Raw genomic sequence first — 42,167 nt, forward strand, 5'->3', positions numbered from 1 at the left:
GCGTCCTGCACGCCGTCGTCCTGGACGAGATCAAACCGCCCGAGGCGGCCGACCCGCTGCTGCCCGTCGTCCACGGCCTGCTGGAACGGGATCCGGCGCGCCGCCTCGGCGCGATCGAGGCGGAGTCGCTGCTGCGTACGTTCGCGGCGACGGGCAGCACTCCATGGCCGCGCCGTCCGCCGGCCGACCTCGCCGCGCCCACCGCCCCACCCGGAACCGCGACACCTCCCGGGGCCGCGTCGCCCGGCACCGCGCCGGCCGGCGGTGGGCAACCCGCCTGCGAGCCGGACGCCACCCCCGCCGTCTCGACCGCTCCCGCCCCCGCCGCCAGGCCGTGGCGGACGCGGAGCGTGCTGGCGGGGGCCGCGCTCGTGCTCGTGCTGTCCGGGGCGGGCGCGGCCGTCGCGGTGTTCGCTCTCGACGGCATGGGAAGGACGCGCGACGTGGCGCAGCGGTCCGCGCCGGGCGCCGGGTCGGACGCGAACACCGGGGCGCTGCCCACCGACGCGCCCCGGCGGCCCCCGCCTCCGCCGCCACCCCCACCTCCGCCGCGGCCCGGCGCCACGCCACCGGTGCCCGCCGGATTCCACCTCGTGCGCGACCCGGACGGCTTCACACTCGCCCTCCCCGACGGCTACGTACGCACCACCGACGCCCAGCGCGTGTTCTACAACTCGCCGGACGGCGCCCTCAAGGTGGGCATCCGGACGCAGCACACGGTCGCCGGAGGACCGCTCGGTGTTCTGCGGCGCGCGGCTGCCGACGGCCCCGTCAGCAACCCCGGTTACCGCGAGGGGAAGGTCACCGCTACCACCCACCACGGACACGACGCGGCCCTGTGGGAGTTCACCTGGAACGGCTTCACCAGGGCCGAGGGCGCCCGGCACACCGTCGACATCTGCTGGGACGCCGCGGGGCGGATGTACGACCTGTGGGTGTCGGCGCCGGTCGGCCGTCGCGACGAGGCCGAGCGCGACTTCGACACCGCGCTCGACTCCTTCCTGCCGGGTCGCTGAGACGCCCGCTGTGTCACGGGTGTGCATCCGCACACGACCCGGCGTGGCACCGCGGCCCCCGGTTCGTCAGGATGTGGCCATGACCAACGACGGAGGCTTGGCGAACGAGCCCACCAGCTACGGCCTGCGGCCCCCACGGCCCGCCCCGGTACCGCGGCAGCAGCCGCACGAGACGGCCCCGTATGAGCCGACCCAGCGGCAGCCGGTCGAGGAGGGCGCCGGTCGGCTGCTCGGCGGCCGCTACCGGCTCGTCGGACGGCTCGGGCACGGCGGGATGGGCACGGTCTGGCGGGCCCGCGACGAGGTCGTCGACCGGGACGTGGCCGTCAAGGAGCCCCGTGTTCCGGACCACTTGGGGGAGCGCGAGCGCGAAACCGTCCATCTGCGCATGCAACGCGAGGCACGCGCCGCGGCCCGCATCGACCACCCGTCCGTGGTCACCGTGCACGACGTCGTCATGGAGGACGGCAAGCCCTGGATCGTGATGGAGCTCGTGCACGGGCAGTCGCTCGCCGACCGGCTCCAGGAGGGCACGCTCGACGTCCGTGAGGCGGCCAGGATCGGTCTCGCGGTGCTCGGCGCGCTCGCGGCGGCGCACGAGGCGGGCGTCCTGCACCGCGACGTCAAGCCGGACAACGTGCTGCTCGGGCGCGGCGACCGGGTCGTGCTCACCGACTTCGGGATCGCCCAGGTCGAGGGGGAGCAGGGCCTGACCGAGACCGGCGCATTCGTCGGATCGCCCGAATTCATCGCCCCGGAACGGGTGTTGGGCAGGCGGCCTGGTCCCGAGTCGGACCTGTGGTCGCTCGGAGTCGTCCTGTACGCGGCGGTCGAGGGCATGTCCCCCTACCGGCGCAGCAACACCCCGGCCACCCTCCAGGCGGTGCTCTCCGCCGAACCGCAGACGCCGGCCCGTGGCTCCGGCGCGTTCGGCACCCTCGTCATGCAGCTGCTGCGCAAGGACCCGGCGGCTCGGCCGAGCGTCACGGAGGTCCGGACCACGCTGGCGGCGGCGGCCGCCCCCGAGCCGGCCCCCGCCCCGTTCGCGGCGGCCCGGCCGGTCGCGGACGGCGGGGCGCCGGCCACCGGCGCGAGCCGCTGGGTGCCGCCGGTCCTGGTGGACAGCAGGCGGGCCCGGTACGGGCTGGGGGGCGGCCTCGTGGCGGCGGCGGCCGTGCTGGTGCTGCTCGTCGCCGACCCGTTCGGCGGCGGCGGGCTGCCCGCGGGCTGGCAGGTCAGGCCCGAGAACGAAGTGCTCCAGGCGGACATGACGGTGCCCGACGACTACGCGCGCACCCAGGGCAGCGAGGGCGTCAGCGTCACGTACGACGACCCGAGCGCGGTCTTCACGATCTACGCCGACCGGCTCGACCCCGCGACCGACAAGACGGGCAACGCGCTGCCCGCCGACCCCGCGGCATGGAAGGCGTACTACGAGAAGGGCGGCAAGGACGGCACCGAGTTCCGGGACGGCAAGGTGACCACCGCCACCGTCCAGCACCAGGGCAAGAAGGCGTACGACCTGGTCACCGACTACACCCCGAACTCGGCCTCCTCCTCGGTCAATCCGGTCCGCTACCGCTACCACGAGCTGCTGGTACCGGGAAAGGGCACCGCGTACTGGCGGCTGCGGGTCTCGATGCCCGCTGCGGGCAAGGCGGAGAAGGACGGCGAGGCGTTGTTCACCGAGGTCTCGGAGGGGCTGAAGATCCACAATTTGTGAGTCCGTGCGGGCATCGCGGGCTGGCGTCACCGGCCACAAGTCGCTGATCAGCAGTTATGTGGCCAGTGATCACTGGCGGGGTTGAGCGGCGTCCGAAAACCCATTACCGACGGGTACCCAAAGGGCTCTGCCCGGCATACGCTCGCCCCATGACGGACTCGCAGGCCTTGCCCACGACCACCCGCACGCCCGCCGGCACCAACCCGGTCGCCCCGGCCCCGGCAGGCGCGCGCACCGCCGCCGACGTGGTCACGGGCCAGCTGGTCGCCCAGCTCACGCGGGGCGTGGCCGGCTCGGGGCGCACCGCCAACCACACCCCGTTCAGCGGGGAGAAGCTGGCCGACCTGCCCGAGTCCACCCCCGAGGACGTCGCCGGGGCCTTCGCGCACGCCCGGACGGCGCAGCGCGCCTGGGCCGCGACGCCGGTCCGCGCCCGCGCCGCCGTGCTGCTCCGCTTCCACGACCTCGTCCTGGGCCGCCAGGCCGAAGTCCTCGACCTGATCCAGCTGGAGACCGGCAAGGCGCGCCTGCACGCCCACGAGGAGGTGCAGGCCGTCGCCGTCGCCGCCCGCCACTACGGGCGCAAGGCCCCCGCCTATCTGAAGCCCAAGCGGCACACGGGAGTCGTGCCCACCCTGACCAAGGTCACCGAGCTGCGCCAGCCGCGCGGGGTCGTCGGACAGATAGCCCCCTGGAACTACCCGCTTGAGCTGTCGGTGGGCGACGCGCTGCCCGCGTTCGTCGCCGGTAACGCCGTCGTCATGAAGCCCGACACGGAGACCGCGCTGACCGCCCTGTGGGCGCGCGACCTGCTCATCGAGGCGGGCCTACCGGCCGAGGTCTTCCAGGTCGTCCTCGGCGAAGGACCGGTGGTCGGCCCCGAGGTCGTCAAGCACGCCGACTACGTCTCCTTCACCGGCTCGACCCGCACCGGCCGCGAGGTCGCGCAGGGCGCCGCGGCCCGACTGGTGGGCGTCTCCCTGGAGTTGGGCGGCAAGAACGCGATGCTGGTGCTGCGCGACGCCGACGTGGAGAAGGCGGCCGCGGGCGCGGTCCGCGCCTGCTTCTCCTCCGCCGGCCAGCTCTGCATCTCGATCGAGCGGCTGTATGTGCACGCATCGATCGCCGACGCCTTCCTCGACCGGTTCGCCGCACGGACGAAGGCGATGCGGCTCGGCCGTTCACTGGCGTACGGGGCGGACATGGGCTCCCTCGTCGGCGAGCGGCAGCTGGAGACCGTGACGCGACACGTCGATGAGGCCGTCGCCAAGGGCGCGCGACTCGTCGCAGGCGGCGTCGCCCGCCCCGACATCGGCCCGCTCTTCTACGAGCCCACCATCCTGGACGGCGTCGAGGCGCCGATGGCGGTGTGCACCGAGGAGACCTTCGGGCCGGTCGTCTCGGTCTACCGCTTCACGGACGAGGACGAGGTGATCGAGCAGGCCAACGGCACGCCGTACGGCCTCAACTCCTCGGTGTGGACGAAGGATGCGCGGCGCGGCCACGAGGTCGCGGCGAAGCTGAACACCGGCACGGTCAACATCAACGAGGGATACGCCCCCGCCTACGGCAGCGTTCAGTCGCCGATGGGCGGCATGAAGGACTCGGGGCTCGGCCGACGGCACGGCTCCGAGGGCATCCTCAAGTACACCGAGGCGCAGACGGTCGCCCAGCAGCGCATCCTGCCGCTCGCCCCCTCCTTCGGCATGGACGACGAGAAGTACGCCGCCTTCATGACACGCAGCCTCAAGGCGATGAAGGCCCTGCGCCTGCGCTAGGCCATGGCTGCGAACTCCCGTCCGGCCCGCGGGTGGACGACCCTTCGCAGACACTCCCCGGCCCAGCCCAGCCCAGCCCGGCCCAGCCCAGCCCAGCCTCGCCCCGCCCACCCCTACCCCTCCCGCCCGATCCTCCTCCGAGCTCTTGAAGAGCAGGGGGACCCCCACGTGTACGAGGAGAGCCATGTCGCAGGTACCCCCGGCCCAGAATCCGGACGAGGACGGCGGGTACGACTACGACGTCGTCGTGGTCGGCTCGGGCTTCGGGGGCTCGGTGACGGCGCTGCGGCTCACCGAGAAGGGCTACCGGGTCGGCGTCCTGGAGGCGGGCCGCCGCTTCACCCCGGCGACCCTGCCCAAGAACTCCTGGGACATCAAGAACTACCTGTGGGCCCCGAAGCTCGGCCTGTACGGAATCCAGCGCATCCATCTGCTGGGCAACGTGATGGTGCTCGGCGGCGCCGGGGTGGGCGGCGGCTCCCTCAACTACGCCAACACCCTCTACGTGCCGCCGAAGCAGTTCTTCGACGACCCGCAGTGGAAGACCATCACCGACTGGCAGGACGAGCTGACGCCGTACTACGACCAGGCCCGGCGCATGCTCGGGGTGCGGCTGAATCCGACGATGACCCCGTCCGACGTCCACCTCAAGGCCGCCGCCGAGCGCATGGGGGTCGGCGACACCTTCCACATGGCGCCCGTCGGGGTCTTCTTCGGCGACGGGCAGGACGGCGACGGCACGGCGAAGGCCGCGCCGGGCTCGACGGTCGACGATCCGTACTTCGGCGGCGCGGGCCCGTCCCGCAGGGCGTGCACCGAGTGCGGCGAGTGCATGACCGGCTGCCGGCACGGTGCGAAGAACACCCTCAACGAGAACTACCTCTATCTCGCCGAGAAGGCCGGCGCCGTCGTCCATCCCATGACGACCGTCGTCTCGGTGACCGGCGACTCGCGCGGCGGCCACGCCGTCGCGACCCTGCCCACCGACCGCAAGGACGCCCCGGGCCGCCTCTTCACCGCCCGCCACGTCGTCATCGCGGCCGGCACCTACGGCACCCAGACCCTGCTGCACCGCATGAAGGCGGGCGGTCAACTCCCGTACATCTCAGCGCGGTTGGGCGAACTGACCCGGACCAACTCCGAAGCGCTCGTCGGCGCGCAGACCACCAGCCGCCGCTACCGCAAGCGGCACGGCGTGCCCAAGGTCGACTTCACCCGGGGCGTCGCCATCACCTCCTCCATCCACCCGGACCAGAACACCCACATCGAGCCCGTCCGCTACGGCAAGGGCTCGAACGCGATGGGCAGCATGTCGATCCTCCAGGTGCCCTACGGCGTCAACCGGGTGCGCAACTGGCTCGGCAACGCGGCCAAGCACCCCCTGCTGCTCGCCCGTTCGATCAGCAACCACCACTGGTCCGAGCGAACGATCATCGGCCTGGTCATGCAGTCGCTCGACAATTCGCTCACCACCCATCTCAAGCGGGACGGCGTCGGCAAGGGGCTGCTGACCGCGGAGCAGGGCCACGGCGCGCCCAACCCCAAGCAGATCAAGGCGGCCACGCAGGGCGCCGCCGCGATCGCCGCGGAGATCAACGGCTTCGCGGGTTCCAACGTCGGGGAGCTCATGGGCACCCCGCTCACCGCGCACTTCCTGGGCGGCTGCCCGATCGGCGACTCGGCCGAGACCGGGGTGATCGATCCCTACCACCGGCTGTACGGGCACCCCGGGATCTCGGTCGTCGACGGCGCGGCCGTCTCGGCCAACCTCGGTGTGAACCCGTCCCTGACGATCACCGCACAGGCCGAGCGCGCCATGTCGCTGTGGCCCAACAAGGGCGAGGACGACCCGCGTCCGGCCCCCGGGGCGGCCTACGTCCGGCTGACCCCGGTCGAACCGAAGTCGCCCGCGGTCCCGGCGGAGGCGTTCGGGGCGCTGCGACTGCCGTTCCTCGGCATGCCCGCGGTCCCGCCGAAGGCGGCCGAGCCGTCGACGCCGAAGGAGTAGCAGGCCGCGTCCGCGTCGTTCACGCCGACGCCGACGCCGAATGCCGAACGCTCACCCGCCCAGCCGCAACGGCCCAACGCCGAACGCCCACCGCCCACCGCCAGCGACTCCGCGCCCGGACCCGGACCCGGACCCGACAAGAGGCGCTGCACCCCCCTCCGAGTGCAGCGCCTCTCGCGTAACGCGGAGCCCTGATGGAGCCGCGCCGCGTGGACAGAACACGGGCGAGGCTGTTGGTTCCGACTGCATGACCTGTGACTGCGGTGAATGGTTGTCCGGCCTTCACGAAATCCTCATGTGATCCACGCCACTTCGGTGCCGGGGCAACCCTCATTCCCTTCCGCACGTCGAACGTCTGGCGCGGGCGCCCGTGCCGCAGCGGACATGCCAAGAGGGGCCAGCGTGAGCAAGAAGGAGCCGATCTTCGACGGGTCGGGCGACGACGCGTTGCCGGACGAGATCTGGGAGCGGTTCGTCCGCGACAACGAGCAGGACATCAGGGCGTCCGCGCCCAAGGAGCCCTCGGCGCGCGCCCGTCTCGTGACCGACCGGCTGCGCAAGGAGCAGGAGGCCGCCGAGGCCGCCGCCCGCGGCCGCAAGGGCAGACGGCGCCCCACGGGCCCCGACGGCTGGCGGACCGGGCCCGTCCGGCGGGAGACGTACGGGCGGTCCGGCAGCGGGCGCCGGGTGTGGGCCGTGCTCGGCATCGTCCTGTGCGCGGTCCTCCTGCTGGTCGCCCTCAACCCCTCGCGCGCGCTGTCCCTGCTGACCGGCGACACCGGCGTCGACGACTCGGCGACGGCCCCGCTCCCGGCGGAGACCGCGGCCCCCACCGCCGCTCCGCCCTCCTTCGACCCGGACCGGCCCACGCTGAAGGAGCCGTTCCGTGGCTCTCCCGCGACGCGGTACGCCGACGGCGCCGCCGGTCTCGTACCTCCCGACGCCACCGCCGTGGGAGGACTGTCCAAGGAGCGGGTGGCCACGGCGCTCGCCTCCACGCGCGCCCTGCTGATCGAGGCGGACCTGAACCCGGCGACGCTGCGCGGTGGCAGTCCCGAAGCGGCGCTCGCGATCGTCGACCCGAGGCAGCAGGAGCTCATCGACCGGTTCACCACCGCCCTGGCCCGGCCGGACAAGGACCACGACCCGCTGACCTTCTTCACCCGGTTCGACCCGAAGGAGGTCGCGCTCGTCGGGGACGTGGTCAAGACCTGGGGCCGTATGACCTTCAGCGAGGCGCCCGGCGGCGGAGTCGCCGTGCACGCCGACTACTCCTTCGTCTACCCGCTGGTGAGGGCGGCGCCCGGCTCGACGGAGGTGGCCCGCACGATCGTGCGGCGGACCCTGGACGTCGAGGTCCCGGGGCGCGCCGACACGGCGTTCGCCGACGGCAAGCTGGTGATCAAGAAGTACGACGAGGACATCGCCAACACGTCGTGCGACGTGCACGACGGCTACATCCATCCGCAGTTCGCCGACGAGACCCCCTCGGGCCCGAGTCCGAGCGGCGCCACCGTCGATCCGTACGACCGTCGGAAGGATCTGACCGACGATCACCACGACGGCTGCGGTCGCGCCACCCGCACCTGAGGCCGTCGGCCCCCGGACACGGCGAAGGGCCCCGCGGTCACCTCGTACGGCTGACGCGTACGGGGAGGCCGGCGGGGCCCTGGGCCGTCAGCACCGACGTCAGGGCGGCGTCGGTGCCGCGGGGCGGCGCCGGGGGGTAGCGCCGCTGGACTGGTGGTTTCGACCGGATGCGGCCGGTCCCGGGCGTCCCCGGAACCGACCGTCCTTTGGTGTGACCGGGCTGCTGTCCCCTGCCGTCCGGTCACGCACACTGGGGCGAGGTCCCACGACGTACTTGCAGGTACGTCACACGCCCCAGCGGAGCCACGCGTGGTTTTTTCGGGCCGCCCCTGGCTGGCACGGACACCCCACCAACGAAGCCGGGCCCGGGACGGTCACGGCGCCGTACGGGTGAGGAGCGCCCGAACTCAGATACGCCCCCGGCACAGCTCCAGCATCGTCATCGCGAGAGCGGTACCCGGCCTGCCCAGGGCGTCGCGGAAGTGGGCCAGGACCTCCATCTCGCGGTTCAGGTTGACCCGGCGTCCGCCGGAGGCGATCCGGGACTCCTGGATGACGGCCGAGACGGCCATGCGTTCCTGGATCAGGCCGATGATGCGGTCGTCGAGCACGTCGATGCGGTCGCGCGCGCCGGCAATCAGCGCGGCCGCCTCGTCGGTGCGGGCGCCGGTCTTCTCGGTGACGGTCCTGCCGGACGCGGACCGGTCGGTGGCGGACCCGTCGGTGACGGTCCTGCCGGAGGCGGACCGGTCGGTGGCGGTGCGGTCGGTGGCGGTGATGCTCATGGGGGCTCCTCGATGGGTACGGGGCCCGGATCGGCGAGGACCGGAAACAGCGGAGCGCCCCGGGCCTTGTCGGCCCGGGGCGCTCTGGGAAGTCTGTGTCAGTCGCTCAAGCGGCAGAACCGACGAACCCATGGCGCCCGGCGGGCCGGGTGCCATAGGTAAAGACGAAGGTCTGGTGCTCGCGCATGGCGACAGTATGGACCGGCGTCCCAACCCGGGCCAATCCGGGTTCGGACGGTGAGACGAACCCGCCACCGCCCGCCCCGGTAGAATCGACAAATACCGACCCCCTCCCACCGCCGGAAGGCCGCCTCCCGTGCCAGCAGCACCCTCCGCAGCCGCGCCCGACAACAACCCGGACGTCGTCCTGGTTGTCGACTTCGGCGCGCAGTACGCCCAGCTCATCGCCCGCCGCGTCCGCGAGGCCCGGGTCTACAGCGAGATCGTCCCGAGCTCCATGCCCGTGGCCGAGATGCTGGCCAAGAACCCGAAGGCGATCATCCTCTCCGGCGGCCCGTCCTCCGTGTACGCCGAGGGCGCCCCGAGCCTCGACCGCACGATCTTCGAGGCCGGGGTGCCGGTCTTCGGCATGTGCTACGGCTTCCAGTTGATGGCGACGACGCTCGGCGGCACGGTCGACGACAACGGCGCCCGCGAGTACGGCCGCACCCCGCTGAGCATCTCCAAGCTGGCCTCCACCCTCTTCGAGGGCACCCCGGCCGAGCAGTCGGTGTGGATGTCGCACGGCGACGCCTGCTCGGCGGCGCCCGAGGGCTTCACGGTGACGGCCTCCACCGACGTCGTCCCCGTCGCCGCCTTCGAGAACGACGAGAAGAAGCTGTACGGCGTGCAGTACCACCCCGAGGTGATGCACTCCACGCACGGCCAGCAGATCCTGGAGCACTTCCTCTACCGCGGCGCCGGCATCGAGCCGACGTGGACGACGCACAACGTCGTCGAGGAGCAGGTCGCCCTGATCCGCGAGCAGGTCGGCACCAAGCGCGCGATCTGCGGCCTGTCCGGCGGCGTGGACTCCGCGGTCGCCGCCGCCCTCGTCCAGAAGGCCATCGGCTCCCAGCTGACCTGCGTGTACGTCGACCACGGTCTGATGCGCAAGGGCGAGACCGAGCAGGTCGAGAAGGACTTCGTGGCCGCGACCGGCGCCAACCTGAAGGTCGTCGACGCGCAGGAGCGGTTCCTGAACGCGCTGGCCGGGGTCAGCGACCCCGAGGAGAAGCGCAAGATCATCGGGCGGGAGTTCATCCGCGTCTTCGAGCAGGCCCAGCTGGAGATCCTTCAGGAGGACGGCCCCGAGGTCGCCTTCCTCGTGCAGGGCACCCTGTACCCGGACGTCGTCGAGTCCGGCGGCGGCACCGGCACCGCGAACATCAAGTCGCACCACAACGTGGGCGGTCTGCCCGACGACATCGAGTTCGAGCTCGTCGAGCCGCTGCGCAAGCTGTTCAAGGACGAGGTCCGCATGGTCGGCCAGGAGCTCGGCCTGCCCGACGAGATCGTCCAGCGCCAGCCCTTCCCCGGCCCCGGCCTCGGCATCCGCATCGTCGGCGAGGTCACCAAGGACCGCCTCGACCTGCTGCGCGAGGCCGACGCGATCGCCCGCGAGGAGCTGACCGCGGCCGGCCTCGACCGCGAGATCTGGCAGTGCCCGGTCGTGCTGCTCGCCGATGTGCGCTCGGTGGGCGTCCAGGGCGACGGCCGCACCTACGGCCACCCGATCGTGCTGCGCCCGGTCTCCTCCGAGGACGCCATGACGGCGGACTGGACGCGGATGCCGTACGACGTGCTCGCCAAGATCTCGACCCGCATCACCAACGAGGTCGCCGACGTCAACCGCGTCGTCCTCGACGTGACGAGCAAGCCGCCGGGCACCATCGAGTGGGAGTAGGTCCTCCCCGAGGCACCGCCGAAGGCGCCGCCCCCGCACTGGGGGCGGCGCCTTCGGCGTGCCGTGCTCAGTGGGCCTTGAGGTGGTCCCGGGCCGCCGCGACGAACTCCGCGCGGAGCCGGGTGAATCCCTCCCAGACGCCCACGGGTTCCTCGTCGGCCTCGTGCATGGCCCGGATCGCCGCCACGAGCGCCGCGGCCTCCGGCGCCGCGCCGACCGCCTCCAGGTCGATCATGTTGAAGGCGGCCTGCGTCCGGGAGAAGGCGGCGTCGGTCGCGGCGAGCGCCTGCTGCCTGTCGTCGTACTCCCCGCGCCAGCGGTGCCACGAGACACGGGCCTCCGTGTCCGTCGCGGTCAAGAACGCGGCGTACGTCTCCCGGTGCGCCAGGTAGACCGCCGTCCAGTCCTGCGCCACGTCGGTGACCTCCCCCTCGTATCGCCCGTCATCTGACAGCCAGTCAGGTCACGATCGCACGAGCCGGCGGCGACGAGAAGGGTCCGCGCGCCGGGCACCTGCCGAGGACGCCGCAACCCGGGTGCGTGGCCTACTTGTTGACCGCGAACCGCAGCAGGCTCTCCTGGTCGCCCTGCTTGACCGTGCCACGCGTGTTGATGACCTCCAGCTTCCACGCGGCCCCCACGCGGTACGCCTTCGCCACGGCGACGGCGTTGCCGTTGCCCAGGAGCGAGGGCCAGATGTCGGCGACCTGCTGTGTGGTGCCGCCGGTGCTGTCGTAGACCTTGAAGGACACGTTGGCGGCCTTCTTGAAGTCGCTGCCCTTCTTGTACGCGGCACAGACGAACACGATGCTCGTCACCTGCGCCGGGATCCTGTCGAAGGTGACCTCGATCAGCTCGTCGTCGCCGTCGCCGCGGCCCGTCTGGTTGTCCCCGGTGGACGTCACGGCGCCGTTCTGCAGCGGGTCCGTCACGTCGAGGCCGGCGTACCGGACCGGGTCCTTGCCGTTCATGAGGATGGCGAACACGTCGAGATCGGTGCCGCGCGCCTTGCGCAGGGCGCCCATCAGGGCGTTGCCGCCGCCCGCTGTGGTGTCCCAGGAGGCGCCTATGCCCATCTTCGTCACACCGTCGAGGTCGGCGGCTCCGTGCTCCTTGGTGAGGGTGAGCACGTTGGGTGTGGGAGGCGTGGTCATGTTGTGAACCCTTCCGATGTCGGAATTGTCAAGCTCGGTGCGTGATGTGCCCATTCAACCATCGGTGTTGACCGAAAAGTCGAGGCCGGTGGTGTACCAGTTCGGAAACACGGTCCGCCTCCCTTCCCACTCCTGCCCCGTCGGCCGAGGGTTCCGTCCGCCCCCGGCCCCGCGCGCAGGACGCACACCGACCCGAACTCGTGTCGTAGTACGTCAATTTGATGGTGCGTCAATCACCCGCCGGGCCGGTCGGCGCCCGCCGTCCGGCAGCTGTGGTGCGCGACAATTCCCTGACGATCCAAGGGGTTTGACGGAAGGCGGCGTTCCCGGTGGCGGTCCAGGAGGCTCGGCAATGCGGCGGCGACTGCGCGCACGACGCGCGGGACGGACACCGGCGCGCGGTGGCGGCGTTCCTCGCCAAGCGGGACGGGCTCGCCGCCGGCGAGGGGCTGCCCGCCGCGCTCGCCCACTCGGCCGGGGCGTCACGGCAGTGGGTCTCGGACGAGCTGACCCAGTCCGCGCGGGCGGTCGCCGAACGCGGCCGCGAGGCGGGCCGGAGTTGGTCGGAGCGGGTGTGGCGCGGCTCGCTCGGCACGGTCTGGGGCGGGGTGTGCGCCCTCGCGCTCGCCGAGTCCGCCACCGCGATCGGCGCGGGCTGGACGGCGGCCCGCACCGCCGGACTCCTGTCCTCGCTCGCCCTCGCGGCGCTCCTGACGGCAGCGGCCCGCCTGCACCGCCTCGACGGCGGCCTGCCGGCGCCGGTGCTCGGCGACGACAACCGTCTCTCGACCTCACGCGCCGTCGCGGCCGCCTGGGTCCTGTTCGCGGTCTTCGCGACGCTGGTCCTCGCCGTGCGCCTGGCCGTCGCATCGGACCCCGCCGAACGCGAGGGGGTCCTTGCGGGCCTCGAACCGGCCCGGTGCGCAGCCCTGTTGACGGTCGTCTTCCTCACGTCGTCGATCGCGGTGGTGGTCCGCAGGGTCGTGACCGTACGCATCCACGGGCAGCGGCTCCAGAAGGTACGCGCCGACCGGCCGCGCGGCGCCGATCTCCTGACCGACGACGCCGGGCGGGGCAGCCTGGCGGACACCCAGTACGTCGCGGCGAGCCTGGTCGCGCTCCTCTTCGCGGCTGTGCGCCTGGCCCGCAGTCCGGCACAACTCCCCGATCTGCCCTGGGGGTTGGCGCTGCTCGTCGTGGTGTCCGCGGCCACTTACCTCGCCGCCAAGTACGCGGAGGGCGGCCGCCCGGTGATCCTCTCCGTCGTACGGGCCCGCGAGGCGGGCGACCTGGACGCGCCGATCCGGACCGGGGACGACATCGAGATCCGGGGCGCGGGATTCGTGCCGCCGGGCGCCGGCACCCCGGACCGGCTGGCCCGGATGGTGGTGCGCATCGGCGCGGTGCACGTGCACGTCCCGCTGATCCCCGTGCCCGGCGGCTTCGCCAACCCGGCGGACGGCGTGCTGACCGTGCCGGTGCCGGTGGACGTCGAGACGGGGCGGGTGGAGGTGCGGGTGGTGACGGCCGCCGGGGTGGAGACGAACGCGGTGCTGATGGAGGTGGCCGAGTAGCGGCGCGGCCCCGCCCCGGGCGGCCACCACGACCCGGGGTGACAACGGGCGGCGCATTGAGACACGCGTTCCCCCCGTCCGTATCGTCTGGTGACAGGTGAATCGGATGGAGGCGGGATCAGCCATGGCTCATGGACATGCGACCGGGACGCGGGCCCGGGGCGACCGGGCCCGGGGATGGCAGGCCACGGCCCGCACATACGCGCTGCTGCCGCTGCGGATCTTCCTCGGGGTGACGTTCGTGTACGCCGGCCTCGACAAGCTCACCGACAGCACGTTTCTGCACGCGAGCGGCCCCGGTTCCATCGGGGAGCTGATGCACGGAGTACGGGACAGCTCGGCGATCCCCGCGCTCGTGGACCTCGCCCTGAAGAGCCCGACCGGCTTCGGGTACGCCATCGCGCTGGGCGAGCTGGCCGTCGGGATCGGCATGCTGCTCGGCCTGTTCGGGCGGCTCGCCGCGCTGGGCGGCGCGCTCATCTCGCTCTCGCTGTGGCTGACGGTGAGCTGGCAGACGACCCCGTACTACTACGGCAACGACCTGGCCTACTTGATGGCCTGGCTGCCGCTGGTGCTGGCCGGCACTCCGTTGCTGTCCGCCGACGCGCTCCTGGCCAGGCGGCGCCGTCTGCGCACCCCGTAGTCCAGCCAGCTCACGAGCGAGGCGATGCCGAGGCCGCCGCAGATGAGCGGGATCACGACGGGCGACGGGGTGTTCCACCGCCCGGCCGCGTCCCCGGCGAACAGCACGGCGGTGGCGATCAGGGCGAGCCCGGCGACGACCCGGCCGGGGCGGAACTCATGACGCGGCACGGTCCACCTCTGCCTGGCCGACGGCGACCTTGAGATGGAGTTCCAGGGTGCCGGACGGCTTGGCGCCGGGGGGCGGCGTCAGCGTGGCGGTCCGCCGCTCGTCGGCCGAGACCCGCAGGTCGTCCGGCTTCTCGCCGGGCAGCCGGATGTCGGCGAGGCCCATGTCGAAGCTCACCTTCACGGTCACGTCCTTCGGTACGACGACCCTGGCGCGGCCCGCGCCGACCTCCGCGCCGGTCGTCAGGGTCCGGCCCGGTGGCACGGTGATCCGGCTCAGGTCGAGGGTGGCGACGCCCGTGCCGAGCCGGTAGCGCGGCTGCACGTCGCCGATCGCGGCCGGGGTCCACCCGGTCCGCACCCAGTGTGCGTCGACGGTCTTGGGGAGCGCGGCGGAGCCGGCGAGCAGGGCCGCCGTGAGCACCGCGAGGAACAGGGTGCCGAAGCCGGTACGGCCGAGGAACGAGCTGAGGACGAGACCGAGCCCGAACACCGCGAGCGCGGCCGCGAACCCGATCTGCAACCCGGTGGCGAACGGCTGGTGCCCCCAGGTGCCGCCGAGGCCCGCGCCGAAGGCGAGCAGCGCCGCGAGGAAGAGCGGCCCGCCGATGGAGCGCGGCCCGCGGTCCGCGCGAACCGCCGCCTTCGCGGCCTTGCCCCTCGTGGCGGCCGGGGCCCCCACGGCGTCCGCCGGGCCCCACAGATAGCCCGTGGCGACCGGGCCGGTCGTGCCGTCCTTGATGATCGGGTCCCGCCACCAGGACGGCGGCGCCGGGGCCGGCGGCGCCTTCGTCTCGGGCGGCGCGTCCGCGACGGCCTGGGCCGCGACCGGGTCGAGCGGGGCGTCCCCGGGCATGGCGGAGCGGCGCTGGGACCAGACTCCGGCGCCCGCGGTGAGCAGGACGAGCAGCACGGCGAACGTCATCACCGAGCCGTTCCTCAGCATCGTCAGAAAGATCCCGCAGCCGGCCAGAGCCATCAGGACGGCGACCAGCGCCGCGCCGTCGACCCGGCCGGTGAGCAGCCGGCGGGCCTCGTTCTCGTCCTCGCCGTCCAGCGGCAGGCTCAGCCAGGCGAATCCGTACAGGACCAGGCCGAGGCCGCCGGTGGCCGAGAGCACGCCGAGCGCGATCCGGAAGATCACCGGGTCGAGGTCGCAGTACCGGCCGAGGCCGCCGCAGACCCCGCCGATGACCTTGTTGCGGCCGCTGCGGCGCAGCTGCACAGGCTCGGGGGCCGGATCAGGCGGTGCGATGGGCGTCTCGGTCGGCGTGCTCATACGTACATGGTGACGGGCCCACCCGGCACACGGCACCCGCCCCGACCCTGGCCTCACCCTGATTTCGTCCCCTGAGGGCGCGCGCCGGAGCCTTCGGGGGGAGGGGGGTTTCCCTCAGGGAAGCCTGGGGGCCAACCCTGATGCTCCCGGGGCCGTGGCCGTGTGACGATCGGGGCATGCCAGTCGCCACCCCCCGCCTGTCGCCGCCCGAGGCCGACGAAGTGCCGGTCCGCAAGCTGTACCGCTCCGCCGAGGGGCGGATGCTCGGCGGCGTCGCGCGCGGGCTCGCGGGACACCTCGGACTCCCGGTGGTGTGGGTGCGGATCGTCTTCCTCGGGCTGCTGTCGGTCAACGGCCTGGGGGCGCTGCTGTACGCGGCGTTCTGGTTCGTGGTGCCGCTGGGCCTCGGCGGTACGACGGCGGGGCCGCGCTCCGCGTTCGAGGTCAGCGCCGACGGCAGGCGCAGGCTGCGCAAGCCGGACAAGGGGCAGATCGTCGCGCTGATCGCGCTGGTCTTCGGCGCCACGATCTTCGCCTCCAAGGTGGATGTGGGCGGCTGGGCCAACCCGTACGTCCTTCCCAGCCTCCTCATCGGCGTCGGCGTCATCCTGGTGTGGCGCCAGGCCGACAACACGCGCCGGGCCCGCTGGACCGAGGGCGCCCGCCGCAGCCGCTGGCTCCCGGTGGCGCGCGGCCTCGCCGGAGTCGCCCTGGTCGGCACCGGCCTGACCGGCTTCGTGGTGGTCAACGGCTCGGCCGCGCAGCTCGGCAACGTCCTGACGGCGGCGATCGCGGTGCTCGCCGGCATCGCGCTGCTCGCCGGGCCCTACCTGGTGCGCATGACACAGGACCTGTCCGAGGAGCGCCTGATGCGCATCCGGGCCCAGGAGCGCGCCGAAGTCGCCGCCCACGTGCACGACTCGGTGCTGCACACCCTGACCCTGATCCAGCGCAACGCGGAGAACGCGGGCGAGGTGCGGCGCCTGGCCCGGGCCCAGGAGCGGGAGTTGCGCGCCTGGCTCTACAAGCCGGAAGGCACCGGCAAGGACAAGGAAGAGGAACCCGCAACGCTCGCCGAGGCCGTGAAGAAGGCGGCGGCCGAGGTCGAGGACAAGCACGGCGTCCCCATCGAGGTGGTCGTCGTCGGCGACTGCCCGCTCGACGACGGCCTGTCGGCACAAATGCAGGCCGCACGCGAGGCAATGGTGAACGCCGCCAAGTACGGTGGCGAGGGCGGCGCCGTCCAGGTGTACGCGGAGGTCGAGGGCCGCACGGTCTTCGTCTCGGTACGTGACCGGGGACCCGGGTTCGACCTGGACGCGGTGCCCGGCGACCGGATGGGCGTACGAGAATCGATCATCGGCCGGATGCAGCGCAACGGCGGTACGGCCAGGCTGCGTTCGGTGCCCGGCGGGGGCACGGAGGTCGAGCTGGAGATGGAGAGGGCACAGGGATGACGGGCACAGGGATGACCGAGGAAACGACAGGGCGCCACGTCAGGGTGGTCCTCGTCGACGACCACCGGATGTTCCGCACCGGAGTCCAGGCGGAGATCGGCCAGACTGCGACGACCGGCGTCGAGGTGGTCGGCGAGGCCGCCGACGTCGACCAAGCCGTCACGGTGATCACCGCGACCCGCCCCGAGGTGGTGCTGCTCGACGTCCACCTGCCCGGGGGCGGCGGCGTCGAGGTGCTGCGCCGGTCGGCGGCGATGATGTCGGACGCCGAGCACCCGGTCCGCTTCCTCGCGCTGTCCGTGTCGGACGCCGCGGAGGACGTGATCGGTGTGATCCGGGGCGGCGCCCGCGGCTACGTCACCAAGACGATCACCGGCGTCGACCTGATCGACTCGATCTTCCGGGTGCAGGACGGCGACGCGGTGTTCTCGCCGCGCCTCGCGGGCTTCGTCCTGGACGCGTTCGCCTCCACGGACGCGCCGCCGGCCGACGAGGACATGGACCGGCTCACCCAGCGCGAGCGCGAGGTGCTGCGCCTGATCGCCCGGGGCTACGCCTACAAGGAGATCGCCAAGCAGCTGTTCATCTCGGTCAAGACGGTCGAGTCGCACGTCTCTGCGGTGCTGCGCAAGCTCCAGCTGTCCAACCGGCACGAGCTGACGCGCTGGGCGACGGCACGGCGACTGGTCTGACGTGATGAGGCGTGGCGTGGCGTGACGTGATGAGGCGTGGCGTGGCGTGGCGTGCGCGGCGGGGCGTGCGTGACGTGACGTACGTGACCGGAGACGGCCCGAGTGGCTGATGGGGTCCGATCCGGTCCCCCCGCGCTCGAACGGGGGGACGGCCGACGGTTCCACCCACGTAAAAGCATGGAAAAACCGGCAACCCGGACACCCTCATGTCACTCTTGCCGGACGTGATGAGCCTGACCGGAACGCCCTTCTTCGTGACCGCGATCGTGGCGGCCGTGCTCGCCGTCGTGGTGCCGCTGCTGGTGTGGCACCGGGTCGGCGGGCCGGTCGTGGTGCGCGGCGCCGTACGGCTGTTCATGGTGGTCACCGCCCAGGCCTCGGCGGTACTCGTGGTGTTCGTCGCCGTCAACAACGCGAACGGTCTCTACGACACCTGGGGCGACCTGCTCGGCACCGAAAGCCATGTCGCCGCCGCGCCCGACCTCGGCGCCGACGGCACCGGCGGGCACGGGCTCGGCCAGGAGCCCCGCGTCAGGCAGTCCTTCGCGCCCGCCGGTGACTCCGATCTCGGCGTCGGCGTACGGGTCACCCAGCTGACGGGCCGGGTCTCCGGGGCGGAGGGCGAGGTGTACGTGTGGCTGCCGCCGCAGTACGACGACCCGGCCTACCGGAACAAGGCGTTCCCCGTCGTCGAGCTGCTGCCAGGACATCCCGGCTCCGCCAGGGACTGGTTCACCAACCTCGACGTCACCGGGCAGCTGCGACCCATGATGGCGAGCGGTGAGGTCCACCCGTTCATCCTGGTGGCCCCGCGCACCTCGCTGCTCGCCCGGCAGGACACCGGCTGTGCCAATGTGCCGGGCGTGGTCAACGCCGACACCTGGCTGAGCGTGGACGTCCGCACGATGGTCACGGACACCTTCCGCGCCCTCACCGGCGCCGACGGCTGGGCCGTCGCCGGGCTGTCGGCCGGCGCCCACTGCTCGGCCAAACTCACCGTCGAGCACCCCGACCGGTACCGCGCGGGCATCGCACTCTCCGGCTACAACGACCCGGCCGCCGAGTCCGGCTCGATCACGGCGGGCGACCCGGCGCTGCGGCGCGCGACCGACCCGCTGTGGATGCTCACCCATGCCAAGCGCCCGCCCAGCGTCTCGCTCTTCCTCACCGGACAGCCGGGCGACGGTTACGAGGACGGCCTCGCGCTGCGTGCCGCCGCGAAGCCGCCGACGAAGGTGTGGGTGCGCCAGACGTCCGGCGGCCACCTCAACGCGGTGTGGCGGCCGCTCCTGCCGGACATGTTCCGCTGGCTGTCCGGCCAGGTCAGCGGAGTGCAGACCGTGAAGGGCTCCGCCGTCGGGCCGCGCACCGGCCGGCCGCGCACTGTCCGGCCGGGCGGTCGGGCGGCGGACGTGCGGCTGCCGGAGGGCGGGAGCGTACGGGGTGAGAAGTAAAGGGCACAAGGCGTCACCCTTTGGTAAAACGCTGGCAAAGAGGGCAACTCGTGTTCCTGGCCGCCCCTCTTCGGTGGCGTGATGAGCCTGACCGGTACCCCCTTCCTCGTGATCGCGATCCTCGCGGCCGCGGCGGCCCTGCTGCTGCCCCTCGTTCTGTGGACCAGGATCGGCGGTCCGGCCCTCGTGCGCTGGATCGCACGGCTCTTCATGCTCGGCTTCGCCCAGGTGACCGCGATCCTGGTGGTCTTCCTGTTCGTCAACAACGCCAACGGCCTGTACGACACCTGGGACGACCTGCTCGGCGGCGGCGACCATGTCAACGCCGCCCCCGACCTCGGCCCCGACGGGACCGGCGGCAGGAACGCGGCGGCCGAGCCCAAGGTGAAGCAGAAGTTCGTGCCATACACCAACAAGGTCGGCAAGGGCGTCGTGAAGACCATGCTGAAGGGGCAGGTCTCCGGGGTCGAGGGCGATGTGGCGGTGTGGCTGCCGCCGCAGTACGACGACCCGGCGTACCAGGACAAGACCTTCCCCGTCGTCGAGCTGCTGCCCGGCTACCCGGGGTCGATAGGCGCCTGGTTCGGCACGCTGAAGTCGCAGGAACAGCTCGCGCCGATGATGGAGCGGGGCGAGGTCGCGCCGTTCATCCTGGTGTCGCCGCGCACCACGCTCCTGAGCGGCAAGGACACCGGCTGCGCCAATGTGCCGGGCGTCGTCAACGCCGACACCTGGCTGAGTGTGGACGTCCGCAAGATGGTCACCGACAACTTCCGCGCCGCCACCGGCCCGCAGGGCTGGGCCGTCGCCGGGTACTCCGCGGGCGCCCACTGCGCCGCGAAACTCGCCATCGAGCACCCCGACCGCTACCGGGCAGGCGTGGACCTGTCGGGCTACAACGACCCGGCCGCGGAGAAGGACTCCATCACCGCCAAGGACCCGAAGCTGCGCGAGGAGTCCAACCCGCTGTGGATCCTCCAGCACGCCGCGACCCCGCCGCGTGTCTCGCTCTTCGTCTCCGGTGAGCAGAACGACGGCTACAACGACGGGCTCGCCCTGAAGAAGGCCGCCAAGGCGCCCACCACCGTGACCACCGTCAAGCTCAACGGCGGCGGCCACGCGAGTTCGGTGTGGAAGGCCCAGGTTCCGGATGTCTTCCGATGGCTGACCAAGGAGATGGGCGCGGGCGCGAAACCTGCTCGGGAGCAGGGCGTCTGACAGGCAGTCAGCTCTCTGCTGCGACATGGGGCCGTGGCACCCCCCGGCGAATGGTTCGCGTCACACGGGCCGCGCCGCACCAGCGAACGGGTTCCGTCACACGGGCCGTGCCGCCCCGGCGAACGGCATCTCGTCGATCGACGCGACGCGGACCGGCGCCCCCGGGTGCGGCGCGTGGATCATCTTGCCGCCGCCGATGTAGAGCCCGACATGGCTGATGCCGGAGTAGAAGAACACCAGGTCGCCGGGCGCGAGTTGGGACCGTGTCACCCGGCTCCCCGTGTTGATCTGGGTGTACGTGGTCCGCGGCAGCTGCACCCCGGCCGAGCGCCAGGCGGCCTGGGTCAGGCCCGAGCAGTCGAAGGACGAGGGGCCCGTCGCGCCCCAGACGTACGGCTTGCCCAGCGCGCTGTACGCGAAGGCGACGGCGGCCGCGGCGCGTGAACTGGGCGCGGCCGCCAACGGCTCGCGCGCGGTGTCGGACGAACGGCTGGCCCGGGCATCGGCGGGCGCCGCCGCGGGCTGCTCGTAGGCGGCCCGCTCGGGCGCGGTGAGCTGGGCGAGCAGGGCCTCGGCCGCGGCGATCCTCGACTGGATGTCGCTCTTCTGCCTGCGCAGCGTGGACTGCCGGCCGCGCAGCTCGGTGAGCTTGGAGTCGGCACGTGAGTGCAGCCGGTCGAGTTCGGCGAGCTGCTTGCGCACACCCGCCACGGTGGCCGCGGTGCGGTCCCCGGCGCGCTCGGCGATCGCGGCGTCGTCCAAGTACCGCGTGGGGTCGGCGGACAGGATCAGCTGCAACCCCGGGGTGATCGTCCCGCTGCGGTACTGGGCGGCCGCGAGGGAGCCCAGTGCGTTGCGCGCCGTGTTGAGCTGGGCGGTCCTGCGTGCGGCCTCGTCGCGCAGCCCGTTCAGCGAACGCTCGGCCGCGTCCGCCTGCTCCTTCGTCCCGTCGTACGCCTCCGTGGCGATCTCCGCGTCGTGGTACAGCTGGTCGACCTTGGCCTTCACCTGCGCCGGGGTGAGCTTCGGCTCGGCGTGCCCGGAACCCTCGAAGAGGGTCGCGGTGGCCGCCGACGCCAGGGCGAGCGTCGCGGCGGTGCGGCCCGCGGGGCCGGTGAGCGGATGCTGCTTGGGCTTTCGGTGCGCAGCCACGAGGGCCTTCACGTCCTTCCGTACGGCAGTGCTTCCGCGCTGCGGCGCCCCGGGAGGGGAGCCGTGCCGACGACGGACCGCACAGGGGGAGCGGCCCGCCGCCGGACCTTTCGGCGGGGGTGACCGACAGCCGCCCAGTGGTGCGACGGAGGTGGGGAGCCGGCCACCTGGGGCAGGACGCTAAACCTGCGCGACACGGTCGTGCGAGGACATGACGGGAAGTGCCCGCTTCCGGCAGCGATGCGATCGACTTCGACCGGTATCGGGGCCAGGGCTCACAGGGTCCGCGCCTGCTGTGACCGAAGTGCCGGTCGGGGCCCACCCGCCGCACGGAGCCTGCTACGCGGGAATTAGGCTCCGGCTCATGGACGTACTCATCAATGTCGTCGTCGGCCTGCACATCATCGGCATCGCCGCGCTGCTCGGCGGATTCCTCACGCAGATGAAGGCGATGAGCGCGGGCACCGCACGCTTCGTCCCCGGGATGCTGCACGGGGCCCTGACCATGCTGGTCACCGGCGTCGCCCTGGTCGGCCTCAGTCAAGCCAACGACGAGTCCGTGAACACCCTCAAGATCGGCGTGAAGCTGGCGGTCCTGATCGTCATCCTCGGCCTTGTCTATGTGAAGCGGGACGAGGAGAGGATCGAGAAGGGCCTCTTCGGCGCGGTCGGCGCCCTCACGGTGGTGAACATCTTCATCGCGCTGCTCTGGCACTGAGCCACTGCGCCAAGCCATTGCGCTGGGCCATTGCACCGGGACACCGCGCTGGGCCACCGCACGCACCCGGCAAACGCGGTCGGCGCGACGCGGTCGGCGCGACGCGGGCGGCGCGATGCGGGCGGCGCGATGCGGGCGGCGCGATGCGGTGGGCGGCGTCAGCCCGGCCTGACCGCGCCGCGGACCGGCAGGCAGTGCATCGACTCCTCGCGGACGTACGCCCCGGCGTACGGCGCATGGATCAGCATGCCGTCGCCGGCGCACATGCCGACGTGGCTGGTGTCGTCGTGGAAGAAGACCAGGTCGCCGGGGTGCAGATCGGTCGTCGCGACCCGGGTGCCCGCCTCCATCTGGTCCCGCGCGGCGCGCGGCAGATCCACTCCCGCCGCCTTCCACGCGGCCCGTGTCAGGCCCGGGCCGTCGTACGAGGCGGGGCCCGTAGCTCCGCGTACGTACGGCTTGCCCAGCTGGGCACGGGCGAACGCGAGGGCCTTGGCCGCGTCGGTGCGGGCAGGTCCGGAGGGTCCGGAGGGTCCGGAGGGGTCCGGGGACGCGGCGGATACGGAAGGCGCGAACGGCGTGAATGGCACGCACGGCGTGAACGGCGTGAACGGCGCGGGCAGCAGCGTGCGGGCCGTCGCCAGCCTGGTCTGCGCGTCCTGCTTGCGCGCCCGCAGGGTCTGCCGCGAGGCGGCCAGGGCGGCCGGGCTCGGGCTCGCGTCGGCCCGCGTCTCCGGGCCGGCCACTGCTTCGGCGCCGCCGGTCTCCATCGTCCCGCGCCGGTCGTCCCGGCCGTCCCGGTCGTCCCCGTCGGCTCGGTCGGCCCGATCGGCCCGCTGGTCGACGAGTGGGGCCGTCGGCCGGTGGCCCGTCGGCAGGGCCTGCGGATCGCGGGAGAGCGGCGGAGCCGTCGTGGGGGCGGTCGCGCCGTCCCAGCGCTGATCGGCGCCGGGACCGGCGATCACCCGCCGGGACTCGTTCGGTTTCGCGGTGCCGGTGCCGGTGCCGGTGCCGGTGCCGGTGCCTGTGCCGGTGCCTGCCGTGCCCCGGCCGGGCAGCGCGTGGGCCCCTCTCGGCCCGCCCGTCGTGGCCCTGCCGGGCGCGTCGTACCTCTGGGAGCCGGGATCCGCCTGCCGGTAGAGGTCGTCGACCTTCTTCCGCACCTCTTCGACGCTCGGCCCCGGCACGGCGTCCGCGGCTTCGACGCTCTGCCCCGGCCCGGCGGACGCGGCGTCCGCGCTCTGCGACGCGAACAGGCTCATCGAGGCGAGGGCCGCCGTCGTCACGCCCACGGCGGGGGCCCGCGCGGCCAGCAGCGCGGCACGGCCGCTCGCCTGGAACCGGTGCTTGCGTCGGTCGGTGCGCGGCTTGCGGTGGGAGGGCAAGGCCGACACCTCCTTCCGGATCGTTCCGGACGGGGGCGTTCCCCGGCTGCTGCGGAACGCTAACCAATTCCCTTGTCCGCTGGGAAGGTTGATGTCCGACAGGCCCGATACATTCCCGTGACCTTCACGGTGCGTAGCCGTGGACGCTCTCTCCGAAGGGGGCGGCGGAGTGTCAGAGGGGCGGCCTAGACTCGGAAGACGATGAGCAGCCTCTTTGACGACAGCTTCCTGGCGGACCTCCAGCCCTCCGAGGAGGAGCACCCGCCGCCGCCCGAGGAGTCGGCCGCACCCGAGCCGGTGCCGGACGACCTGTTCGGGGGGCGTTTCGACGCGCCCGTGCACCGCGACGCGCACTATCGCGGCGGCGCCCCGCGCCCCGCGATCGACGCCGCGGCCCTCCTGGAGGGGCTGAACGAACAACAGCGCGCAGCCGTCGTGCACGCGGGTTCCCCGCTGCTCATCGTCGCGGGCGCGGGCTCCGGCAAGACCCGGGTGCTCACGCACCGTATCGCCCACCTGCTCGCGACCCGCGGTGTGCACCCCGGCCAGATCCTCGCGATCACCTTCACCAACAAGGCCGCGGGCGAGATGAAGGAGCGCGTCGAGCAGCTGGTGGGGCCGCGCGCCAACGCGATGTGGGTCATGACGTTCCACAGCGCGTGCGTCCGCATCCTGCGCCGCGAGTCGAAGAAGCTCGGCTTCACCTCGTCGTTCTCGATCTACGACGCGGCCGACTCCAAGCGCCTGATGGCGCTGGTCTGCCGCGACCTCGACCTGGATCCGAAGAAGTTCCCGCCCAAGGCGTTCAGCGCCAAGGTGTCCAACCTGAAGAACGAGCTGATCGACGAGGAGACGTTCGCAGGCCAGGCCGCCGACGGCTTCGAGAAGACGCTCGCGCAGGCGTACACGCTCTACCAGGCGCGGCTGCGCGAGGCCAATGCGCTCGACTTCGACGACATCATCATGACCACGGTCCACCTGCTCCAGGCGTTCCCCGACGTGGCCGAGCACTACCGCATGCGCTTCCGGCACGTCCTGGTCGACGAGTACCAGGACACCAACCACGCCCAGTACACCCTCGTACGGGAGCTGGTGGGCCCCTCCGGCGATGCGCAGGCGCCCGGTGAGCTGTGCGTGGTGGGCGACGCCGACCAGTCGATCTACGCCTTCCGCGGCGCGACGATCCGCAACATCCTCCAGTTCGAGGAGGACTATCCCGACGCCACGACGATCCTCCTGGAGCAGAACTACCGCTCCACCCAGACGATCCTGTCCGCGGCCAACGCGGTGATCGAGCGCAACGAGGGCCGCCGCCCCAAGAACCTGTGGACGGACGCGGGGCCGGGTGCCCAGATCGCCGGTTACGTCGCCGACACCGAGCACGACGAGGCGCAGTTCGTCGCCGACGAGATCGACCGGCTCACCGACAAGGCCGAGGCCAAGGCGGGCGACGTCGCGATCTTCTACCGCACCAACGCGCAGTCCCGTGTCTTCGAAGAGATCTTCATCCGGGTCGGCCTGCCCTACAAGGTCGTCGGCGGCGTCCGCTTCTACGAGCGCAAGGAGGTCAGGGATGTCCTCGCCTACCTGCGCGTCCTGTCGAACGCCGAGGACACCGTCCCGCTGCGCCGCATCCTCAACGTCCCCAAGCGCGGCATCGGCGACCGCGCCGAAGCGATGATCGACGCGCTGTCGCTGCGCGAGAAGATCAGCTTCCCGCAGGCGCTGCGCCGGGTGGACGAGGCCTACGGCATGGCGGCCCGCTCGGCCAACGCCGTCAAGCGTTTCAACGCGCTGATGGAGGAGCTCCGTACGATCGTGGACTCCGGGGCGGGGCCCGCCGTCGTCCTTGAGGCGGTCCTGGAGCGGACCGGCTACCTGGCCGAGTTGCAGGCCTCCACCGACCCGCAGGACGAGACCCGTATCGAGAACCTTCAGGAACTGGCCGCCGTGGCCCTGGAGTTCGAGCAGGAACGCGGCGAGGAGGAAGGCGCGGGCACGCTCGCGGAGTTCCTGGAGAAGGTCGCCCTGGTCGCCGACTCCGACCAGATCCCCGACGAGGACGAGGACGGCTCGGGCGTCATCACCCTGATGACCCTCCACACCGCCAAGGGCCTCGAATTCCCCGTCGTGTTCCTCACCGGCATGGAGGACGGCGTCTTCCCGCACATGCGCGCCCTGGGCCAGGCCAAGGAGCTGGAGGAGGAGCGCCGCCTCGCCTACGTCGGCATCACGCGCGCCCGCGAGCGGCTGTATCTGACCCGCTCCTCGATGCGCAGCGCCTGGGGCCAGCCCTCGTACAACCCGGCGTCGCGCTTCCTCGAAGAGATCCCGGCCGCACACCTGGAATGGAAGCGGACGGGGCCGATGGCCGCCCCCGCGGGCCCGATGTCGAGCAAGTCGCTCGGCGGCGGCATCGGCAACACCCTGTCGTCCTCGCGCTCCAAGGCGGGCCCCTCGGGGTTCGCCACCCGGCGCGGCAGCGACAAGCCGGTGATCTCCCTTTCGGTCGGCGACCGCGTCACCCACGACCAGTTCGGCCTGGGCACCGTGATGACGGTGACCGGATCGGGCTCGGACGCACAGGCCACGATCGACTTCGGCGACGAGCGCCCCAAGAAGCTGCTGCTGCGATACGCGCCGGTCGAGAAGCTGTGACGGGTCGGTGGCTCGTCATTTCGACCCGGCGGCCACCGGCTTCGCGGTGACGGGTCGGTGGCTCGTCATTTCGACCCGGCGGCCACCAGCCTCGCGGTGACGGGTTCGAGCTCGGCGATCAGTTCGTCGAGCTCGGCAGGCGTCAGAGCGTCGTACGGCGGCGCGGCGAGCTCGTCGGTCAGGTCCTCGATGCGTTGCTTCGTTGCGCGGCCGGCGTCGGTGAACCGTCCGTCGCCGTCCACGAGTCCGCGCTCGCGCAGGCCGGCCATGACCGCGGCCAGCCGTTCCTTCGGCAGGTGGTGGATGCGCCCGAACGACTCCGGCGGGTGGATGCCGAACTCCAGCGCGCTGAGCACATGGGCCTCCGTGCCGCCGATGCGCGCGCCGACGAGAGCGGCGATGTGCCCGTCGCCCCGGTGCTCACGCAGCATGGTCGCGGAATGCCACAGCCGGGCGACCGGGTCGCTCGGCACCGTAAGGGTGCGCATCCCGGCGTACATCACGCGGCCCTCGGTGGGCGCATGCGTCGCGGCCCTGGTGGTCAGATCGGCGGCGCGCACCAAGCCGGGGGAGCCGGCCAGTTCGGCGCCGAGGATCCGCCGAAGGGAGGCGGCGCTGCCCCGCTGCCGCGCGGCGACGGACGCCTCGGGCGGGATCTTCTCCCACGCGCTCGGGATGTGCCGCGCGGCCTCCCCTTCGGCGAAGTTGTAGAACGCCGCGTGCACGACCTGCGCGGGCACCCGCCCGAGCGGCGCGGCGCGACTGGCGAAGTAGCCGTCCCAGTAGGTGCGGTGGCCGAGCGCGGCCAGCTCCTCGTTGCACTCGTCGGCGAAGAAGGTGACGAGGCAGATCGGCTCAAGCAGCTCGAACATGCGGCGGGCGGTGTGCGTCATGGCGCACATCATGCCCGCGGACACGTGCCGGGGGATGGGATCGGGAGTGGGAAGGGAGGGGGAGTTGGCGTCGGTCGCTCAAGTGGTGACCGCGCCGGATCGGCGCGACCGATCCGGATCGGCGCGGCCTGCGGCGGGACCGGCGCGAGCTACGTCGGGATCGGTGCGGGTTACGTCGGGATCGGGGGCGCGGGTTACGTCGGATCCAGGCCGTGGCTGCGCAGCCAGGGGAGTGGGTCTATCGACGAACCGCCGTGCGGGCGCACTTCGAAGTGGAGGTGCGGCCCGGTGGAGTTGCCGGAGCTCCCCGAGTACGCGATGACCTCGCCGGCCTTCACCGGACCCGAGCGGATCTTCGTGCTGGAGAGGTGGCAGTACCAGGTCTCGGTGCCGTCGGCGCCGGTCACTATGGCCATGTTGCCGTAGGCGCTGTTCCACTGGGTGCGCACCGTGCCGTCGATCGCGGACATCACGGGAGTGCCGAACGAGACCGGGAAGTCGATACCGGTGTGCACCGACATCCAGTTGACGCCGGCCTGCCCGTAGTAGGCGCTGAGTCCCTTCTGCGTCACCGGCAGGACGAACTTGGGGCGCGCGGCCTCCTTGGCGGCGGCCGCCTCCTCCTTCTTCTTCTTCTCCGCGTCCTGGCGGGCCTTCAGGTCGATACGTTCCTGCGTCCGGCTGGCCCGGTCGGCGAAACTCTTCGCGTCGGCGCTGAGGTTGGCGAGCTGGGTGTCCAGGTTCTTGTTGGCGGCGACCGGCTTGACCGAGGCCGGGTCGGACGCCGCCATGGCGGTGGTTCCCTCGTCCTTGCCGCCGGTCAGCCCGCTCACCGAGGCGACCGCGACGCCCGCGACCCCCATCACACACACGGACGGCACCGCGACGGTCAGCAGCGCCGAACGCTTGGCGGGGGTGCGACGGCGGCGGCTTCCGGCGCGCCGTGCCTCGGCCCGCGAACCGGTGACGACCGCGTCGGGCAGCTCATGGGCCACCTCGCAGGCCTCGGGCCCGGCTGCGTCCGCGAGCTCGACCTGCGGGAACTCGGCGGTCGTCGTCGTGGTGTTCCACGCGGTCGCGTCGTAGACCCCGGTGTCGGACTGCGTGCCGGGCACGGCCCAGTGACCCGTGGTGTCGTATGCCGAGGCGAAGTCACTTGTGTCGTACTGGCCGGTGTCGTGCTGGCCGGTGTCGTGCGCCTGGGTCCACGCGACGGCGTCCCACTGCCCCGTCGTGTCGAAGCTGCCGGTGTCGAAGGTGCCCGTGTCGTACGTGCCCGTCGTGTCGTACGTGCTCGTGTCGTACGTGCTCGTGTCGAAGGTGCTCGTGTCGAAGGTGCCCGTCGTCATGAAGGGGGCGGCGGGGAAGGTGCCCGTGTCGGAACTCTGGGCGGGGAAGAGCGGGGTGGAGAACGTGCCGGTCGCGCCGTCCCGTTCGTACGCCGTCGCCTGGGCCGGAACCGTCCACTGGCCGGTGCTGTCGTACGGGGAGGGGAAGGACCCGGTGTCGAACTGGCCCGTCCTGCCTGCCGCGTAGCCGTCCGCGTAGCCGTTCTGTCCGGCGGGCGCGGTGGGGCCGTCCTGCATCGCGCCGAAGAGCGGATCGACACTGAAGCTGCCGGTGCTGTGGGCGTGGGGGCTGTTGCCGCTCGGGCCACTGCTGCCGCTGGGGTATCCGTCATGTCCGACGTACCCGGCGTGGGCGTGCTGGTCAGTCACCAACTTCTCTCTCGCCTCGGCAACAGAACCTGCGGCCGGGGTCCCCAGTGGGGTCGGGTCCCGGGGGCAGCAGTGGCGTGACTGTACCCGGCGGTATGCGACACCGACAATCTTCGGAGGCACCAGGGTTGAGGGAAACCGGCAATCGGCCGCCTTTGGGTGGCCCGTGGGAAGAGCTTTGGCGCTGCGTTCGAGGTGCGTTCGGAGTGTGTTCGGTGAACGCCCTGTGTGGATACGCCGTTTCTGGGACGGCCAGGGCCTGCCGAGGGCGTCGGAGGGACGCGATCGAGCCAGGGGCGGGGGTGGGTGGCGGGGTCTCTTCGGGGCCGGGCGCGCCCGGCTCAGGCCACCGAGAATGCGTCCTGATCAGCAGATTCGGGCTCGCCGGAGACCAGCGCCTGGCGGACCCCGGCCGCGACGGCCGGATGAACCGGCATGGCCAGATGACCGATTCCAGTCACTCTGACGTTCTGGGCGAGCAGATCCGGATGGTCGATGCGAGCCGTGCCGACCGGAATCATCAGCGTGTCGAGATCGCTCCAGAAGCTCACGAAACGGGTCCGGATGCCGGGCGCGGGAGCGCGCAGCTCCTCGATGAGCTCGGAGCCGGGGCACATCTGCCGCACGATCGGGTGAGCGTGAACGAGCCGCGCCGAGCGGGTCCCCGAGTGCGGCGTGCCGAGCGTGACGAGCGTACGGACCCGGAGATCGCCGCCCAGGCACTGCACGTAGTAGCGGGCTATCAGACCGCCCAGGCTGTGCCCCACTATGTCCACCTCGCGGTGGCCGGTGCGGGCGCAGATCTCTTCGACATGACGCCCCAGCAGTCCGGCGGCGACCCTGATGTCGACGGTCAGCGGTGAGTAGTTGAGGGATTCGAGGTGCCGCCAGCCATGCCGGGCCAGCGATCGGCGCAGCAGGACGAAGACGGACCGGTTGTCGACGAAGCCGTGCAGCAGGACCACGGGCGGGTGCGCCCGGCCCGCGGTGGGCAGCTGTGGCGCGGCGGGGTCCATGGCGGGATGGCGCTCGGGCACCAGGCCGGAGGGGTAGAGCAGCAGATGTCCTGCCAGCACGGCCAGGTCGAGCGCGGTGGCCCGGATCAGCGCCGCCGACAGCCACGCGCGGCGCAGACACAGCGGTAACAACGACAAGACCGGCACGGTGCGACCTCCCGAACGGCAGGGGGGAGGCGATTGGCAGCTGTGTCCCCATTTGCCCCTGTATGACCCGTATGCCTTCGTGTGCCCTCGTGAGACCCCGTGTGCCTGCATGGGGCCCGTGTGCCCGCGTGGGACACCGTGTGCCCGCGTGGGACACCGTGTGCCCGCGTGGGGCTCACGGCTCTGCCGGTCGGTGTGGCGCTGCGGCCGGAGGGGCCCGCGAGGCGGTGGGCCGGGCCCCGGAGAGTGAAGTGGCCGGACCACCGTGCTGTGCGGCTGACAGCACGGTGGCGCGGCACCTTTTGTAGCGGCTCCTCTTGCGCCGCGCCCGACCGTACGGGCGGCCCGCGGTGGGTGCCGAGGGCCGGCTCGTGCGGGTACGGTGCAAAACGAACGTGTCCCACGTGTGATTTCCCCCTCCCTCCCCACCGTGAAACAGCGGGGTGCGGGATGCTGTGGATAACGTTCGTTCACTTCCCCGGTCTTTCGGCTCGGGGGTGCGCAGGTGGGACAGGTGGAGGCAGTGATGGGTGTAACTGGTCCGATCCGCGTGGTGGTGGCCAAGCCGGGGCTCGACGGTCACGATCGCGGGGCCAAGGTCATCGCGCGGGCGCTGCGTGACGCCGGCATGGAGGTCATCTACACCGGGCTGCACCAGACGCCCGAGCAGATCGTGGACACCGCGATCCAGGAGGACGCCGACGCGATCGGCCTCTCCATCCTCTCGGGGGCGCACAACACGCTGTTCGCGAAGGTGCTGGAACTTTTGCGGGAGCGGGACGCGGAGGACATCAAGGTGTTCGGGGGCGGCATCATTCCCGAGGCGGACATCGCGCCGCTGAAGGAGCTCGGGGTGGCGGAGATTTTTACGCCGGGGGCGACTACGGGGGCGATTGTTGCGTGGGTCCATGCGAATGTCCGGCAGGTGGCGGGGGCGTAGGGGGTTTCCCCACCCACCCGCCCGTGCGGCTACTTGAGAGTGCGGCTCCCTGGGGCTGCGCCCCAGACCCCGGGGGGTTTTCCCACCCACCCGCCCGTGCAGCGGGGTTGAACCGGCTGACCCCTGGGGCTGCGCCCCAGACCCCATGCGGGGGCTTCGCCCCCTGCACCCCCGTTTCGCGCCTGAACGGCGCTCGTCCTCAATCGCCGGACAGGCTGAGGATGCCTCCGCTCGCACCCTGCCAGGGGCGCGGGGAACTGCGCGAGAAGCGACCACGGCCCGCAGTGAACAACGGGTTTTGGGGGCGCGGGGAACGGCGGACCAGCCACCCACGGTCCGCGGCCGAGAGCGGGTCCAGGGGCGCGAGGAACTGCGCGAAAAGCGACCACGGCCCGCAGTGAACAACGGGTTTCGGGGGCGCGAGGAACTGCGCGAGAAGCGACCACGGTCCGCGGTGAACAACGGGTTGTGGGGGCGCGGGGAACTGCGCGAGAAGCGACCACGGTCCGCGGTGAACAACGGGTTGTGGGGGCGCGGGGAACTGCGCGAGTGGCCCCGCACGGTCCGCGGGTGGACGGGGGTTGGGCCGGGGGCCAGGGGGTGTCAGGCACCCAGCTCCTCCCGCATCGCCGAGCGCAGCGTCAACGTGGCGACCAGCCGCTGAAACGCCTCCGCCCAATAACCCCCCGCCCCCGGCGACGCCCCTTCCTCCTCCGGCGGCGTAGCCGTCAACGCATCGAGGCGCGGCGCCTCCGAAGGGTCGAGGCAGCGCTCGGCCAGGCCCATGACGCCGCTGAAACTCCACGGGTAACTCCCCGCGTCCCGCGCGATCTCCAGCGCGTCCACCACGGCCCGCCCCAGCGCCCCGGCCCACGGCACCACGCAGACCCCGAGCAGCTGGAACGCCTCCGACAGGCCGTGCGCGGCTATGAACCGGGCCACCCAGTTGGCCCGTTCGTCCTGGGTGAGGACGGACAGGAGCTTGGCCCGTTCCGCCAGTGACCCCGTGCCCGCGCCCTCGGCGGTCGGCGCCGACGGTGTGCCCAGCAGGGCGCGGGCCCACTCCGCGTTGCCCTGCCGCACCGCCGCCCGGCACCACGCCGCGTGCAGTTCGGGCCCCCAGCCGTCGGTCACCGGCAGGGCCACGATGTCGTGCGCGGTCCGGCCGCCGAGCCGTCCCGGCCAGCTGCCCAGCGGCGCGGACTCCACCAACTGCCCCAGCCACCACGAGCGTTCACCCCGCCCGGCCGGCGGTCTCGGCGCGACCCCGTCCCGCTGCATCTCCGCATCGCACTCGTGCGGCGCCTCCACCGAGATCGCCGGCCCGTCGCCCGTACGGTCGAGGGACACGCAGGACGCCGCGCGCCGCGCCATCCGTACCGCGAGCGCCGAGTCGGGCAGTGCCGACAGGAGTTCCGCCGCCGTCGCCCGTACGTTGCGGCTGCGGTCGGCGAGCGCCCGCTCCAGGAACGGCTCGTCCGCCGCCGAGAGGCCGCCGCGCAGCGAGTCGAGGAACAGCAGCCGGTCCTCGGCCCGCTCCGTCGGCCATGTCCCGGCGAGCAGTGCACGTGCCGCTTCCGGATCGTGTGCCCGTACCGTCCCGAGCAGCGCTACCCGCTCGGCGAAAAGCCCCTCGTCCCACAGGAGCCGGACGGCTTCCGCGTCGGCGGCGCAGGGCAGGGCCCCGCTCCCGGCCGCGCCCCGCAGCGCGAAGCGCCACTCCGGGTTGAACCGGGCCAGCCACACACCGCGCGCTCCCGCGAAGGCCAGGGCCTGGGGGCGCAGATCGGTACGGGCCCGTGCGGCGTCCAGGAGCGCGGGCACCAGCTCGGCCGGTGCCCGCAGCCCCCGCTCATGGGCCATGGCCAGCCATTGCGGAAGCAGCTCGCCCAGGTCGGGCGCGCTGCCGCGCCGGCCGCCGGCGTGCGCGGGCGACGAACGGTCGGCGAGGAGCAGCGCCAGACGCCGCCGGGCCGCCTCCGGCGGTACGGGCCGCTCATCGACGGGCGCGGCCGGCGGACGTTCCCCCGCCGTCGCCGGAACCAGCCCCGCCCTGCGGCGCACGGTCTGTGTCGCGGCGGCGTCCAGGAGCTCTCCGGGCGTACCGGCCGCCGGTCGGCGGTCGGTGCCGAGGAGCGCCGCCGTCACCAGCTCCTCCCAGGAACAGGACTCCGCTGCCGTGTCCCCGGCGCTCTCGATGGTCGCGCTGGTCATCGAACCCCCTTCGCGCCGTCTCTTGACTCGGGCCGGTCCCTCACGTCAGCGCCACCGCCTCCCGGTCGCCCTCGGGCCAAGCCGCCAGCGGGGTGAAGCCCCGGTGACCGCATTCGCCGAACACCGTCACCGGGGCCCCGCCGGACAGGGCGAGGAGCTTCCACAGGCCGGCCCGCGCCGTGGCGGCTCGTGCGACCGGGAGCGCCAAGTCGCCTTTTGCGTCGGCCAGTTGCCAGCCGCCGTCACCGTCCTGCGGGGGGACGGGTATGACCTCGGTCAGCATCGCCGGGCATGCATCGAGCCACGGGTCGTCCTGGAGTGCACGGCCGTACCGTTCGACCGCTTCGGTCGTCGTGCCGCCCGGCGGGGGGCCGTCGGGCGCGACCGGGGCCGCGTACCGTTCGCCCAGGGCGGCCCGCAGCCGGCCCGCGCCCGGGTACGGCGTCAGGTCGGCGTCGATCGCGAGGCCGACCGGCAGCGCGATGCCCGGGGCGCGGCCCGCCGCGCCGAAGTCCAGGACCATGGCCCAGCGGCCCGACTCCCTTCCGTACAGCCAGATCCGGCGCGTGGTGAGTTTCGCGTCGGCCGTGTCGTACTGGGCGAGGACCTGCCAGCTGTCACGGACCGCCGGTGTCCGAGCCCGAGGCGGGGTGGGCAGGCCGACATGCGAACGCACCGTCGCCGCCAGCGGCTCCGGCAGGGCATCCCGGCCCAGCCACGCCCGGTCGAGGAGGTGCAGCAGCGCGCACTCTTCGAGCAGGCGCATCGGCCAGCCGGGGCCGGACCCCACGGTCGCGCCCAACTCCCGCACCCGCGCCGCGAGTCCGGGCGCCTGCGCGTCGACCATGCGTGCCGCCGTCTCCTCCCACAGGCCGTAGCCGGGCCGCTCGGCGGCGGCGATTCCGCCGCGCAGCAGATCCGCCAGACGCTGTTCGAGCTCCGTGGCTCCGGCCGTGACCCGGGCGGCCCGCTTCTCGGCGCGTCGCCTGGCCGCCTCCGGGTCGACGACCGTGCTGTCACCGTCCGTTGGGCCGCCCTCCCCATGCCCTGCACGCTCCCCGCGGCCGTCGAGCCACCGCTCCACCCACTCCGGCACCGCCGCCACCGGCACCGCTCGTTCGTCCTCCACCCACAGCAGCAACAGGCCCACCGCGTGCTTGCACGGCAGCTTTCTGCTCGGGCAAGTGCACTGGTATCCCGGGCCGTTCGTGTCGATCACCGTCCGGTACGGCTTGCCGCCGCTGCCCTCGCACAACCCCCACACCGCCCCCGATCGGTCGCACCCGCTCTGTGACCACGGCCCGGCCGCGCCGAGCCTGCTCCCCGCCGTGCGTGACGCGTCGTCAGGCGCCAGGGCCAGCACCTGCTCCGCCGTCCAGCGGACCCCCTGCTGAGTCATGTTCCCGAAGGTACGTGTCACCACTGACAATCGCCTGGCAACTTCCTCTGACCTGCGGTGATGCCCCGGGGGCGGGTGATTGTCAGTGGCGTGGTGCACCGTGGGAGCACAAGCCGGCCGAACGTCTCGAACGATCTGGAGGGGGAGCCATGACCGTGTCCGAAAGCGGGTCCGCGGGCGGATCCGCAACCGAGTCCGCACGCGCCGCGTCCCAGGCCGCATCCCGTGGCGCATCCCACGGCGGATCCCGCGCGGAAGGCCATGCGGCATCCCGCGCGGAAGCCCCGCCCCAGGAGGCCCTGCGGCCGCATGCCGAGCACGCCTTCGCGGACGAACTCGCGGCGCTCGCCGCGGCCGACGACCGTCCGCGCCCCGCGCGCTGGCGGCTCTCGCCCTGGGCCGTCGCCACTTATCTGCTCGGCGGCACCCTGCCCGACGGCACCGTGATCACCCCGAAGTACGTCGGGCCGCGGCGCATCGTCGAGGTGGCCGTCACCACGCTCGCCACCGACCGGGCGCTGCTCCTGCTCGGCGTGCCCGGCACCGCCAAGACATGGGTGTCGGAGCATCTGGCGGCGGCCGTAAGCGGCGATTCCACCCTCCTGGTGCAGGGCACCGCCGGCACCCCGGAGGAGGCGATCCGCTACGGCTGGAACTACGCCCAGCTGCTCGCCCACGGCCCGAGCCGTGACGCGCTCGTGCCGAGCCCCGTCATGCGGGCCATGGCGCAGGGCATGACCGCGCGCGTCGAGGAGCTGACCCGCATCCCGGCCGACGTGCAGGACACCCTGATCACGATCCTGTCCGAAAAGACGCTGCCGATCCCGGAGTTGGGGTCGCAGACGCAGGCGGTGCGGGGCTTCAACCTGATCGCCACGGCCAACGACCGTGACCGCGGCGTCAACGAGCTGTCCAGCGCCCTGCGCCGCCGCTTCAACACGGTGGTCCTGCCCCTGCCCGCCACCGCGGACGCCGAGGTCGACATCGTCTCGCGCCGGGTCGACCAGCTCGGCCGCTCGCTGGACCTGCCGTCCGTTCCCGACGGCATGGCGGAGATCCACCGGGTGGTCACCGTCTTCCGTGAACTGCGCGACGGGGTGACCACCGACGGCCGCACCAAACTCAAGTCCCCCTCGGGGACGCTGTCCACGGCCGAGGCGATCTCCGTGGTCACCGGTGGTCTCGCGCTCGCCGCGCACTTCGGCGACGGTGTGCTCAGGTCCGGCGATGTGGCCGCCGGCATCCTCGGCGCCGTCGTGCGCGATCCGGCTGCGGACCGCGTCATCTGGCAGGAGTACCTGGAGACGGTGGTCCGCGAGCGGGAGGGCTGGAAGGACTTCTACCGCGCCTGCCGCGAGGTGTCCGTATGACCACGCCTGGGACGGGCACCGCCACGGCCAGGCCCGGCACGCACACCGCCATGACCACGCCCGGCACGGGCGCCGCCACGACCACGCCCGGCACGGGCGCCGCCCCGCTCCGTGCGGAAGGGCCGCTGCTGCTCGGGGTGCGTCATCACGGGCCCGGTTCCGCGCGGGCGGTGCGCGCCGCACTGGAGTCCGCCCGGCCGCGGGCCGTTCTCGTCGAGGGGCCGCCGGAGGGCGACGCGCTGCTGTCGCTCGCCGCCGACGAGGCCATGCGACCGCCCGTCGCGCTGCTCGCGCATGTCGTCGACGACCCGGGCCGGGCCGCGTTCTGGCCGATGGCCGAGTTCTCGCCGGAGTGGGTGGCGATCCGATGGGCTCTGGAGAACGGCGCGGCGGTCCGCCTCATCGACCTGCCCGCAGCCCACTCCCTCGCTCTGGAGGACGGCGGCCCCGCGAGCCCCGAGGGCCCCGAAGCGGCGGACGGCGCCCTGCGGATCGACCCGATCGGCGCGCTCGCCGGGACCGCCGGATACGACGACCCCGAGCGCTGGTGGGAGGACGTCGTCGAGCACCGCGACACCGGGGCGGACCCGCGGGCGCCGTTCGCCGCGCTCGGCGATGCCATGGCAGCGCTGCGCGAGACGTACGGCGACGGCGGCCATCCGCGCGATCTGACGCGCGAGGCCCACATGCGGCAGCAACTGCGCGCCGCCACACGGGAGTTCGGGGCCGACGTCGCCGTGGTCTGCGGGGCCTGGCACGTGCCCGCGCTCGCCGGTACGTACACCGTGGCCGCCGATCGCGCGCTGCTCAAGGGGCTGCCCAAGGTCAAGGCGGAACTGACCTGGGTGCCGTGGACGCACCGCAGGCTGGCCCGGCGCAGCGGCTACGGCGCGGGCATCGAATCGCCCGGCTGGTACGGGCATCTGTTCAGCGCCCCCGACCGGCCGATCGAGCGCTGGATGACCAAGGTGGCCGGGCTGCTCCGCGCGGAGGACCGTCAGGTGTCGTCGGCGCACGTCATCGAGGCCGTCCGGCTCGCCGGGACGCTCGCCGCGATGCGCGGCCGCCCGCTGCCGGGCCTCGCCGAGACCACGGACGCCGTGCGGGCCGTGATGTGCGAGGGCTCCGACGTGCCGCTCGCCCTGATCCAGGACCGATTGATCGTGGGGGACGTGCTGGGCGAGGTGCCCGCAGCGGCGCCCGCCGTCCCGCTCCAGCGCGATCTCGTACGGGCCCAGCGGAGCCTGCGCCTCAAACCGGAGGCGGCGGAGCGGGAGGTCGAGCTCGATCTGCGCAAGGAGACCGACGCGGGGCGCAGCAGGCTGCTGCACCGGCTGCGGCTGCTCGGCGTCGGCTGGGGCCACCAGATTCAGGCGCGCTCCACCGGCACCTTCCGGGAGAACTGGCGGCTGCGCTGGGAGCCCGAGCTGTCGGTGCGGATCGCCGAAGCGGGCATCTGGGGCACCACCGTCCTGGCCGCGGCCACCGCGAAAGCGGAAGCGGACGCGGTCGCCACGACCGCGCTCGGCGACATCACCTCGCTCGCCGAGCGCTGCCTCCTGGCCGAACTGCCGGACGCGCTGGGCGTGGTGATGAGCGCCCTCGCCGACCGGGCCGCGCTCGACACGGACGTGGCCCACCTCGCCCAGGCGCTGCCCGCCCTCGCCCGCACCCTGCGCTACGGGGACGTACGCGGCACCGCCACCGCCGGTCTCGCGCAGGTCGCGGCGGGCCTCGCCGAGCGGGTCTGCGTCGGCCTGCCGCCCGCCTGCGCCGGCCTCGACGCGGACGGCGCGGCCCAGATGCGTACGCGTCTGGACGACGTCCACACCGCGATGGGCCTCCTCGCGGATCCGTCCCGCGCCGCGGCGGGCGGGCTCCGTGAGCGCTGGTCGGCCGTGCTCGTCCGGCTCGCCTCGCGGGACACCGTGCCCGGCGTCATCCGCGGCCGCGCGGTGCGGCTGCTCCTCGACGACGGCCGGATCCGGAGCGAGGACGCGAGCCGGTACATGGGGCTCGCGCTCTCCCCGGGAACGGCGCCGGTCGACGCGGCCGCCTGGATCGAGGGATTCGTCGGCGAGGGCTCGGGCGGCGGCATGCTCCTGGTCCACGACGACCGGCTGTTCGGCCTTGTCGACGGCTGGCTGACGCGGGTGGCACCCGACGTGTTCACCGACGTACTGCCGCTGCTGCGCCGCACGTTCGCCGCCCATGAGGCCGGTGTGCGGCGCACACTGGGCGAGTTGGCGCGGCGGGGCCGCGCAGAGCGCCCCGGCGACGCCACCGCCACCGCCCCCGGTTTCGGCGCCGGCCTCGACACCGCCCGCGCCGACGCCGTACTGCCCGTCCTGGACCTGCTGCTCGGCCGGCGCGGACCCGGTGGCCCTGACCCCTCCCGTGGCTCCGACCGCGCGGACCAGCGCCACGACACCAACAACCGTATGGAGGTGGCGAGTTGATGACCGGCGTGCCGTCCGGGGACGACGAGCGGATGCGGCGCTGGCGGCTCGTGCTCGGCGGGGAGTCCGGCGCCGAGGGGACCGGCCGCGCCCTGGCCGGGCAGGACGCCGCGATGGACGCCGCGCTGGGCGCGCTGTACGGCGGCGGCACCGCGGGAAAGGACCGCGGCGCCGGGCTCGGCGCGTCCGCGCCGTCCGTCGCCCGCTGGCTCGGCGACATCCGTACGTACTTCCCGAGCTCCGTCGTGCAGGTCATGCAGCGCGACGCCATCGAACGGCTGGGGCTGGCCGCGCTGCTCCTGGAGCCGGAGATGCTGGAGGCCGTCGAGGCCGATGTGCACCTCGTCGCCACCCTGCTCTCGCTCAACAAGGCGATGCCCGAGACCACGAGGGAGACCGCGCGCGCCGTGGTGCGCAAGGTCGTCGGGGAACTGGAGAAGCGGCTCGCGACCCGCACCCGCGCCACCCTCACCGGCGCGCTCGACCGCGGCGCCCGGGTCAGCCGGCCCCGCCACCGCGACATCGACTGGGACCGCACCATCCGGGCCAACCTCAAGAACTACCTGCCCGAACACGGCACCGTCGTGCCCGAACGGCTGATCGGGTACGGGCGGGCGGCGCGCGGTGTGAAGAAGGACGTCGTGCTGTGCGTCGACCAGTCCGGGTCGATGGCCGCCTCCGTCGTCCACGCCTCCGTCTTCGGCGCCGTGCTCGCCTCGATGCGCTCGATCGCGACACGTCTGGTGGTCTTCGACACCGCCGTCGTCGACCTCACCGATGAGCTCGACGACCCCGTCGACGTCCTGTTCGCCACCCAGCTCGGCGGAGGCACCGACATCAACCGGGCCCTCGCGTACTGCCAGTCGCAGATCACCCGTCCTGCCGACACGGTGGTCGTTCTGATCAGTGATCTTTACGAGGGCGGGATACGGGACGAGATGCTGAAGCGGGTCGCGGCGATGAAGGCCGCCGGGGTGCAGTTCGTGGCCCTGCTCGCGCTCTCCGACGAAGGCGCCCCCGCCTACGACCGCGAGCACGCCGCCGCGCTCGCCGCCCTGGGCGCCCCGGCCTTCGCCTGCACGCCGGACCTGTTCCCCGAAGTGATGGCGGCGGCCATCGAGCGCCGGCCGCTGCCGATACCCGAGGCGTGAGGGACGTCATACCGGGGCGCGCCCTGAGCAGGGGATCTGTGACAGGTATCACCGCTCAGGTGTGATCTGCGATTTAGGGACCCAGGTCCCACGGAGATAACCTGCGAGACGGACATGCCGCGTACTCGGTCACCGTGTACGCCTCCCTCAGTGACAGCGCCGTCACGTTGCCCTTCGCGGCACGCCCAGCAGACAACGCAACCGCGATACCACTGAAAAGGGACGGACGCGCGTGGACCTGTTCGAGTACCAGGCGAGGGACCTCTTCGCCAAGCACGGTGTACCGGTGCTGGCCGGTGAAGTGATCGACACGCCTGAGGCGGCGCGCGAGGCCACTGAGCGTCTCGGCGGCAAGTCGGTCGTCAAGGCGCAGGTGAAGGTCGGTGGCCGCGGCAAGGCCGGCGGCGTGAAGCTGGCTGCCAACGCGGACGAGGCCGTCGCCCGCGCCACCGACATCCTCGGTATGGACATCAAGGGCCACACGGTCCACAAGGTGATGATCGCCGAGCTGTCTCCCGAGATCGAGGCGGAGTACTACGTCTCGTACCTCCTCGACCGCACCAACCGCACCTTCCTCGCCATGGCGTCGGTGCAGGGCGGCATGGACATCGAGGAGGTCGCGGAGAAGACCCCCGAGGCCCTTGCGAAGGTCCCGGTCAACGCCGTCGACGGCGTCGACATCGAGAAGGCCCGCGAGATCGTGGCCCAGGCGAAGTTCCCGGCCGACGTGGCCGAGGGCGTCGCCGAGGCCATGGTGACCCTGTGGAAGACCTTCGTCGCCGAGGACGCGCTCCTCGTCGAGGTCAACCCGCTGGTGAAGACCAAGGACGGCCGCATCCTCGCCCTCGACGGCAAGGTGTCGCTGGACGAGAACGCCGAGTTCCGTCAGCCGGAGCACGAGGCCCTTGAGGACAAGGCCGCGGCCAACCCCCTTGAGGCGGCCGCCAAGGCCAAGAACCTCAACTACGTGAAGCTCGACGGCGAGGTCGGCATCATCGGCAACGGCGCGGGTCTCGTCATGAGCACCCTGGACGTCGTCGCGTACGCCGGTGAGGCCCACGGCGGCGTGAAGCCGGCCAACTTCCTCGACATCGGTGGCGGCGCGTCCGCCCAGGTGATGGCGAACGGCCTGGAGATCATTCTCGGCGACCCGGACGTCAAGTCCGTGTTCGTCAACGTCTTCGGCGGCATCACCGCCTGCGACGAGGTCGCCAACGGCATCATCCAGGCGCTGGCCCTGCTCGCCGACAAGGGCGAAGAGGTCACCAAGCCGCTCGTCGTCCGTCTCGACGGCAACAACGCGGAGCTGGGTCGCAAGATCCTCAGCGACGCCAACCACCCGCTGGTGCAGCGCGTGGACACCATGGACGGCGCGGCCGACAAGGCCGCCGAGCTCGCGGCTGCGAAGTAAGGGAAGAGGTTAAGACACCACCATGGCTATCTTCCTCACCAAGGACAGCAAGGTCATCGTCCAGGGCATGACCGGCGCCACGGGCATGAAGCACACCAAGCTCATGCTGGCCGACGGCACCAACATCGTCGGTGGCGTGAACCCGCGCAAGGCCGGCACCTCCGTCGACTTCGACGTCCCCCAAGGCCCTAATGGCCAGGGAGGGGCCCCCATCGACGTCCCGGTCTTCGGCTCCGTCGCCGAGGCGATGGAGAAGACGGGCGCCGACGTCTCCGTCCTCTTCGTGCCGCCGGCCCACGCCAAGGCCGCCGTCGTCGAGGCGATCGACGCCGAGATCGGTCTCGCCGTCGTCATCACCGAGGGCATCGCCGTGCACGACTCGGCCGCCTTCTGGGCGTACGCGAACTCCAAGGGCAACAAGACCCGCATCATCGGCCCGAACTGCCCCGGTCTCATCACGCCGGGCCAGTCCAACGCCGGCATCATCCCGGGCGACATCACCAAGCCGGGCCGTATCGGCTTGGTGTCGAAGTCCGGCACGCTGACCTACCAGATGATGTACGAGCTGCGCGACATCGGCTTCTCGTCCGCCGTCGGCATCGGTGGCGACCCGGTCATCGGCACCACGCACATCGACGCGCTCGCCGCGTTCGAGGCCGACCCCGAGACCGACCTGATCGTGATGATCGGCGAGATCGGCGGCGACGCCGAGGAGCGTGCGGCCGACTACATCAAGGCCAACGTCACCAAGCCGGTCGTCGGCTACGTCGCGGGCTTCACCGCGCCCGAGGGCAAGACCATGGGCCACGCCGGCGCCATCGTCTCCGGCTCCTCCGGCACCGCCCAGGCGAAGAAGGAGGCCCTTGAGGCCGCCGGCGTCAAGGTCGGCAAGACGCCGACCGAGACCGCCAAGCTCGCGCGCGCCATCCTCGGCAGCTGAGCACCGCCTGGCGGAGCCGAGCTCCACGGGTACGCATGAAGGGCCCGCACCCCTCCTCGGCGGTTTCTAGGGGTCGTTGCAACACGTGGTCGTGTTGATCAGGCCGCGAGCAGTTTATGCAGGCGCTCGGCTGGGGTTTCCCAGCCGAGCGT

32 protein-coding genes (1 of these 32 only partly in view) are annotated in these 42,167 nt (G+C 72.4%); 20 read left to right on the forward strand and 12 right to left on the reverse strand.

Features of this window, described 5'->3' with window-relative positions; genetic code table 11:
- The 5 genes from ACGFW5_RS28795 to ACGFW5_RS28815 form a co-directional block, all read left to right on the forward strand.
- Window positions 1–1,016, forward strand: partial view of a protein kinase gene (locus ACGFW5_RS28795; protein WP_393837216.1) — the 3' portion only. Its footprint begins 715 nt before the window's first position; 1,016 of the gene's 1,731 nt are visible here — the last part of the coding sequence; its start codon lies beyond the left edge, outside the window; the stop codon is at window positions 1,014–1,016.
- 79 nt (window positions 1,017–1,095) lie between these two features.
- A complete protein-coding gene (locus ACGFW5_RS28800; protein WP_393837217.1) occupies window positions 1,096–2,739 on the forward strand; it encodes a serine/threonine-protein kinase in 1,644 nt (547 codons plus the stop codon).
- 149 nt (window positions 2,740–2,888) lie between these two features.
- Complete coding sequence (locus ACGFW5_RS28805; protein ID WP_393837218.1) at window positions 2,889–4,517, forward strand: succinic semialdehyde dehydrogenase; 1,629 nt, start codon at window positions 2,889–2,891, stop codon at window positions 4,515–4,517.
- Window positions 4,518–4,701: 184 nt separating this feature from the next.
- Window positions 4,702–6,525 carry a GMC oxidoreductase gene (locus ACGFW5_RS28810; RefSeq protein ID WP_393837219.1) on the forward strand — a complete coding sequence of 608 codons (1,824 nt, stop codon included), beginning with the start codon at window positions 4,702–4,704 and terminating at the stop codon, window positions 6,523–6,525.
- A gap of 402 nt (window positions 6,526–6,927) precedes the next feature.
- On the forward strand, window positions 6,928–8,115 hold the full coding sequence (locus ACGFW5_RS28815) for a hypothetical protein (RefSeq protein ID WP_393837220.1): 1,188 nt from the start codon (window positions 6,928–6,930) through the stop codon (window positions 8,113–8,115).
- Window positions 8,116–8,522: 407 nt separating this feature from the next.
- Here the strand turns inward: ACGFW5_RS28815 and ACGFW5_RS28820 are convergent, their stop codons facing one another.
- A complete protein-coding gene (locus ACGFW5_RS28820) occupies window positions 8,523–8,900 on the reverse strand; it encodes a chorismate mutase (protein WP_393837221.1) in 378 nt (125 codons plus the stop codon).
- Window positions 8,901–9,216: 316 nt separating this feature from the next.
- On the opposite strand from ACGFW5_RS28820, the gene guaA reads away from it, so the two are divergent.
- Window positions 9,217–10,806, forward strand: coding sequence for a glutamine-hydrolyzing GMP synthase (guaA, locus tag ACGFW5_RS28825; protein WP_393837222.1), 1,590 nt, complete (start codon window positions 9,217–9,219; stop codon window positions 10,804–10,806).
- A gap of 67 nt (window positions 10,807–10,873) precedes the next feature.
- On the opposite strand, the gene ACGFW5_RS28830 is transcribed toward guaA, so the two are convergent.
- Complete coding sequence (locus tag ACGFW5_RS28830; protein WP_393837223.1) at window positions 10,874–11,221, reverse strand: hypothetical protein; 348 nt, start codon at window positions 11,219–11,221, stop codon at window positions 10,874–10,876.
- Between the two features lie 130 nt (window positions 11,222–11,351).
- Complete coding sequence (locus ACGFW5_RS28835; RefSeq protein ID WP_393837252.1) at window positions 11,352–11,936, reverse strand: TerD family protein; 585 nt, start codon at window positions 11,934–11,936, stop codon at window positions 11,352–11,354.
- A gap of 353 nt (window positions 11,937–12,289) precedes the next feature.
- Between ACGFW5_RS28835 and ACGFW5_RS28840 the strand changes: the two genes are divergently transcribed.
- Both ACGFW5_RS28840 and ACGFW5_RS28845 read left to right on the forward strand, forming a co-directional pair.
- Window positions 12,290–13,534, forward strand: a complete 1,245-nt coding sequence (locus ACGFW5_RS28840) for a hypothetical protein (protein WP_393837224.1) — start codon at window positions 12,290–12,292, stop codon at window positions 13,532–13,534.
- A gap of 124 nt (window positions 13,535–13,658) precedes the next feature.
- Window positions 13,659–14,177: a DoxX family protein gene (locus ACGFW5_RS28845; RefSeq protein ID WP_393837225.1), complete on the forward strand. Its 519-nt coding sequence runs from the start codon at window positions 13,659–13,661 to the stop codon at window positions 14,175–14,177.
- On the opposite strand, the gene ACGFW5_RS28850 is transcribed toward ACGFW5_RS28845, so the two are convergent.
- Window positions 14,081–14,347, reverse strand: coding sequence for a hypothetical protein (locus ACGFW5_RS28850; protein ID WP_393837226.1), 267 nt, complete (start codon window positions 14,345–14,347; stop codon window positions 14,081–14,083). The genes ACGFW5_RS28845 and ACGFW5_RS28850 overlap by 97 nt on opposite strands.
- Window positions 14,334–15,623 carry a PspC domain-containing protein gene (locus tag ACGFW5_RS28855; protein ID WP_393837227.1) on the reverse strand — a complete coding sequence of 430 codons (1,290 nt, stop codon included), beginning with the start codon at window positions 15,621–15,623 and terminating at the stop codon, window positions 14,334–14,336. The genes ACGFW5_RS28850 and ACGFW5_RS28855 overlap by 14 nt, the downstream gene beginning before the upstream one ends.
- A gap of 176 nt (window positions 15,624–15,799) precedes the next feature.
- Between ACGFW5_RS28855 and ACGFW5_RS28860 the strand changes: the two genes are divergently transcribed.
- The 4 genes from ACGFW5_RS28860 to ACGFW5_RS28875 all read left to right on the forward strand — a co-directional run bounded on the left by ACGFW5_RS28860 (window position 15,800) and on the right by ACGFW5_RS28875 (window position 20,444).
- Window positions 15,800–17,080, forward strand: a complete 1,281-nt coding sequence (locus tag ACGFW5_RS28860; protein WP_393837228.1) for a PspC domain-containing protein — start codon at window positions 15,800–15,802, stop codon at window positions 17,078–17,080.
- Complete coding sequence (locus tag ACGFW5_RS28865; protein WP_393837229.1) at window positions 17,077–17,772, forward strand: LuxR C-terminal-related transcriptional regulator; 696 nt, start codon at window positions 17,077–17,079, stop codon at window positions 17,770–17,772. Before ACGFW5_RS28860 ends, ACGFW5_RS28865 begins: the two co-directional genes overlap by 4 nt.
- A 206-nt stretch (window positions 17,773–17,978) precedes the next feature.
- A complete protein-coding gene (locus tag ACGFW5_RS28870) occupies window positions 17,979–19,226 on the forward strand; it encodes an alpha/beta hydrolase (protein ID WP_393837230.1) in 1,248 nt (415 codons plus the stop codon).
- Window positions 19,227–19,307: 81 nt separating this feature from the next.
- Window positions 19,308–20,444, forward strand: a complete 1,137-nt coding sequence (locus tag ACGFW5_RS28875; protein ID WP_393837231.1) for an alpha/beta hydrolase — start codon at window positions 19,308–19,310, stop codon at window positions 20,442–20,444.
- A 96-nt stretch (window positions 20,445–20,540) separates the two neighbouring features.
- Here ACGFW5_RS28875 and ACGFW5_RS28880 read toward each other — a convergent pair whose 3' ends face one another.
- Window positions 20,541–21,596 carry an NlpC/P60 family protein gene (locus ACGFW5_RS28880; RefSeq protein ID WP_393837232.1) on the reverse strand — a complete coding sequence of 352 codons (1,056 nt, stop codon included), beginning with the start codon at window positions 21,594–21,596 and terminating at the stop codon, window positions 20,541–20,543.
- Window positions 21,597–21,960: 364 nt separating this feature from the next.
- On the opposite strand from ACGFW5_RS28880, the gene ACGFW5_RS28885 reads away from it, so the two are divergent.
- Window positions 21,961–22,314, forward strand: a complete 354-nt coding sequence (locus ACGFW5_RS28885) for a hypothetical protein (protein ID WP_393837233.1) — start codon at window positions 21,961–21,963, stop codon at window positions 22,312–22,314.
- A gap of 158 nt (window positions 22,315–22,472) precedes the next feature.
- Here ACGFW5_RS28885 and ACGFW5_RS28890 read toward each other — a convergent pair whose 3' ends face one another.
- Window positions 22,473–23,708, reverse strand: a complete 1,236-nt coding sequence (locus ACGFW5_RS28890) for a C40 family peptidase (RefSeq protein ID WP_393837234.1) — start codon at window positions 23,706–23,708, stop codon at window positions 22,473–22,475.
- A 192-nt stretch (window positions 23,709–23,900) separates the two neighbouring features.
- Here ACGFW5_RS28890 and pcrA point away from each other — a divergent pair, with 192 nt between their 5' ends.
- On the forward strand, window positions 23,901–26,357 hold the full coding sequence (gene pcrA / locus ACGFW5_RS28895; protein WP_393837235.1) for a DNA helicase PcrA: 2,457 nt from the start codon (window positions 23,901–23,903) through the stop codon (window positions 26,355–26,357).
- A gap of 65 nt (window positions 26,358–26,422) precedes the next feature.
- Here the strand turns inward: pcrA and ACGFW5_RS28900 are convergent, their stop codons facing one another.
- The 3 genes from ACGFW5_RS28900 to ACGFW5_RS28910 form a co-directional block, all read right to left on the reverse strand.
- The gene (locus ACGFW5_RS28900; protein WP_393837236.1) at window positions 26,423–27,250 is read right to left on the reverse strand and encodes a MarR family transcriptional regulator; all 828 of its coding nucleotides are present in this window, start codon (window positions 27,248–27,250) and stop codon (window positions 26,423–26,425) included.
- Between the two features lie 194 nt (window positions 27,251–27,444).
- Window positions 27,445–28,968, reverse strand: coding sequence for a M23 family metallopeptidase (locus ACGFW5_RS28905; RefSeq protein ID WP_393837237.1), 1,524 nt, complete (start codon window positions 28,966–28,968; stop codon window positions 27,445–27,447).
- Window positions 28,969–29,309: 341 nt separating this feature from the next.
- On the reverse strand, window positions 29,310–30,131 hold the full coding sequence (locus ACGFW5_RS28910) for an esterase/lipase family protein (protein ID WP_393837238.1): 822 nt from the start codon (window positions 30,129–30,131) through the stop codon (window positions 29,310–29,312).
- Between the two features lie 526 nt (window positions 30,132–30,657).
- On the opposite strand from ACGFW5_RS28910, the gene ACGFW5_RS28915 reads away from it, so the two are divergent.
- Window positions 30,658–31,071, forward strand: a complete 414-nt coding sequence (locus ACGFW5_RS28915) for a cobalamin B12-binding domain-containing protein (protein ID WP_393837239.1) — start codon at window positions 30,658–30,660, stop codon at window positions 31,069–31,071.
- Window positions 31,072–31,674: 603 nt separating this feature from the next.
- On the opposite strand, the gene ACGFW5_RS28920 is transcribed toward ACGFW5_RS28915, so the two are convergent.
- Together ACGFW5_RS28920 and ACGFW5_RS28925 are read right to left on the reverse strand one after the other, a co-directional pair.
- Entirely contained in the window at window positions 31,675–33,285 is a 1,611-nt protein-coding gene (locus ACGFW5_RS28920; RefSeq protein ID WP_393837240.1) for a DUF5691 domain-containing protein, read from the reverse strand.
- A 40-nt stretch (window positions 33,286–33,325) separates the two neighbouring features.
- Window positions 33,326–34,684 (reverse strand): SWIM zinc finger family protein, encoded by a 1,359-nt coding sequence (locus tag ACGFW5_RS28925; protein WP_393837241.1) that lies wholly within the window; start codon window positions 34,682–34,684, stop codon window positions 33,326–33,328.
- 149 nt (window positions 34,685–34,833) lie between these two features.
- Here ACGFW5_RS28925 and ACGFW5_RS28930 point away from each other — a divergent pair, with 149 nt between their 5' ends.
- The 5 genes from ACGFW5_RS28930 to sucD all read left to right on the forward strand — a co-directional run bounded on the left by ACGFW5_RS28930 (window position 34,834) and on the right by sucD (window position 42,015).
- Entirely contained in the window at window positions 34,834–36,054 is a 1,221-nt protein-coding gene (locus ACGFW5_RS28930) for an AAA family ATPase (protein ID WP_393837242.1), read from the forward strand.
- Between the two features lie 50 nt (window positions 36,055–36,104).
- Complete coding sequence (locus ACGFW5_RS28935) at window positions 36,105–38,513, forward strand: DUF5682 family protein (protein WP_393837253.1); 2,409 nt, start codon at window positions 36,105–36,107, stop codon at window positions 38,511–38,513.
- The gene (locus ACGFW5_RS28940) at window positions 38,513–39,664 is read left to right on the forward strand and encodes a VWA domain-containing protein (protein WP_393837243.1); all 1,152 of its coding nucleotides are present in this window, start codon (window positions 38,513–38,515) and stop codon (window positions 39,662–39,664) included. The genes ACGFW5_RS28935 and ACGFW5_RS28940 overlap by 1 nt, the downstream gene beginning before the upstream one ends.
- A 232-nt stretch (window positions 39,665–39,896) precedes the next feature.
- Window positions 39,897–41,075, forward strand: a complete 1,179-nt coding sequence (gene sucC / locus ACGFW5_RS28945) for an ADP-forming succinate--CoA ligase subunit beta (RefSeq protein ID WP_393837244.1) — start codon at window positions 39,897–39,899, stop codon at window positions 41,073–41,075.
- A 22-nt stretch (window positions 41,076–41,097) separates the two neighbouring features.
- Window positions 41,098–42,015 (forward strand): succinate--CoA ligase subunit alpha, encoded by a 918-nt coding sequence (sucD, locus tag ACGFW5_RS28950; RefSeq protein WP_393837245.1) that lies wholly within the window; start codon window positions 41,098–41,100, stop codon window positions 42,013–42,015.
- The last annotated feature ends 152 nt before the right edge of the window (window positions 42,016–42,167 follow it).

The organism is Streptomyces sp. NPDC048416 (assembly GCF_043200435.1).
Classification (GTDB): domain Bacteria; phylum Actinomycetota; class Actinomycetes; order Streptomycetales; family Streptomycetaceae; genus Streptomyces.

What these genes read in the sequence shown, in the direction of transcription:
- ACGFW5_RS28800 (WP_393837217.1), top strand. Translation starts at nt 1,096, where the DNA reads ATGACCAACGACGGAGGCTTGGCGAACGAGCCCACCAGCTACGGCCTG.
- ACGFW5_RS28805 (WP_393837218.1), top strand. Translation starts at nt 2,889, where the DNA reads ATGACGGACTCGCAGGCCTTGCCCACGACCACCCGCACGCCCGCCGGC.
- ACGFW5_RS28810 (WP_393837219.1), top strand. Translation starts at nt 4,702, where the DNA reads ATGTCGCAGGTACCCCCGGCCCAGAATCCGGACGAGGACGGCGGGTAC.
- ACGFW5_RS28820 (WP_393837221.1), bottom strand. Translation starts at nt 8,900, where the DNA reads ATGAGCATCACCGCCACCGACCGCACCGCCACCGACCGGTCCGCCTCC.
- ACGFW5_RS28845 (WP_393837225.1), top strand. Translation starts at nt 13,659, where the DNA reads ATGGCTCATGGACATGCGACCGGGACGCGGGCCCGGGGCGACCGGGCC.
- ACGFW5_RS28855 (WP_393837227.1), bottom strand. Translation starts at nt 15,623, where the DNA reads ATGAGCACGCCGACCGAGACGCCCATCGCACCGCCTGATCCGGCCCCC.
- ACGFW5_RS28860 (WP_393837228.1), top strand. Translation starts at nt 15,800, where the DNA reads ATGCCAGTCGCCACCCCCCGCCTGTCGCCGCCCGAGGCCGACGAAGTG.
- ACGFW5_RS28865 (WP_393837229.1), top strand. Translation starts at nt 17,077, where the DNA reads ATGACGGGCACAGGGATGACCGAGGAAACGACAGGGCGCCACGTCAGG.
- ACGFW5_RS28870 (WP_393837230.1), top strand. Translation starts at nt 17,979, where the DNA reads ATGTCACTCTTGCCGGACGTGATGAGCCTGACCGGAACGCCCTTCTTC.
- ACGFW5_RS28875 (WP_393837231.1), top strand. Translation starts at nt 19,308, where the DNA reads ATGAGCCTGACCGGTACCCCCTTCCTCGTGATCGCGATCCTCGCGGCC.
- ACGFW5_RS28885 (WP_393837233.1), top strand. Translation starts at nt 21,961, where the DNA reads ATGGACGTACTCATCAATGTCGTCGTCGGCCTGCACATCATCGGCATC.
- pcrA (WP_393837235.1), top strand. Translation starts at nt 23,901, where the DNA reads ATGAGCAGCCTCTTTGACGACAGCTTCCTGGCGGACCTCCAGCCCTCC.
- ACGFW5_RS28900 (WP_393837236.1), bottom strand. Translation starts at nt 27,250, where the DNA reads ATGACGCACACCGCCCGCCGCATGTTCGAGCTGCTTGAGCCGATCTGC.
- ACGFW5_RS28915 (WP_393837239.1), top strand. Translation starts at nt 30,658, where the DNA reads ATGGGTGTAACTGGTCCGATCCGCGTGGTGGTGGCCAAGCCGGGGCTC.
- ACGFW5_RS28920 (WP_393837240.1), bottom strand. Translation starts at nt 33,285, where the DNA reads ATGACCAGCGCGACCATCGAGAGCGCCGGGGACACGGCAGCGGAGTCC.
- ACGFW5_RS28925 (WP_393837241.1), bottom strand. Translation starts at nt 34,684, where the DNA reads ATGACTCAGCAGGGGGTCCGCTGGACGGCGGAGCAGGTGCTGGCCCTG.
- ACGFW5_RS28930 (WP_393837242.1), top strand. Translation starts at nt 34,834, where the DNA reads ATGACCGTGTCCGAAAGCGGGTCCGCGGGCGGATCCGCAACCGAGTCC.
- ACGFW5_RS28935 (WP_393837253.1), top strand. Translation starts at nt 36,105, where the DNA reads ATGACCACGCCCGGCACGGGCGCCGCCACGACCACGCCCGGCACGGGC.
- ACGFW5_RS28940 (WP_393837243.1), top strand. Translation starts at nt 38,513, where the DNA reads ATGACCGGCGTGCCGTCCGGGGACGACGAGCGGATGCGGCGCTGGCGG.
- sucD (WP_393837245.1), top strand. Translation starts at nt 41,098, where the DNA reads ATGGCTATCTTCCTCACCAAGGACAGCAAGGTCATCGTCCAGGGCATG.